Source organism: Acinetobacter sp. ANC 4973 (assembly GCF_002135275.1).
In the GTDB taxonomy this organism is placed as follows: domain Bacteria; phylum Pseudomonadota; class Gammaproteobacteria; order Pseudomonadales; family Moraxellaceae; genus Acinetobacter; species Acinetobacter kyonggiensis.
On record NZ_NEGM01000006.1, the window covers coordinates 57,672 to 115,342 of the forward strand.

The window sequence follows — 57,671 nt, forward strand, 5'->3', positions numbered from 1 at the left end:
TAGGTTCGTGCTTGGTTGAGTGACTCAATATGCTCTTGCACATAAATTAAAAAAATTAACACGATCAGAACAATCAACGTCCCCAACAGACTTAACAGCTCGTAGCCCGCACCCACAGCCATGCCCAATGCAGCCGTCATCCAAATGGTGGTGGCCGTGGTAATCCCTGAAATGCGATTTTCATCTTTAAAAATCACACCAGCCCCTAGAAAACCCAGCCCCGTTAAGATATTGGCGGCTAAGCGATCAGGATTTTCCACACCAATTTTTAATGACAGAATCGTAAACAAACACGAGCTTAAACTGACCATAATCATGGTTCTTAAGCCCGCAGATTTACTTCTATACTCACGCTCTGCACCAATAATTGCACCAATACCAAGCGCAATCAGCAAATGATATAAATCAGGATCCATTAATCTACCTGTTTTAAATTCTTGTTTTTAAGGTATACGCAATTTTGCTATTCGGATGCAAGCCTAAACCTGCATCCTGAAATGATTTACTGTAACTGTTCCCATTCAACCAGCACTTGTGCCTGATCACCAATCAAGGTCCATTCGCCATCCATCACATTTAATTGTAACTGCATGGTGCGTTCGCATAATTGTGGCAGAGCCTCTGTCGTTGCTGTAGAGAGCTTCCAGACTTGCACATTACTCATGGTTTTTAATTTACTGTTGCGCTTATACCACTCATCAACAGCCGAACCATACGTCACCACAGCAACTTGTTTACAGCGTGCGCTGGCTTTTTTAACTTTATCTTCATCTGGACTACCGACTTCAATCCATTTAATCAATTGACCCGTTAAGTCTTTTTCCCACAAAGCAGGTTCATTGGTTTCAAATAAATCTTTGGTAAATTCTAAAGCTTCATCAGCAAAACGAGCATATGCCAAAATACGTACCATCAGGCGCTCAATCGTTTCTGACGGATGTAAAGCCATCGTCAGCTGATAATCAGCATATTGATGATCATCCATATTGGCAATATTCAAATCAGCCTTATAAATCGTTGCTTTAAGCGCCATAAAAAAGTCCTCAAATTTGGCGCTTAGCATATAAGATTTGAACTAAATTTGCTGAGTTGTTTTATCCGTATTATCTGCATTCAACTGACATTGAAATAATTGATCTTCAAAGTGTTGCCAATCGCGCTGATCTTGCACAATAATTTCAATGCGGTTATCAATCCCCTCTTCTGAAGACTGATAATTAAATTGCTGCGGATTAAAATTAAAGGTTTTCCAGCCCTGATTGGTATGAAAAATACCTTTAATACGCAGCCAATTTTGTTGCTCACAAAGCAAATCTAATAATGGATAAAAATCGAAGAGCCAACGCTTGGGTAATTTCCAACCTGCCACGCTATACCCTTGTGTCGTTTCGACATAATGATAAGGCAACTGTTTAATCTCAGGCAAAGTTTGTCCTGCAAGCAGTGTTTTTTGAATTTTCAATAAAGGTTGAATCTTACGTTCAGTCCCGATATACGGCTGATCAATCTGCTCAAGGGCAATATCCGCTTGCCCACTCCTAAGCCAAGTTTGTGCATAGGCCTGATATTCTGTCTTTAAGATCTCTAAGGCTTGCTCATCGGCAAAATCCATACGATCTGCATGAGAAACCACAATGATTTGCGCAGCTTTCAATTGGTCGGCATACAAATTTTGCTCAGTCCATTGGCGATCATGTAAGCGTGAACCATCCACCACAGTTACCAAAGCACGCATTGCGATACTTTGCTGCCAATGCGGTTCGGTCAGTTGTTCTAGCAATTGTGCAGGATGTCCCAAACCCGTCGGTTCAATAAACAATCGGTTTGGTTTGGTCTCTGACAATAGTCGCGATAAAGCAATTTGCATGGGTAATTGACTACTACAACACAAACATCCTCCTAAAAGTTCTTTGACTTCATAGCCTTGGGTTTGCGGTAACATCTGCTGATCGACCCCAATTTGCCCAAACTCATTCATCAACACTGCCCAGACTTCATTTTCTGGCTTTTGGCTAAGCAAATGCTTAAGCAAAGTGGTTTTTCCAGCGCCTAAAAATCCAGAAATAATATGAGTAGGTACGGCTTGCGTTGGAGAAATCAGTTTCAAAACTTACTCGCTTTTGGCTCAAGTGGACATCAATAATTCAGGTCATCATCAGCGCAAATCACGCTCAGGATTTGCTGAATGTTTCCACTTTAATTTCTTCCTTACCAGATGGCAACGTATTCAAATTCATTTATCCGTTTTCAAAGCCTTTTCATCTGTAAGAAGGTTGTTATGAGTCATAGAAAAAAATGATTACTCATTTAAAAAATCGTATGGTTGATTTTAAAATTATTGCATGTTTTTCAATATATTGATGTGTTACATGGTCTTTGGCATGTTTTCTTTTCAATCAACATATCTACTATGGCATAGCTTGTTTAGCCCCTTAAATTCATCGTTAATAAGCATTATCGTGAATTGAATGGATATTCGCTGTGAGCACAAACAAAACGAATTATACGACTGAAGTGGCTATATTGGGCGCAGGGCCTGTTGGTTTAACAATTGCGAATTATTTAAGTAAGCAAGGTGTACAAGTCACGATTATTGAGCAATTGGATCATTTAATTGACTACCCACGTGCGATTGGGATTGATGATGAATCTTTGCGTACCATTCAATCACTCGGTTTAGTCGATCAAGTATTACCACATACCACACCAAACCATGCGATGCGTTTCTTAACCCCCAAAGGTCGCTGTTTCGCAGATATTCAACCACTGACCCGTGAATTTGGTTTCTCACGTCGCAATGCTTTTATTCAGCCTCAAGTCGACAATGTTTTACTGCAAGGTTTAAAACAATACCCAACAACTCAAGTGTTATTTTCACGTCAGCTTAATGAATTTAGCCAAGATGCAAATGGTGTCACGCTAAAGCTGCAAGACAAAAATCAAAAACAAGAAACCATCCATGCACAATATTTAATTGCCTGTGATGGGGGCAACTCCATTGTGCGTCGTAGCTTAAATATTGCTTTTGATGGTAAAACTGCACCGAACCAATGGATCGTCATCGACATTGAAAATGATCCTTTAGCAACACCGCACATTTACCTGTGCTGCGACCCAGTACGTCCATATGTGTCTGCTGCACTTCCACATGGTATTCGTCGTTTCGAATTTATGGTGATGCCGGGTGAAACACAAGAAGAACTCAGCAAACCAGAAAATATTGCAAAATTATTGTCTAAAGTTTTACCGAATGCTGAAAACATTGAAGTGATTCGTCAACGTGTCTATACCCACAATGCACGTATTGCCGATAAGTTCCGTGTCGAGCGTATTTTACTGGCGGGTGATGCTGCACACATTATGCCAGTATGGCAAGGTCAAGGTTATAATAGTGGTATGCGAGATGCCTTTAACTTAGCGTGGAAAGTTGCGCTGGTGGTACAAGGTAAAGCAACTCCTGATCTATTGGATTCGTACCAAGTTGAACGTAAAGACCATGCCAAAGCAATGATTGATCTTTCTGTGATGGCAGGTCACGTGCTTGCGCCACCGAAAAAATGGCAAGGTTTTGTCCGTGATGGGATTGCTTATGCATTGAATTACATCAAACCGATTAAGCAATATTTGCTTGAAATGCGCTTTAAACCTATGCCTAAATATAACGATGGTGCCTTGCTGGCAGATGGTAAAAAAGAATCCCCTATTGGTAAAATGTTCATCCAGCCGCATGTAAAACTGGAGTCTGGTGAAAAAGTTTTACTGGATGACATCATTGGCAACGACTTTGCAATTATCGCTTGGGGAGTCGATCCTCAATGGGGAATTAACGATACCAATATGCAAGTATGGAAAAAATTAGGGGTTAAATTCATTCAAATTATTCCTGAAGTTCAATTTGGCAATGAAAACCGTAAAAAGTTTGAAGGCGTGATTACTTTAGGTGATATTGGTACTGACATTCGTACATGGTTTGGTAAAACATCTGAATCTGTTGTTATTTTACGTCCTGATCGCTTTGTCGCAGCGCTGGCAATTCCACAAACTTTAGATCAGGTCAGCCAACAATTGTTCAAGAAACTGCATGTAAAATAATTCATAAACTGAATCATATTTACAGATCTGACCACGCAAAAGCGTGGTCTTTTTATTTCATCTGGATCATTAAATTAACCATATAAAAAAAAAGATTAGCCATTTAATTTCTGAAACCAGACCACATCTTTCATCGAATCACGCTGCTCAATCAATTCAAGAAAAGGTTTGAACTCATCAAGATAAGGTAAGATTTTGAAGGCAATGGCAAAAACCAGCCAGTAACCCACATATAAATCTACGGCTGAAATTTTTTCCCCAAGCAAATAAGGATTCGCCTGCTGCATCCCCTGTTTTAAAAAGGCAAATAAGGTTTCTTGATCACCAAATGCTAAGCCTCGTTTTTTCTGTTCAATTTGTTCATTCGATACTTCAAGGCTGCGCAAATCCATATATTCAGTCAAAGGACCATGACAAAAAAACATCCATTTCAAATATGCCCCGCGCTTTGGATCATCCAATGCGGGTGCCAAACCCTTTTCAATATATTTATCGGCCAGATAGGTAAATATTGCAGCCGTTTCAGAAATTACGATGCCTTGATCGACCAAACAAGGGACTTTCCCCATAGGATTAATTTTCAAATAATCTGCTTTATGCATATCTTCATAAGCAATTTGAATTTGATCAATTTGCTCTTCAATTCCCAGCTCTTTGAACAAAGGAAAAAGTGTCATGCCACGTGATTGTACATTGTTATATAACTTCATCATTATTATCATGCCTATATTGTTGTTTTAGAGTTTGAGTATAAAGAGCTAAAACAGTTTGTGCATTATTGTTATGTGATGTGTGTAATCGCTCACGATGCTTCTGCTTTTTTAAAGCATCGCGCAACATTTAGGATTTTAATGCTTAGCTTTTTAAAAAAAGCCCATATAAAACTGCTCTTTTAATATTTTTAAAATCAGTTCAATGACTTCATTTTTTTGCCCTTTACGATAACTTGCATGCAGGTCAATCATCGGCAACGGCTCAATAGTATTTTTTACCACAATTTTATCGCCTAAAAGCGGAATCACATAAGCGGGCACCAAGCTCCAACCCACTCCCATTCCCACTAAGTTGACATTCAATAAAATATTGGTCGATTGTTGTACCACATTTACATTCAGTTTGGACTGCTTAAAGAAATCCGTAATAATTTTATGCAGTTGTGGCGATGCAACTTCATCACTAATAATAAAATCTTGCTGATTAAAACTCTTAATACTGACATGGCGCTGCGCGGAAATTGCGGAGTCTTTGGGAACAATTAAAGCCAATGGCTCACTAAAAATTTGTACATGCTCAAGTTCACTCGACTCATCCACATAGCGCGTAAAAGCGATATCAATATCACCTTTCTTTAACGCTTTAAATTGATTTGCATCCGTCAAACTATGAAAATTAATTTTAATTTCAGGAAAATGCGCCCGAATATTCGGCATTATATAAGGGAAAATTTTCATTTCCGCCACGGGAACAAAACCAATATTCAGTTGGTCTTTGTTTAAATTGGCAATTTTCCGTGCATCTTGAATGGCTTTTTCAGCATGCTCTAAACTTAACAAGGCTTCTTTTAAAAATGCTTTACCTTCTTCAGTCAGTTCGACTTTGCGATTCGAGCGAATCAGCAATTGCACACCGACCTCTTGTTCAAGGTCTTTAATCTGCTGGCTTAAAGAAGGTTGTACCGTGCACATACGTTGTGCAGCTTTAGTAAAATTCAGCTCTTCTGCCACTGCAACGAAATAGCGTAAATGACGTAATTCCACGGCCGTACCTCTTTATTTGGGTTGTTTAAGTGTTGCTGAAACGGTGTATTTATAGACAAATAAGGTTGCCACAGTAATGACAGCACAGCATAGATAAGTCATTTGATAACCATAGTAGGCAATAATCAAACCAAGGACCACTGAACCCATCGCCATGCCTAAATCAAATAAGGTAAAGAAGGTCGAAATTGCATGGCCCATGCGCTGTTTAGGCACAGACTGTATAGCCACCGTTTGAAAACATGGAAATAATGAACCATAGCCAATACCAATAAATATAGCAGAGAGCCAAAGCATCCATTGATTGGAGATAAAGCTGACAATGACCAAACCAATCGCAAAGAAAATAAAGGACGGATAAATCACCGCACTTGCACCTTTACGGTCATAAATTTTGCCCACCCAAGGACGTACAATCATCATCGAAAGGGCAAAGACAATAAAAAATAAACTGGTATAGGCAAGCAGCTGTTGAGTTTCACTATATGCGGTAATAAAACTCATAATACTGGCGTAAGCAAATGCAGTGAGCAAAGCAACAAAACCGATAGGCACGACACGCATTTCAATAATGTCATGAAAACCCAGACGCTTTCCTACGCCTTGATCATCGCTTGAAGCCATCTGATTTTTGAATACAGGAACCATCAGGCAGAACATAAAGCCCAGACAAACCACACTGGCTAAAATTAAAAATAGGTTTTTAAAATCAGTAAATTGGATAACCGTTAATGCCAACAATGGCCCAAATACTACGGCAAGATTAGTCGACATAACGAAATATCCCATGCCTTCGCCCTTACGATGATCGGGAATAAAATCATTGGCAATAGGCACTGTAACCGTAGTCAAAACACTAAACCAAATACCATGAATAAAACGAATCACCAATAAAGCCCACAAACTATCGGCAAATAAATAGCTGAACGCAAAAAGTACAAATAAAAACGCTGAACCACGGAACGCTATTTTCTTTCCTAATTTTTCAACAATCAGTCCAGAAAATGGACGAACCGCAATCGAAGACACCAAAAATAAGGTCAATGCCAAACCCGCTTCTTTTACCGTTCCACCTAAATTTTTCATGATATAAATTGGCAAAATGGTCAGTAGCGCATAATAATAAGTAAATAAAAACAAATTATTAAAAAGGCACAAGATAAAAGAGCGATTCCATAAACGCTCAGTGGTTGTGGTAATCATAATGACCAACTTACTGCATAGCTATGGCGAGTTTTGAACAAGAATCGGTTGCATGACTAAACTGACCAGATGTTCAATATAGGTTTGATCAGGTATTCGATTAAAGAAAATAATTTGATAATGGATTGGGCCATAAAGCGTATCGAGCATCAGTTCAAAAGGATATTCCGCAATAATTTCATGCCGCTCAATGGCAACTTGAATCAACTTACGCATTTGCTCACGGCGTGGTAATAAATACTGTTTAAAGAATTCACCAGCCGCTTCACGATGTTCCGCCATCACCACCAATAAGGCTCGCCCCACAGGATGGTTTAATGCTTGTGATAACTTTAAAAGTTGCTGATTAAAATTAAATGCCAAACTTTGTTGAAAATCTAACTCAAATACAGGTGCAGTTTGTTCTTTAAACGCATCTAAGACTAAATCGGACTTATGCTTCCACCAGCGATAGATCGTAGATTTACCCACCCCTGCACGTGCAGCAATGTCTTCTACAGTTAAATGACTATAATCATATTCTTCTAATGCCTCAGACACTGCATTTAAAATACACTGCTTACGACGTGAAGTTTTTTCCGCTTCAGTCATTACACCACCCAAACAAAACGATACGTATCGTTTTATATTATGCTGATTTATGCTGCCTGTATAGCGTAAATCTTATTTTTGAATCAAAAAAAAGACCGCTTAGAAGCAGTCTGTTTATTCAATCGATAATGCTAAACATTATGAAGTTTTCTTATAAATACTACATGATGGATGATGACTTTCTTGTAAACGTGCCACTTTACGATGTTCGGCAGCCTCAAAACGGCAACGTTTCCAATCATTGTCTAAATTTAATGCAGGAATTTGTTGTGGCTTACCACTTTTATCGACCGCAACCATGGTGAAATAGCAACTATTGGTATGACGTACAGTACGCTTTTGAATGTTCTGCGCTTCTACACGAATCCCGATTTCCATTGAAGTCCGACCAACATGGTTTACGCTAGCAAGGAAAGTAACCAATTCACCAACATGGATCGGTTCTTTAAAATTCACTTTATCGACCGACAAAGTCACGACATAGCAACCTGAATAGCGGCTAGCACATGCATAAGCGACTTGATCCAACAATTTTAAAATTGTTCCACCATGAACATTACCTGAAAAGTTTGCCATATCAGGGGTCATTAATACTGACATGGTTAATTCAGCTTGGTCATCTAATGCTGGAGCAATTTGATCTAATGGGGACATCGCGTTCTCTAGACTCTTTAACAGACAATAGTATATGTAACTATTATTATATCGTTTTTCAAAGAAATTGAATGTCCCAATTGACAATAAAATCATCATTATTATTTATAGTTAAAAAAGTAGCATTCTAAGAAATACACTCAAAATCAACCTAAATCACTGTATATTATGTATTTTTCATATATCACTGATTTATAGAATAAATGCTCAAAAAGAATTATTACAAAAAATACCCACCGATGAATTGAAAATCTTCTCAGTTCATCCTCTTATGCTCTGCCTATTACGGATCAAGCATGAATGCAAATCCATTTGCACGTACTGTCTAATATATTAAATAACCAAGATGAAAATGAATAAACAAGATGAAGCAAATACTTATACTTTACGTAACATCTCTTGAGAAATATTTCCATAATTCAGCACATTTTGCGGATCTAACTGTGTTTCAATCCCATATGTGCCATCTGTATTTTCCGAAATCACGGTAAAAACCAGATGCTCCATGGCGGCCATTTTGACTTTATGACCTATGGTAATTTTTTCTATCTTTGGATTACTCTTATTCATTTAACCATCCTTATAGATACAGGTTTTTGTATCAAATTTATTGAGATGAAGTTTATTGACTTTCTCATAGAGGGTAAACTTAAATAGTTGAACAAAAAGTATTAATCTAAAAATTATATAAAATAAGACCTTTAGCTACTTAATTTATTTTCATGAAAAATATTAACTCATTAGTTTACTTTTACAATATCACCCACTCAAATAAAATTACTTTACGATCAAAAAATTTCACTCATCAGCTTAAAGAATAATAAAAACAAAACTAACTAAAAAAACTCATTTTAAACTTGCTGAATCTACCTGCATCATTGCAGTCATCAGTTTACTTAATCATGTACACTGAATTGCTGAAGCTTCTGCCCTTGTAGCATCTGTTTTTGATTAAAGACCGTTGAAATTTGCTGTAATTGATTTTGTGCTGCATCAATACCCGCTTGTATGGTCATTTCACGACCTTTGACATCAAAAATATGTCCCTTCTCTCTTAAATCAGGCTGAATCACGATATTTGCATGTTTAAGCTCTTCTCTGGCTAAGTGGTTCTGCATAATATTAATATTTTGATTAAACATTCCCCAAACATTGCTGGTTTCGGTATGCATCGGTTGAGCTAAAATATCGACTGCAATAATAATATCTGCGCCTAAATCACGAGCAACATCGACAGGTACAGGACTGACTAAGCCCCCATCGACATATTCATCTTCACCAATTTTTGTGGGAACAAACATACTTGGGATAGACACTGACGCACGTACAGCTTGCCCAGTGTTACCATAATTAAATACCACTTTTTTGCCTTCTTTTAATTCTGTCGCCACCACATACATTGGCGTTTTAAGCAATTCTAAAGGCGTATTATTCACTTGTTGATTGACATAATTTTCAACTTTTTTGCCATCAAAAAAACCTTTCATGTCCAGTTTGATATCACGTACATCATTGGCTTTCATATTCAGCGCAATGTCACGCAATTCATCGGCTGTTTTACCACTTGCATAAATTGAACCGACAATACTTCCTGCACTCGTACCCACAATAAAGTCCGGTCGAATACCTTGTTGTTCCAAGACTTTAATCACACCGATATGGGCATAGCCGCGTGCACCACCACTGCCGAGTACCAAAGCCACGATGGGACGACTTTGTTGTTGCTTTATTTTTTTAAAATTGATCCGATCTGCACGAACTTGAGCCTCAACACTCGGTGATTCAGATAGGCCTGTAGAGCCCACAGTAATCTTGGACTGCGGCATCGTTTGGCAGCCCACAACACTAAATACTGCGAAAGCAATAAAACCATATTTGATCTTGATCATGAATCACCTAATGATAAATAAGCTTAGCTTTTAAAAGTTGTATAGTGTAGAAACGATCCATTTTTTACACTGTAGTATTTCGTTAAACTGTCATCTAAAATGATTAATCTGTATAAGACCAACCCAAGTAAATCCGCCCATCTCTCCTCTTTATTATCGCACTATTTTCCTGACTTTGTTTAACTTCACTCGCCTTTCACTGCGCAGCCCTGCTGTACATTTTCTCAAGTTTTACTCAATACGCTTAAAGCCTAAATATTCTAGAATACAGCACTGATTGAGTTAGCTTTGCGTAATAGCAGCATTGCCAAAAAAAAAGAAAAGCCTGAAAAACAGGCTTTTCATAGCAATATTAAGGCTTATGCAAAAAACTTAAGAATAAGCTGAATCACTGTCGCATTAATTAAATCGACAAAGAATGCACCACATAATGGAACAATCAAGAAAGCTTTATGCGATGGGCCGTACATATTGGTAATGGCCTGCATATTGGCTACGGCAGTCGGTGTTGCTCCCATACCAAAACCACAATGTCCCGCAGCAAGTACTGCAGCATCATAGTCTTTACCCATCACACGGAAAGTTACAAATGCCGCATAAAGCGCCATCGTCAAGGTTTGCGCACCTAAGATAATGACCAATGGGCCAGCCAAATCGCTCAATAACCATAACTTCAATGAAAGTAATGCCATTGCCAAATAAAGTGATAATGATGCATTACCAAATACGTCAATTGCGCGGTCAAAGATCTCTACTTTGAAAATTCCTTCTAGAAAATTCCGTAGAATCACCCCACCAGCCAACGTCCAAACAAAGGTCGGAAGTTCAAACCAAGTGCCTTTACTAAAGCCCGTCATAAATTCAGCAAATGCTAAACACGCTGCGAACATACCCAAAGTAGTAATCGCATTATCAGCCGTAATTAAACGAACCTGATGCGGATATTCAAATTGAGTAAACTCAGTCGAGTCGGTATCAGCATTGAGGGTTGAATCACGATCAGCAATTTGTTTATTGGTACGAGAGATAGCCAGTTGATGACGATTAATCAACATTTTAGCTAAAGGACCACCAATAATACCGCCAATAATTAGACCAAAAGTCGCACTTGCCATACCCAAAGCTAATGCACCCTGAATACCATGCTGTACTTCTAAAATCTCACCCCAAGCACCAGCTGTACCATGACCGCCCGTGAGTGTAATTGAACCCGCAATCAGACCAATTAAAGGATCAATACCCAATAAAGTCGCCAAGCCAATACCAACAAAATTTTGTACCACAATAAACGAGGCAACACAGACGAGGAAAATAACCAGTCCGATACCGCCTTCTTTTAACTTAGCAAAGTTTGCACTTAAACCAATAGAAGCAAAGAAAATAAGCATAAAACTGGTTTGTAATGCACTACTGGTCGAGATACTCAAACCCCAAATATTGTGTACAAACAATGAAACAATCGCGGCAACTAAACCACCTGCAACTGGCTCTGGGATATTATAGCGCTTTAAAAAATCAATTTTATTGACAAGAAAACGTCCTAATAAAAGAACGATTACCGCTGCAATCAGCGTATAAAAGGCATTAAAAGTAAATTCCATCATTATTGTCCATAAAATAGTTGGATTCTTTTTGTTCTATAGCCTTATTAGCGCTTGAAAGAAATGAAACTTCAAGCATCATTTGGTAAATACCCAACCACAATGAAAGCTATACAACAAAAAGGTATAAGAACAAAAATTCATTTTTGATGAAACTACAGGACAGCGAGATGATTTTTTCCATCATGATGGAAAATCATAAAAAAAGACAATGCGAGTTACTACGTTCTAGCGATCAAAACAAAAGTATCATTTCATTTGATGCCAACTAACCGACTGACTCATGAGAGATTATCTCATCTAAAGCTTCTAGTCCTGGTCATGCTAATTCACGCAGGGTATGCGAAAATAAACATACATCACCCACAATAATAAAGATATTACAGTAAGTAATGTTCAAAAAAGAGGATACATTATGCAGATTTAGTTATTAATGTCTTTAGTTTTTTACAATTTTATCAATTACTGTAAATTATTGTTTTTTATATAAGGTTCAAATTTGAATATTTTTTAATAAACCATCATTAATACTTTCGAAAATTAAATAAAAAAGAGGCGAATTAATCGCCTCTTTTGCTCTGTCTAACTTTTAAATTATTAGAAGCTATATTTAGCCATCAAGCCTACACGGTTATCTTTGAATGACTGTCCAGCAAATGTATCACGCTTACCATTGATGTATTCAACACCTAAGTCAATTGGCGCAACAGGTGTATAGATAAAGTTAACCCATGCTTGTTGAACTTTTTCATTACCCGCAGTGTTGAGCGTTGCATAATCAGTATCATCATCAGCAAAAATTGCACCATATGCTAAAGTCGAACGGAAATTCGGCGAGAATTTGTATGTTGCACCGACTTGCACAGCATTAAATTCATTTTGTTCAATGCTGTTATTCGTTGTATTCACAGCATAAGCTGAATTAGCACCGTATAAATAGTTGCTATTACCAACAACATGAGAAATATCAGCGGATACTTTCAATGGCGCAGATACTTGATAATTAACACCTGCTGCAACACCCCAGCCAGTTTCATTATCATCAGCAACAGCCGATTTATAATTTTCAACCAATGCACGAGCTGAAGCAGAACCTTTGCCTTCGGCAAAACCTTGCGTTAACTTAGCAGTCAATGTAGGCAAACGGTATTTCACATCAGCTGCTGTACCAGTAATACGGTCAGAACCTGTTGCACTTGCTAAAGTTGCTAAGCTATTACCTTTCTCAGCAGAAATAAATAATTGTGTTGCAGGCGCTAATTTAACACCATAACGAACCAAAGGAACACGTGCTGTACCACCACCAAGGTTGGTATTAAAATCAATCATTTCAGGCGCATGATTCGACAGGAAGTTCGATGTTGTTTGACCAAATAACCAATCGTTATAGGTTAAATAAGCATGACGGATACGTAAATTTTCAGCAGCGCTGGCAAAGTCAACTTCAACTTTACCACCCACTTTTGCATCACCAACAGGTGTATTGAAATCTAAACCGATACGTGTGGTTTTAGCCGTTGCACGTAATTTATCATTTACTAATGGAGCACCAGTAGAACCAGATTTATGTACTGCATTAAAGTCGTCATCCGCGCCTTCAATAATGTAGTTAGCATCGCCACGGACAAAACCATAAAGGTTTACATTCGCGCCTGCTTTAGATTTAAAACCTGTAAGTGGCGATTCAGCTTTTACTGCTACTGCTGCAATTTGTACAGGCTGCGCTTTTACTTGTTCAATTTGAGTTTGTTGCTGCTGCTGAACTTGATGTTGTTGTTGAATTAAAGATTTTAATGCATCAACTTCTTTACGTAGTTGTTGAATTTGTTCTTGCTCAGCTTTACCAGCATGTGCTGTGCTTACCATTACAGCAGTCACGGCTAATGCTAGGCTTTTAGCCATAAATTTACGGTTGAGTAAGCGACTCATTCTAATCTCCAATTTAAATATCTCGCATCCGTGCATAAACAACCCTGAAAAACTCAACAAATGAATGAAAAAATATAGATTCATTTTTGTAAAAAGCTTCAAAAATCATTGCATTTTCTGCTATTAGTACAGTGAAAAAAGCTTAAAATATTATAAAAGTGCAACATATGTAAACCATATGTAACTATCAATCTATCAAGTTCTCTGCTTTATTAATATCAGTTTTGTCAAACAACGATTGAAAAACTATCTTATTTGTTTAGGTTTATTTAAAAATAATGAATATATTCTTAAGCTTAGCTATTATTCACACAAAGTATTGCGTACAAATATTCGACTAATGTATATAGTAAAGTTCAGCTAAAAAACTGCTTTAAAAAAGGAATTTTCATGAATTTGCAACAAGTTCACCATGTCGATGATGCCATTACCTCACGCCACTCCGTTCGTGCTTTTCTCAATAAAACGGTTGACGCTCAAATCATCAAAGATATTTTGAGCGTAGCCAGTCGCGCACCGTCAGGAACCAACACACAACCTTGGAAAATCTATGTCGTGACTGGGAAAAAACGTGATGAAATGGTAGAGCGTGTTTGTAAAGCACAAATCGAGCTATTTACACAACCTGAACTTGCCAGCCAATATCAAGAAACCTTTGCTTATTACCCAGAAAATTGGATTTCACCCTTCATTGACCGCCGCCGTGAAAATGGCTGGGGCTTGTATGGTTTATTAAACATCCAAAAAGGTGAAAAAGAAAAAATGGCGCGCCAACAACTGCGCAATTACCAATTGTTCGATGCACCCGTTGCCTTGTATTTTACCGTCAACAAAGCCATGGGCATTGGTTCTAAAATGGATATTGCCATGATGATTCAAAATGTCATGATTGCAGCAAAAGCACGTGGTCTCGATACCTGCCCTCAAGCAGCATGGAATCATTTTCATCCAATTGTACTGGATGTACTGGGTGCACCTGAAGATGAAGAATTGGTTTGTACCATTGCTTTAGGTTATGCCAATACAGATGATATTGTGAATACTTTTATTACCCCACGTATTGCCGTTGAAGAATTTACTGTTTTCTTAGATCAATAATTCAATTCATGCCAATAAAAAAGAGACCCTAATTGAAGGTCTCTTTTTTTATTTTAGATTAGCGATGAGGGCTTTGATGCTGTACAGGTGGCGTTAATTTCGTAATGGCAACCAGTGTAATGACAACAAAAATCAACATTAAGATCCCCATATTCAAAAGTGCATTCCAAACCAGAAAATTCAAAATCACCCCACCAAGTAAACCACAGGCAAATTGCATACTGCCCATAATAGCACTGGCTGTTCCTGCTCGCGCACCTTGCTCAGACATGGCTAAAGCCATAGCATTCGGCCCAGTAAAACCGATGCCTGAAACAGCCAAAAACATGCCGATAAAAACAATCCACAGAGGACTATGACTGAATAAACCCACAATAAATAAAATAGATGCACCGAACAGCTGTAGCATACCGCCCATTTTCAAACGATTCAGTACTGAAAACTTATAGGCAAGTTTTTTATTGAGGGTCGATAACAACATAATACCAAAAGCATTTAGACCAAAAGCATAAGCGAATTGTTGTTGATTTAAACCATAGTCATCCATGAGTACTGAAGCTGATGAACTGATATAGCAAAATAAAATGCCACCAGAAAAACAACCCGCCAACATGGGCCAACGGAAACTCTCATCTTTTAAAATCACTGCATATAAATTTAGAATTTGGTTGATATTTAACTTTAAACGACGTTCAGGCGCTAAACTTTCTTTAAAGAAAAAATGTACGCACAAGAGACAGACGACACCCATCAAAGTCAAAAATACAAAAACGGCATGCCAAGAAAAAAACTTAAGCACCATCGCCCCCAAACTGGGTGCAATAATTGGGGCAATCCCCATCACAATCATCATACTGGCAAAAGCTTGTGCAGAAGCATGCATATCTAAACGGTCACGAATCGCAGCGCGAGCAATCACCACCCCAACGCAACCACCAACCGCCTGTAAAATACGTGCTGCAATTAAACTCCATTCATTGGTCGCAAAAATACATAACATGCTTGCCACAATATAAAGGATTAAACCAAAATACAGTGGTGCTTTACGTCCAATTCGATCACTCAATGGCCCATAAACCAATTGTCCCAATGCTAAACCTAAAAAATATGCAGGTAAGGTATTGGCAACCATTTGTGTACTTACGCCAAAATCTTGTGCCATTTGAGGCAACGCGGGCAAGTACATATCTATAGAAAGTGGACCTAAGGATGTCAATAGTGCCAACAGCATTATCCATGCTGTGGAATATTGTGGAGCAGACTGTTGTACAGACATATGGATATTTAATTTTTAAATGATAGCTTTGAAGACAAGCTTACACTGTACATAGTATTATTTCTAAAAATTGAGAGTGAAAAATCACATAATTTTACTTCATGATGCATAGATCACTTTGTGGTAAGGACATAATTTGAAATCTTGGCTCACGCGTATTAAACAAGCGACCTACAACACTACCTTTATGTATAACCTGCGTATGGTCATTGCATTTGCAGGGACTGCTTTTGTTCCTTATTTTATGGGACATCAGATTGCCACCATTCCATTGACTTTAGGGGTGGTTGCTGCGGGTCTAAGTGATATTGATGACCGCTTTTCAGTTCGCATCATGAACCTAATTTATACCTATATTGGTTTTTTTATTACTGCTACATCTGTTTATTTCCTATTTCCTTACCCAATTTTATTTGCTTTAGGCTTAATTGTTTCCTGTATTGGTTGGATCTTACTTGGCTCGCTGGGTCGTCGTTACGCCACCATTTCCTATGGCTGTTTAGTCATTTCCGTGTACTCAATGCTAGGTGTTGGACTATTTGACCATTGGTATATCCAACCTTTACTCTTAGTGATTGGTGCAGCGTGGTATGGCGTGATTTCAACCATTAGCTTTTTATTGTTTCCCGTTCGCCAAGTACAAGACAAGTTGTCGCAGTGTTATTCATCCTTAGGGGATTTTCTCTTTGCAAAATCGAACCTGTTTGATGTCGATATGACACCCCACAGCTATCAGCAAAGTATGATTGAATTATCTTTAGAAAATGGCAAATTAGTCGGTATTTTTAATGAAATGAAAACCGCACTGCTGACCCGTTTAAAAGGTGACCGCGGACAAAAAGATACCCGTCGTAGCTTACAGTATTATTTTGTTGCCCAAGATATTCATGAACGTGCTGACTCAGCCCATATTGATTACCAAAAACTGGGCAAAATTTTTGAACACAGTGATATTTTATTTCGCTTCCAACGGATTTTATTTATTCAAGCCAAAGCCTGTAAAGATTTAAGCCACAGCATTTTGCATCGTGAAACCTATCAGCACAATAAACGCTTTAAACATGCTTTTGCCAATTTAAAACTGTCTTTAGAAAAGTTACGTACAGAACAACAGTATGATCAAGTCTGGGTCAACGCCCTATTTTCGCTCTATCAAAATTTAAAGGCGATTGATGCTCAACTGCGTAATGTAGAAACTGAACGTCATATTAAATTTGATAGAACCAAACATATTGAAAACCAACTCAAAGATGATGACCTAAAAGGCTGGGATGACATTGTTATCCGAATCAAACAGCAGTTAACCCCTGAATCCGTTCTGTTTAGACATGCCATACGTGTCTCTATTGTCTTACTGATTGGTTATATTTTTGTCCAAGTGAGCAATATTGAATATGGTTATTGGGTTTTACTGACTGCTCTTTTTGTCAGCCAACCCAATTTTAATGCCACCAAGCGTCGCTTACGTTTACGTATTGTCGGTACTTTGGTGGGGATTATTTTAGGCTATGCCATTTTATACTTTATCCCCTCCATTGAAGGACAATTATTGCTGCTGATTTTAAGTGGCGTACTATTCTTTGAATTACGCAGCAAACAATATGCACAAGCCACTGCTTTTATTACGATTCTTGCAATGATTAACTTCAATCTTGACGGTGTAGGTTTTGCAGCAGCAGTACCTCGGATGATTGATACATTAATTGGCTGTGCATTGGCATGGTTTGGGGTCAGTTTTATTTTCCCCGACTGGAAATTTCGTCGTCTATCGCGCACCATTAATCGCTCCCTGACCGCACAGTGTAATTACTTAGCGGAAGTTGCAGAGCAATACAAACATGGACGTAATAATGGCTTGAAATATCGCGTGATCCGTCGTACTGCACATAATAATGATGCAGAAGTCGCATCACTCATTTCAACCTTAGCCACAGAACCCGATTTTGATCCCACGCAAAAAGCCTTAGCTTTTGAATTTTTATGCTTGAATCATACCCTATTAAGTTATATTGCAGCTTTAGGCGCGCATCGTGAGAAAATAGAAGATCAAGAAGTGTTAACGCTTTTAGATCTCGCTTTAAAAAATATCCAAGGATCTTTACTCAAAGATGAAGCCCCTGATCTTAATGCACAAAATATGTTGGATACGATTCGCCAACGCTTAAGCTCAAATAATAAAGATGATCAAAAAGCGCTAATTGTGTTACAACAATTATCTTTAATGTTGAGCATCCTGAATCAACTCAGCCGTTTAAAGCAAAGTTTGAGTCATGACCGTGATGATAAAGCCACCGAATTAGCCTCATTATAAATAGGATGATTTTGGAACAATATACTCACTGAATTGCTATAAATAATGCTAAACTTTTTACAGTTCTAAATTTGTTATTTTCATTATGACCGCGAAAAATTTATACGCTTATACCCTTCAGCCTGTGAACTATGAAATTTCAGAGGCTGAACAACGTCAAGCTCAACTTGCTATTTGGCGTAGTACCAACAAAATCAGCACTAAATCATGGATTATCATGGCTGTCGTCGCTGTATTATCCATTGTGGGTATTATCTTATTAAAAAACTATTCGACTATTTTTTGTTGGGTCGCACTGGTCGGTGTTATTGCTTACTTATTGATTCGTAAATTCGGTTTAGAATGGTACGTTAAACGTAAAATGAATGAGTTTCCAGTTCAGGAAATCAAAGGTATCCGCTTAGGCGTGCAACCGCACGGTCTGATTATGCGCCAAAAAATGGGTGCACAAGAAGGTGTCGGTGCAATTGGCTGGAAAGATATTTATGAATGGTATAACACGCCAGAATTTTTGTTGATTAACTTCAAAGTGAAAGGTCAACAAGGTGCTTATATTCTGCCAAAACGTATGGATTCAAGAAACTTTTCATTCAATACCATTCGTAAGCATTTAACTGAAACTGTTGGCGAAGCCAAACAAGTTTAAGACCTGCTGTAAGGCAAATTTTTTGCATAAAAAACCTCCAAAATATTGGGGGTTTTTTTAATACCATAAGCATAAGTGAGAATGAGAATATATATCGCTCTCAAAATCCATAGTATCTACTAAATGTTCAGTTATAATTGGCGCTACTACTGTTTACCACTCATATCATTTTCCAGCTATGTTAAAAAAAATCTTTTTTCAGATCCACTGGTTTCTCGGGATTACTGCCGGCTTGATTCTCTCTATTATGGGTGTCACAGGTGCTATTTACTCATACGAACAACCGATTCAAAAATGGCTCAATCCAGATAGTTATACCGTAGCAGCTGAAAATCGAGATAAATTAACACCCGCAGAGCTGTATCAGCACTTCTATAATACTGATTCAACAATAAAAATTAATAGCATTACTACTGCCAAAGACCCAACTGCCTCTTCTAGCATTAATATTGTCAAAGAAGGTGCGCGTAAGGGTTATAACATGATGATCAATCCCTACACTGCCGAAGTTTTGCCTGAAATTAAAGGTCGAGATTTCTTCCAATTTGTCCAACAGTTGCATCGTAATTTAACCGTCGGCCCTGTCGGAAAACAAATTACTGGCGCATGTACCCTTATCCTGATTATCTTTGTTTTGAGTGGCTTATATCTACGTTGGCCTAAAAAGCACTCTTTAAAACAATGGTTCATGATTAAACCACAGCTCAAAGGTCGTAATTTTCTTTGGGATTTACATGCTGTTGTGGGTACGTGGGTGGTGATTTTTTACTTAATACTTGCCTGTACTGGACTATATTGGTCTTATGACTGGTGGCGTAATGGCATGTATAAAGTATTGGGGGTTGAGTCTCCTCAAGCAGAAATGCAAGAAGGCAAAGGCAATCGTCAAAATGCAGAAGGTCAACGAACAAAAAGTGCGGGTGAACAACGCAATAAAAATCAAGCTGTGCGTGGTGAAGCTGATTCAAAACATAAAGATGCGAAAAAAGAACTCTCAGCAGCGCAAATTAATCTGGCTTTAACCCAAACTTGGACAGGCTTTAATGCACAAGTCGGTCGTGACTATTCCACCCTGACGATCAATTTACCGAAAAAACCCGATGGCAAAATCGAGTTAAACTTTGTTGATGTCGTTCCACAACATGAACGTGCACGTAACAAAGCCACATTTAATTATCAAACTTCAGCCATTGAAAAAATGGATCTCTATGAAGATCAAAAATTAAATGAAAAAATCATGAGCAGCATGTTGCCTGTGCATCGCGGCAGTTTCTTTGGTCCTGTATACCAATTCTTAGCCATGCTTGCTGCGTTGGTCATGCCATTGTTCTTTGTGACAGGTTGGATGCTTTATCTCAAACGTCGTAAACAAAAGAAACTGACCCAACAGGCTCGCCTTGCTGCAACCGCAGTCACGCTCGATCCAAATGCAAAACCTTGGCTCATTGCTTATGCAACACAAACGGGTACTTCAGAACAATTAGCATGGCGTACTGCAACCAGCTTACAAGAGGCTCGTCAATCTGTAACAGTCAAAGCATTACAACATCTAAGCGTAGACGATTTAAAAAATACTGAACAAGTTCTGTTTGTGGTCAGTACCTATGGTACGGGTGAAGCACCCGATTTAGCATCAAGTTTTGTGAAAAAAATACTTCCAATACCAGTTGATTTAAGCCATCTCAACTATGCTGTTTTAGCCTTAGGCTCTCAAGAATACCCTGAAACCTTCTGTAGTTTCGGGCACGCTATTGATGACTGGTTAAAACAAAATGGTGCGAAGCAATTATTTGCCACCATTGAAGTGAATAATGCCAATCATCAGCAGATCCAAGCATGGAATACAGCTTTAGCAAAAGTGACTCAACTTGAATTACAAGCCATGAATATTGAAAAAACATTCGATTCATGGACATTAACTCAACGTGATGTACTCAATCCTGACAGCCTAGGTGCAGCAGCATTTAATATTGAACTGAAACCAACGCATGAAGTACATTGGCAAGCAGGTGATATTGCCGAAGTTCAACCTGGTAATAGTGCTGAGCGTATTGCCCACTTTATGCAAAAATACCATATTGCTGCACATAGCCCAGTTGAATCACTGAGCATCAAGATTGAACAAGCATTATGGAACAAAGATTTAACCACTGAAGTTGAACCTTTTGCCAATTTAGAACACTTGCTTGAGCAATTACAAACTCTACCTTCGCGTGAATATTCTATTGCCAGTATTCCATCGCAGCAGGTATTGCGTTTGGTGGTTCGCCAACAAGCAGATGCTCAAGGTCAACTCGGCTTAGGCTCTGGCTGGTTAACTCAACATGCCGCATTAAAGAGTGAAATTGCACTGCGTATTCGCACCAACGACTCATTCCACCTGATTGATGATAACCGCCCTATCATTTGTATTGGTAACGGTACAGGTTTGGCGGGCTTAATGAGCTTATTACATGCACGTACACGTCAAGACTACACCCAAAACTGGTTAATCTTTGGTGAACGTCAACGCGAGCACGACTTCTTCTATCAAAGCACTATTGAAGCATGGCAAACGACAGGTATGCTACAACGCCTTGATTTGGCTTTTTCTCGTGATCAAGAAGCCAAAGTGTATGTACATCACAAACTTCGTGAACACGCACAAGAACTTCAAGCATGGGTCAACAATGGTGCTGCAATTTATGTTTGCGGTAGTATTCAGGGTATGGCCAGCGATGTAGATCAAGCCCTGATTACTATTCTGGGTGAAGCAATGGTTGATCAGCTTCGCCAAGAAGGTCGTTACCGTCGTGATGTCTACTAATTCAAGAAAAGACCATTTAAGCAGATAAAAAAACCGAGCCTAAGTCGCTCGGTTTTTTTAATCAAGACTAGAAAAATATCTCACTTCAGTTAGACTGCAAAAGATCTCATTTACACAAAAACCATCTTTATGTTTGAAAAAATAAAAAGAATTTTTAGTTTGATCTTCGGCTGCATTTTGTTCTGCGACGGTTTATTTTTAATTTGGCAAAATAAAATTCATCTGGGGACTTTATTACCCCTATTGCTTGGTTTTTTATTACTAACCTATGCCATTTTTTATCGTACCATTCAGCGCTTTTTAACGCAAAAAGTACAACTTAAAGCACTCTATCAATGGGGCTGGGGTGGTTTTTTACTTTGGCTCATCAGTGTAGCTGTATTTTTCTCTTATATTCACCAGCATACCCAACAGCAAAATACGGAGCAAACCGTACACGCCATTATTATTTTAGGCAGTGGTATCCAAAATGGTCAACCCTCTCCAACTTTAGCTAAACGCTTAGATAAAGGGGCTGAACTTGCACAACAACAGACGAAAGCCATTCTTATTGTCACCGGTGGCATTGGTTATACTGAAAAAGAGTCTGAAGCTGAAATTATGGCAAAATATTTATATCAGCAGTATAACATTCCGCTACAACGTATTTATTTGGAAGATAAAAGTACCAGTACTGAATTAAATTTATTGAACTCAAAGACAATTTTAAAGGATCAGAAAATTCCACTCTCTGCGCCAATTGCCATTGTGACCAGTGACTTTCATACATTGCGAGCAGCAGCTATTGCCAAAAAACTAGGCTATCAAAATATCATCATGAGCAGTGCAGAAACGCCCTTAAACACGCGTTATAACGCATGGTTAAGGGAGTACTTTGCTTTTATCAGTGGTTGGGTCTTACAAGAGTATTAAATTAATTTAAACGGATATTACGCGGCAAAGGAAGTTTCGTATCCTTGAATAATTCTGGTTTTTGCATATAGATCTGATAAAGATACTTTTTCAGATCTAAGAGCAATTTCTCGGGTGCAACCAATACATTTTGCCCTTCAGGAGTTAAATCCATAGATATGCAGGTATTTTCTTGACGCAAAAAAGGAATTACTTTTTCAATAAAATCTTTGAGTGAAATTTCCTGAATTTGATACCTTTGCCAGTTATCTTTGATCAATAACTTTGCCAAGCTTTTATGCTGCCATACTGCGAAAGCACGCTGACCTGTTGGAGTTGCACATAAAGCCCATCCATCGTCAAATAAAGCACTCAATGAACCTTGGGCAACAATCGTTTCAATAAATTGTTTATAAATATCTTGTGCATTATAACTTTTATTCTGATTTTTCGACGCAGCTTTGCGTTGATATTGATTTCTCATAGTTTTTCAATATTTAAAATTATTATAGGCTTGAGATTCTATGAAAAAAACAGAATTTGAGCAAGGAGAATATATGGTGGGCGCTGACGGGATCGAACCGCCGACATTCTGCTTGTAAGGCAGACGCTCTACCAACTGAGCTAAGCGCCCTGAAGAAAAAATTCAAGAATTGAATTTTTGATGCAAGACCAACGCTGTGCGTAATCTATGCTAATGTCACACATTTTTCAAAATCAGGATGTTTGAAAAATGGCGCAGCGGACGGGACTCGAACCCGCGACCCTCGGCGTGACAGGCCGATATTCTAACCAACTGAACTACCGCTGCATTGTAAACTTATCACTAAGTTTTATATCCGAAGATATGGTGGGCGCTGACGGGATCGAACCGCCGACATTCTGCTTGTAAGGCAGACGCTCTACCAACTGAGCTAAGCGCCCTTAAAGGGTCTAACATTTCGATTTTAAGATGGCGCAGCGGACGGGACTCGAACCCGCGACCCTCGGCGTGACAGGCCGATATTCTAACCAACTGAACTACCGCTGCATCACAAAAAATGGTGGGCGCTGACGGGATCGAACCGCCGACATTCTGCTTGTAAGGCAGACGCTCTACCAACTGAGCTAAGCGCCCTTAAAAGGTCTATCATGTAAATGGCGCAGCGGACGGGACTCGAACCCGCGACCCTCGGCGTGACAGGCCGATATTCTAACCAACTGAACTACCGCTGCACTTACATAATATCGCTATTAAAGTACAAACAATTTATTAAGAACTAAAGTGGCGCAGCGGACGGGACTCGAACCCGCGACCCTCGGCGTGACAGGCCGATATTCTAACCAACTGAACTACCGCTGCACTTTAAGTACCTAACGTAAAGACTTGGTGGGCGCTGACGGGATCGAACCGCCGACATTCTGCTTGTAAGGCAGACGCTCTACCAACTGAGCTAAGCGCCCTTTACGACTTCATCGTTTGTGTGGTGCATTATAGAGAATCTATGCAGCCTGTCAAACGCTTTTCTGCCTGTTTTGAGTTTTTTATGTTTGAGTGATTAAAAAATAGGTGATTCGCTATAAAAACAAACAATTTCTGCAACTTATTTAGGATTTTACTAAAAAACAGCTAAATTCATCGCCTAATTTTTACTCAACAAATATTCAGATTTTTGAATAAACAGTAAATCATTTTATTCTGAGATGCAGTTTTATCTATTTATACTGATTTCCAAGTCCACTAAATTTAATTTATGTTCGGAAATAAAAACTAAAGCCTCTTCAGCAATCAGATCAAATAATTCAATCACATCCTGATTACGCATACGAATACAGCCATGCGACATGGGAATGCCCATCGGTTCGCTGTCTGGCGTACCGTGTATATAAATATAGCGTTTAAAAGTGTCGCATCCCTCACCTTGATTAAAATTATCTTCTAAGCCTCTTAACCAAAGAATACGAGATAAAATCCAATCCCGTTCAGGAAATTCTGCCGCTAGAGCTTCATCATAAACTTCACCCGTTTCTTGTCTGGCAATAAAGACTGCATTTTGAGGCGCTGTTTGACCAAATTTAAGCGCAATCTTATGCCAACCTCTGGGTGTCTTCCCTGTATTTTCTTGCTCACCTATGCCATTTTGACCTGAAGAAATCAGATAACATTTATTATGCTTCGGTAAAGTTAAGGTTTGCTCTGCTAAATCAATCCAGACATCTGCGTGTGCTAAAGAATATGACATGATATGTATTACTCAGGCTCTTTAATCTGTGGTTTTTTAATCTGTACAGTCAAAGGTTCAGGACGTAGCCACAACCAAATTGCTACGCTTAACATAATCAAGTCTGTAAACACTTTGACCAACACAGGCGCGTTGGTCAATAACATCAGCATAGCGCTGATCAACATCATGATACTGGCGAACCATTTCGCTTTGCGCGGCACAGTCCCGCTTTCACGCCATGCTCTTAAGGTTTGACCATACTTAGGATGATTGAGTAACCATTCATCCATTTGTGGCCAGCCTTTTGACGCGGCCCAAGCTGCTAAAATAAGAAATACTGTTGTTGGCATACCCGGTAAAAGCGCTCCGATAAAGCCTAGAATGACAAAAATCATCACTAAACTCCGCCAAAACAACATTTTCATAGCACTGCCCTATACAACTAATTGCGGTAGTATAAAGTGTTTTTATCTGTGATCCGTTGTAATTCTGCACTTTTTAATTTAGCGCTGGGTGTTTCTATGTTTGCTTTAAATCAAGCTTCTGATCTTCATGAACCTTGGCTTCAATTTAAAAATCTATTGGTTAGGCAGTTGGCATTTTGCGTATGCAGTCCAAATACTTTAAGTTCTATTCCTCCTGAATTGGAGCTAAAACATACCTTTGAATTGCATAACACTGAAACATGGGCAACGCATTTTCAACATTATCACGCCAGATTGCTTCATTTAGATCAACATCCTCAAGAATTAGAAGCCTTTTTACAACAGCTAAAAAGTACCCGTTTAGGTCTACGTTTTGAAATGTTTATCTGGTTTTGGTTACTCGATCACAGCTATCACCCCTATGAGTTGCTGGGTCATAGTATTCAAAAAATTGCAGGGCCTAAAACTTTAGGTGAACTCGACTTTCTATTGCGCAATACAGAAAGCAATAAAATTGAACACTGGGAAGTGGCTTTAAAATATTATTTGGCGGAACGGGATTTTTCTCTCGCTTATTGGTACGGCTTAAATCGTAGTGACACATTGCTACGAAAATTAAATCACTTTAGCCAGAAACAATTTCAATTTGAAGATGCACTTGAATATCAGATTGAACAACGCTTTGTGGTCTTAAAAGGTCAACTTTATCTTCCTATTGAACATTCACAAAACCCCATTCCAACTTGGGTGAATTCACAACGGCGCTTAGGCTGTTGGGGAAGTGTGATTCCTGCTCAAGACTCCGCATTTTATCGCTTACAACGTCAGGAATGGATTTGCCCACAAGCGGATTTAAGTAGTAAAACTGCACATTGGTGGATCAATGGTCTATATCAACAACAAGATCAATCTCATATCTATATGTTTAGAAACGCAGCGCTACTTTCTCAAAATTTTAAAAGATAACCTGATAAAAGAGATATTTGAATTGATTAACATTTGAAGAATGAATTGTATTGTCACAATGACTTTAAAATCTCTCTAACGCATAACAATTGGTTACTTTTCTACCATCAAAAACTCATATTGTTTACATTGAGCATTAATTAACCTAAAACTACATCAAAATAATGATTCACACTTGGAGATGATGATGAAAAAAATTCTTGCTGCGTCCCTCATTATGGCTTTTGTTTTAACCGGTTGTAATACGTTTAAAGGCTTTGGTAAAGACGTTTCAAAAGCTGGCGATGCAGTCACCAATACGGCTGAAAAAACGCAAGACAAAATGTAAAGTGATTGATCTCAAAAAAACCTTATGTCTAGATAAGGTTTTTTTATATTTAAAACGCCCCTTACCTTATCCACATGATTCCCCTATTATACTGGGCACATTTTCGATTGATTTAACCGGTATGAACCACTCAGAAACTCTAGAGCTTAGTTTACAGTTATTACGTCAACCTTCTGTGACGCCAGTCGATCATAGTTGCCAAAACATTATGGCAGACCGTTTAGAAAAAATTGGTTTCAATATTGAATCAATGCGTTTTGAAGATGTCGATAATCTATGGGCGCGTAAAGGAACTCAAGCTCCAGTTTTATGTTTTGCAGGACATACCGATGTTGTTCCAACAGGCAGTTTAGATGACTGGAACTCTGATCCATTTATACCAGAAATTCGCGATGGTAAACTTTATGGTCGTGGTAGTGCCGATATGAAGACTGCACTTGCAGCCATGGTGGTTGCATCTGAACGCTTTATCGCAAAACACCCAAATCATAAAGGCTCTATTGCCTTTTTGATTACTTCTGATGAAGAAGGCCCTTCAATTAACGGTACAGTGAAAGTCGTTGAAGCCTTAGAAGCACGCAATGAAAAAATGACGTGGTGTTTGGTCGGTGAACCATCAAGTACCAATCAATTGGGTGATATTGTTAAAAATGGTCGTCGTGGTTCACTCAATGCCAAGCTTACAGTCAAAGGCAAACAGGGTCATGTTGCTTACCCTCACCTTGCTATCAACCCTATTCACACTGTCTCTAAAGCATTAGCTGAACTATGCGATACCGTTTGGGACAATGGCAATGAATATTTCCCTGCCACGTCTTTCCAAATCTCAAATATTCACTCTGGTACAGGTGCAACCAATGTTGTACCAGGAACCATGAATACCTTATTTAACTTCCGCTACTCTACTGAAGTGACCGCAGAAGAACTTAAAGCACGTACTTTAGAAATTCTTGATCGCCACAATGTAAATTATGATATTGAATGGACATTATCGGGTTTACCGTTCCTTACCCCAGTCGGTGAACTGGTCAATGCTGCTCAAAATGCCATTCGTAATGTCACTGGAATTGAAACAGAACTTTCGACCAGTGGCGGTACTTCAGATGGTCGCTTTATTGCACCTACAGGTGCACAAGTGCTTGAGCTTGGTGTCTTAAATGCCAGCATCCATCAAATTGATGAACATGTAAATGTTGCTGACTTAGAACCACTTGCTGAAATTTATGAACAAATATTAGAAGGTTTATTGGCGAACTAAAATCCAAAAAACAAAAAAAGGAACGATAAACAGTTCCTTTTTTTGTGTCTCATATTTGAAAGACTCAATACAATTAAAAGCCTAAAGATGATTGAATTTGGGCTAAATTAGGTATGTGAAAAACTTGATCAGCCATACGCACATATTGGAATACCGTTGGATCACTTAAAGCATGTTCTTCATCAACGACTTCAGAAATACGTAAACGGATGGTTTTTGGCATCTCATTACACATTAATGCAAAACGCTGACTCACATCATCGCCTTCAATAACCAACGCAACTCCAGCTTTATGCTCAGGATTATTCACCGCATAAACCGGCAATTTAAGCTCATGCCACTCCACAAAGGACACATCTGTGGCACTATCGAGTGCCGACAAAACAATGTTTTGTGGTAATAACATCGCATCTTTACCATGACAGTCAATAATATAGGCATCAATAAAACCAGTTGATACTGTAATAAGGTGATGCAACTCTTGTTGCGTCATTTTATCAACAGCAGAGCTGGAAACACTATTTTGGCTCATTTAGTTGCCCCCTGACTGGCGTCTAACAAATTTTCAACATTACTTAGCAATTCTGCTTCTTGGAATGGTTTACCCATATAATGTGTCACCCCAAGACTGAATGCACGTTCACGATGCTTCTCACCCGTTCTTGATGTAATCATAATAATTGGTAAATTTTGATGCACCTCATGATGACGTACCAAATTCGTGACTTCAAAACCATCCATCCGTGGCATTTCAATATCGAGCAACATTAAATCAGGTTTCACATTTTCAAGTTGTTCTATCGCATCGACACCATCTTTAGCCGTCACCACATCATAACCTTGACGTTCGAGTAAACGTGAAGTCACCTTACGTACAGTCACCGAGTCATCGACAATCATAATTAAACGACGTGCATTATTGTGTCGTGATGAATCTCGCGAATCAGCAATATGTTTAATGCGTTGTGTCGCTTGAATTTGTCGAGCAATGTTTTGACCTTCTAAAATCAAACACACTTGACCATTACCTAAAATCGTTGCTCCAGCAACCACACCTACACTTGAGAATTGTTGACCAATTGGTTTCACTACAATTTGTGCACGCGAACCAATCAACTGATCCACCAACAGCGCAATGGTTTGACCACTATTCCCCTTAATTAACAATACAGGTAAAGAATGTGCAATATTGCTTAAGCGTGGTAATGGTTGATTTGAAACGAATTCAGATAAATAACGTAACTTGTAATTGGTGTTATCAATTTTAAAGAAGTCATCTTTACTATTAAAATAAGCTTCCAGAGTTGAAGGTGCAATTCGTACAATACGGTCAATTTGAGCAAGTGAAATTGCAAATTGTTGATCGCCTGCTTTCACCATCAAGGCATCACTAACGGATACAGTGGTTGGGACTCGAATCGTAAATGTTGTTCCTTCGCCAAGATTAGAGTCAACAGAAACATGTCCACCAAGTGCTTTAATTTCACTTTGAACCACATCCAAACCAACACCACGACCAGAAATTTGAGTCACTTCTTTCGCAGTACTGAATCCAGGATGGAAAATCAATTGAAGAATTTCTTGCTTATCAAGGAATTGATCCGCTTTAATCAAACCTAAGTTAAGTGCTTTTTCTTGAATCTTAGACTCATCAATCCCCTTACCATCATCACTAAAGGATACCAATACATCAGTACCTTGACGGCTAATATTGAGTTCAATATGACCGACTTCTGCTTTCTTAGCTTGCAGACGCTGTTCAGTATCTTCAATACCGTGGTCAATCGCATTACGGAGCATATGTTCAAACGGAGTGACCAAGCGTTCAAGAATCGTACGGTCCAATTCACCTTCAGTATTATTGACAATCAATTCCGTCGGACGATTGAGAGTCGATGAAGTCTGACGAACAATACGTTGTAAACGAGGCAATAAACGTGAAAATGGTACTAGTCGAGTACGCATCAAACTTTCTTGAATCTCTGCCTGAATACGTGATTGTTGTAAAAGCAAGCCTTCAGCATCACGAATTTTTTCAGCCAAAGTCCTTTTAAAATCGACCAAGTCAGATGCAGATTCCGCCAAAGATTTCGACAACTGATTTAAAGATGAATATTGATCCATCTCTAATGGGTCAAAATCAGCATAACGTGAATTTTCTGAACCATGTTTGGCAATAATTTGTGATTCTAACTCACCTTCCATTCGACGTAATTGGTCAGCTAAACGCTTCATCGCCAATTCCATCTCATTTAAGGTATTACCGATTTGACCCAAGTCCATTTCAATACGTGAACGGTTAATTGCATTCTCACCAGACAAGTCGATCATTTTTTCCACCAAATCGGCAGAAATACGGATCATCTCATTACTATTGTCTTGTTGAGAACTTAAGTCCCACTCACCCAACATAGCCGGTGGTTCAGCACCATCACCTTGAATAAACTCAAAGATTTTAGGCGTTGATAAGCTATTTGCTTGAGCCACGCGATTTGGTAATTGAGCTGTGACATTCACCAACTCAATCGACTCTAAACTTAATCTTAAACTATCAAAATTACTATAATCACGCTCAAAGATGGCCTGCTTCAACCATGAAAATGTCGTTTGTAATAATAAATCGTAAGCATTCGAATTAAAGTGATGGACTGCAAACTGTTCAAACGTAGTTTCTAATTGATATGAAATTGCCGCGACAGGTTCATTTTCAACCATACGTGCACCACCTTTAAGGCTGTGGGCTGCACGTTGTAATTGAAGAAGCAAGCTACGATCGCTTCGTTGCTCAAACCATTTTGTTAAGAACTCGTCTGTAGACTCAAGAATTTCTTCAGCTTCTTCTAAGAAAGTTTCTTCTGCAATTAAGCGAATACTTTCTTCTGGACTTTCAAAATGCGCTACATCTGCTAAAACAGGTTCTTGCTCTGTCTCAAGTGCTACTGCAAATGTTTCAATTGGTGCTTCTAATGTCTCAACTTCAGCCGCAACCATTTCAAGAGTAGGCACACCAACAAGCTTACCTTGTGCAATCTCTTGAATATTACGTAAAATTTCAATTGATTCACGGCCAGCATAGTCAATATTATTTTCACGAATAATTTGAATTCGATCCGTAACATCATCTTGTACTAAACGGACAATACTAACAAGTTGTGGTGTTACCACAATTTGTTTACGAATCACACGTTCATAAATTGACTCTAACTCATGTGAAATCAAACCAATATGAGTCGCTTGAATCATATTTGCACCACCTTTTAAGGTATGCAAATAACGCATTAAATTATTCAAAGAGGCCGTATTGGTCTGATCCTTCGCCCAAGTATTCAAATCTTGGTCAATACCGACCAATAACTCTTCGGCTTCTTCTAAGAAAATCTCCAACAAATCTGTATCAAAATCATGATTCGCATCGGCTGCATGCATTTGAGCGCGAGCAGAACGGATTTTTTGTGAAATCTGCGCAAGATCGACAACAGCCAATACTGTACTGGTCGCTACAGGCGCTTCCACCTCATCAAACTGCTCGAAATCTTGCTGCACGAAAGCAGAAAGATCATTTAATACTTTCTGAACATCAGCCGACAAAATAACACGTTGTCCAGCAGCCAACGTATCAAACAAATGGATAAATTCTTGATGCGCCTGTGCAAACAACTCATACGCATAATCAATATTTAAAAGTTCTGGCTTTAATACCAATGTTTCATAACTTAACTTTAATTCATGGGTAAATTGATGAATTCCAATCGCAGCACGATTATCCGTATGATCTAATAATTGTTGCGCTTGTTCAGTTAAAGCTTGTATATATTCTGGATATTCAACTTTTGCACGTTTTTCAAACTCGAACTCAGCATCCAATAACAAATCAATATTCAATGCAATCAGCTTAGAAACTAAGCCTTGAGGATTAACGCCTTCATCTATTTCAGTTGAAGCAAAACCGTAATTATTCCATGCATTATTAAATGTTTCATAAATTGCATCTAGTTTTTGTGTTTGACCCTGTCTTAAAATATGTAAATAATCACGTACAAACTCAGCATACTGAATGAGTAATGCCGTTTGATTCGATGTAGAAATAATATCGTCTTGTAATAGGGTTTTAAATAAATTTTCTACTTTAGTACTGGCTTCAAAAATCTGCTCAATTTGAGCCATTGATGAACTACCACGTAAAGTGTGTAAGGCACGAATAAGCCCATTATAATCTTGAGTCTGCTCTTCTTCATTTTGCAAGAACTGATCGATCGTCGCTAAATGATCTTCAGCTTCTTCAATAAAGATAGCAACTGTTTCTTCTATATAATTATTATCTTCTGCTTCAGTAGCAACTGTACTGGATTCTTCATCTTTAAATTCTAAACCAGTAATATCTTCTTCTGTCGTTAAACGTGTAGAAAGCTCCAGTAATTCTTCTAATGCAGGCTCCAAACTTAATTTTTGTTGTATTTGCTGACCCAGCAAAACCAAAGGTCGCAAATCAATATCAGCAAGCTGAACGCTCTTAAAAACTGGGTATAGCTTATATTGATAAATCTTAAATACCGCTTGAGCAAAGTATTGAACTTTGTCATCTAAAGGAATTGTACCCAAAATAGCGCGATTTAAAGTATCTTCAACAGTCCAAGCCAACTCACCTGATGATTTTGCCCCAACCATTCGCCCAGACCCTTTTAGAGTATGGAAATGGCGACGAATTGTGCTCAATGTTTCTTGATCACTTGGACTTTTAAACCATATGCTAAATAAAGTGCTTAATTCAACGAAGATCTCTTCTATTTCTTCAACAAAAATTTCTAAAATTTCTGCATCTTGATCAAGATAACTATCTTCAGGAAGCGTAGTCGTTTCAACTAAATTTTTTAATATTTCTTTCATAGCTTAGGCTTCTTACGTTTATCTGCCACCAAGAAGGGCGCTCAAACTTAATTATCACCATCACACGAGACCTAACTTTGAAGCTAAGTTCATCTTGTCGATGCTTTATCTGTGATTTATTGATGTGCCTTACTCGAAAGTAAGGCACATTACCCCATAGCTTTAGCCTTACCTTAGTCTGGTAATTTAAAGTCAGTTACAGATTCACGTAGCGATTCGGCCATATTTGCCAATTCAGATACTGAACGTGCTGTATCGAATGTTGCTGTCGTCGTTTGTGATGTAATTTCTTGTACAACATTCATCGTGGTTGCAATATGACCTGCGGAAGCAGACTGTAGTTTTGCAGCATCAGAAATGTTAGCAATCAATTTCGCCAAGTTACTCGATACGTTTTGAATTTCATCCAATGCCACGCCCGCATCTTTAGATAAGTTCGCACCACGAACAACCTCAGATGTAGTTTGTTCCATTGAAATTACAGCTTCGTTTGTATCTGTTTGAATGGTTTTTACCAGACCTTCAATCTGCTTGGTTGCTGATGCTGAACGTTCAGCTAGACGCTGTACCTCATCCGCTACCACGGCGAAACCACGACCTGCTTCACCTGCCATCGATGCCTGAATTGCTGCATTCAATGCCAAGATGTTGGTTTGGTCGGCAATATCGTTAATCAAGGCAACAATGTTACCAATTTCTTGTGAAGACTCACCCAAACGTTTAATACGTTTTGAGGTTTCTTGAATCTGTTCACGAATTGTATCCATCCCTTCAATTGAACGGTTTACAACATCAGCACCGTTGGCAGCAATTTTTACCGAACGTTCCGCAACCACCGCAGACTCTGTTGCATTCGAAGATACTTGGTCAATCGACATCGCCATTTCATTAATTGCGGCAGATGCACCCGCAATTTCTTGCGCTTGGTGTTCAGATGCTTCAGCTAACTGGTTGGTAATGCCCTGCGTATTTGCAGTATATTGTGCAACTTCTTGAGACGTATCGGTAATACGTGAAACAAGGTCACGTAATTGGTCAATCGCGAAGTTAATCGAGTCGGCAATCGCACCCGTAAAATCTTCAGATACTGTTGCGTATGAACGAAGGTCACCATCTGCTAAGTCGGCAATCTCATCGAGTAAACGTAAAATTGCATTCTGGTTACGGTCATACTCTTCTTGTAAACGTGCTACACGCTGTTTATCTGATTCACCACGTAAACCAAGTAATTTGAATACGCAGAATAAGAAACCACCTAAACATAAAAGTAAGAACAGACCTGGAATTGCAATGGTTAAACTTGAACCCACTGATAATTTATACAGGTTTGCTAACAACTCATCTGATTGTGCAAAAATTGCAGAAGATGCCTGACGTACTTTAACAATTTGTGCTGAGTTTTTAAGAATCGTTGCAGACGCTGATTTTAATACATCATCATATTCAGCCTTAATCCCTGTTAATGATTCAAGTAAAGCTGGATCAGTAATGCGTTCTACACCTAATTCAGCACTACCATTGAGCTGTGCATTCAGGTAAGAACCAAACGTTTCTGTATCGGCACTAAAGTCATCTGCTGATTCACGAGAGTTTTCACTACCCGTCAGTACCGAACTGATAGAACGAAGAATACGTTCTGCAATAAATACCTGATTTTTCGCAATAACAACCTGATTACTTGGCATATTTTGACGTGCCATTTGGTCAACCATCAAGTTATATTCAGCCTGAATACCAGGAATGGTTTCACCAATCGCAATATTTGTATCATACAGTTGGTTAATCATTTTTTGTTGCGCAGAAATTAAATCAATTTCTTCTGATACTTTTTTCCATTGCGTCTCTACGTCAACGAGTGGCTGAGTACGAGCATGAATATCTTTCACAATTTCAAGATTTTTAGTAAATGCTTCTTGAGATTTTTTTAATTTATCAATCGATTCTTTCGTACCTGATGCTGTTGCTTCAGTCGCTTGACGTGAAATCATTTGTGATAACAAACGTAAATCACCAACACTACGCGTTAACTCATTATTGCGCGGCACACTATAGAATAAGTACAATAACAGGAATATTGCTAAGACAAGACAAAAAGCTGCACCCAAAATTAATGGTTTGGACTTTTCACTGTCACCAAATACACGTGATAATTGATCTGTCTGTGATTGAATCTTAGCGAATAAAACATCACCAATCTTACGACTGCTGCCTTCACCTGTATTTTTCTTCTTAAGTTTAAAGCCCATCCAGCTTCTCCCCGACTTTCGCCATCATTCTTCAGCGCGCGACTATTAATTTATAAATTTTATAGATGCATTCATGTATTTTGGATTTTGCAATAAACGACTAAATAAGAAAACATGCCAGTGTTGATTATGTTGATAAAAATATCCCTGACAATATTCTTTTAAATTGCTGTCTAACTCACTATTTTTAGAAAAAAAACTTTTCTTATTAAAGTGCTGAATCCCTAAAACTTGATCTACAACTAAACCGACATAATGGTCATTATGACTAATACACAATACTTTCTGAGTAGGTGAAAACTGACTTCTATGCCCAGAAATATATTGAGCTAAATCAGCCACTGAAAGTAAACGCCCCCGAATATTAGCCAACCCCATCACCCATGATTGAGTATTTGGAACTGGCGTATATTTAGGTGGATAAATCACCTCAGTTACTTCACCTAAAGGGGCAACGAAATATTGCCCCATCATCTCAAAAGCAATGCCTGACCATCGGTTTACTTCATTTTCAGTTGTAACGTAGTTTTTATTACCACGTTTAGCAAGCCGAAGTAATTCGATAAATCCATTAGCTGCCATAGAGCTTATCCTGCATTGAGGTGGTGTTTAATCACATCAATTAATTGTTTTTCGTCTACAGGCTTGGTTAAATAATCACTCGCCCCTTGACGTTTCCCCCAAACTCGGTCTGTTGCTTGGTCTTTGGTACTGACAATCACAATTGGAATGTGTTTTGTCGTAGAACCACGTGCAATTTGACGTGTCGCTTGAAAACCATTTACCCCTGGCATCACCACATCCATTAACACAAGATCTGGCAGCTCTGCTTGTGCCATTGTGACACCATCAGCACCATTTGCCGCTTCTATAACTTCAAACCCATTTTTGGTTAAAATTTCTTTAAAACGGAATGTTTCTGTTGGTGAATCATCAACTATAAGGATACGTGACATGCTTGTCCCCAATAAAAATTAACTTATGCTGTTACGTGATTTCGAATTGCGTTTAATAATTCATCTTTACTAAAGGGTTTGGTTAAATATTCATCCGACCCCACAACACGACCTTTTGCCTGATCAAATAAACCATCTTTACTCGATAGCATAATGACCGGAATATTTTGATAATTTTGAGAATTCTTGATTAATGCACAAGTTTGATAACCATCCAAACGAGGCATCATAATATCGACAAAGACAATATCAGGATTTGCTTCTGCAATTTTTGCTAAGGCTTCAAAACCATCTACTGCAGTTACGACTTCAAAACCTTCACGTTGCAATAATGTTTCTGCTGTACGACGAATGGTTTTTGAATCATCAATCACCATAACTTTTAGATTTTGGAATTTATCGTCCATTTAATGACCCTTCACATTTTTTGAGTGTACAAACAATTTGAGTAGAAAGTTCTATTACAAGTTATAAACATTTTTAACATATCTTTACTTGCATTTTCAACGACCATTTTCCAAACAAAGACTCATTTTCTTGCTTTTACCACAACAGCTTCACACTTTCTATCGACCAACGATTTTTTTTTGATTCAGAATGGTTTTTTATTCTCAACTTTGAGTCTAATATACCATTTTATTACTTCAAAATAAGTAATTTAGTTAACATTACATTGGGGGATACAGTGCAAAGTCAGTTTAAACAAAAACTCGCTTTCATTGCGCAAAAAAAAATGACTAGAAAATTCATTTTTCTATTTTTAATGATTTTTCAATCTACATCTATTTGTGCTCAAACTCCACTTAAAGCAACATGGTATCGTTACTATGATACTAAAGGCGTAGCCAATATTAGTACAAATGTAACACCAAACCATATTCGCCATGGTTATGAAGCCTTAGATCAAAACATGCAAGTGATTCAGCGTAATCGTGCTTACAATAGTGAGGCCGATGTAAAAAAGGCACCCTTGCGTGCCGCACAAGCACAACAAAAATCAGCAGACTTAAAACTTAAAAAAGCCTATACCAACAGTCAAGTCGCCATTAAAAAGCGCGATGATGCATTGCTGTATATAAAAAAACAACTTGCCTTTCAACAAGATCAGTTAAAACAGCTACAAAATGATCGAATCTACTTTAAACGCCAACAAATGGAATATTTGCGTAAAGCTGAAAACACTCCGATTGCCTTAAAAAATAACTTAGATTACAACCAAAAAAATATTGTAGAAAAAAAGAAAACTATTAATTCATTACAAACGAACTATCGCAATACTCAAGCAGAGTACGACAATATTATCGCGCGTTTAAAAACACTTGAATAAATCACTTTTAGGATGGCTAAATTTACTTTTTGAGGAACTTTTCGTTCAACTACAATGACCACTTGATCCTGCCCATTTCCCTATACGGCACATTGCCCTTTATTTTAATTTTTAGTTGTATCATCAGCATGATAACAGTGTTGGCTCTCTCATTCTGGATATCTTGAATGCTGATATGATGTGGTACGTGAAAATAATAACCACTATGAGTAAATACCGCGACACAGAGCCCAGTGGGACTAAAAAATTGAACTTGTGGTATTAGCCATCGCACTGACCAGTATTGTTCTGTATCTCACTCTACTGCCATTATACCTCCCATCCCCCTTTTACCAATTGGGGATGACATTTCAATCATCACCAGTACCACATGATGGAGATGATTCCACTGGTATTAGGTTTAGGTAGAGGTGGTAAATAAAGTGCTCCTATGGCACCTGCTGTAATTGATGGTGGAATGATGTCCACACAACTCACCTTAGTGGTTATACCTGTGGTTGCCACTCACTTAAATGACCTCAAAAACGTCCATGATGCCTCAATTTTACAACGTGTCTCGCGAGTTAATTTGCAGGTAGGTGATATTATGAAATGTTCACCTCATTTTTTTATCGTATAATCTGGCTTTCATGCTTATATTTTTAGGACAGTTTCCATGCGCGCGAGTCGCTTTTTGTTTGCTACGTTAAGAGAAACCCCAAACGATGCTGAAGTTATTTCACATCAGCTCATGTTACGTGCGGGAATGATTCGTAAATTGGCTTCGGGTTTATACACTTGGTTGCCAATGGGCGTACGTGTGCTAAATAAAGTGGAAGCGATTGTACGTGAAGAAATGAACCGTGCAGGATCACTTGAAGTCTTCATGCCCGTGACTCAACCGTCAAGCCTTTGGGAAGAATCAGGTCGTTTTATTCAATATGGTCCAGAACTACTACGTTTTAAAGACCGTCATAACAATGACTTTGTACTTGGCCCTACGCATGAAGAAGTGATTACCGATCTTGCGCGTAATGAGCTGAAAAGTTACAAACAACTTCCAATCAACTTCTACCAAATTCAAACCAAATTCCGCGATGAAATTCGTCCACGTTTTGGTGTTATGCGCTCACGCGAATTCATCATGAAAGATGCTTACTCATTCCATGTCGACCAAGCATCATTACAAGAAACCTATGACGTGATGTACGATACCTATTGCCGTATCTTTACTCGTTTAGGCTTGAACTTCCGCCCAGTACAAGCGGATACAGGTTCAATTGGTGGTTCTGGTTCACATGAGTTCCATGTTTTGGCTTCAAGTGGTGAAGATGATATTGCGTTCTCAACAGAATCTGATTACGCAGCTAATGTCGAAATGGCTGAAGCAGTTCTTGTCGGCACACGTGCAGCAGCAACGCAAGAATTAACATTGGTCGATACACCCAATCAAAAAACCATTGCTGATGTCTCTGCATTCCTAAAATCAGATGCGAAAGATTCGGTAAAAGCACTCTTGGTTCAAGGCGTAGCAGATGAAAAAGGTCATGTACCTGTGGTTGCATTATTCCTTCGCGGCGACCACGAATTAAACGAAATTAAAGCTGAAAAACATGCTGCGATTGCCTCACCTTTAACCTTTGCAACAGAAGAACAAATTGCTGCGCTTGGTTTGGTGACTGGCTTTATTGGGCCACAAGGTTTGGTTGAACAAGGCTTAACGGTGATCGTTGACCGTGCAGCATCTGTACTCTCAGATTTCGTTGCTGGTGCAAACCAAGCCGACAAACATGCAACTGGCGTAAACTGGGAACGTGATGCGCAATTTACTGAAGTTTACGACTTGCGCAATGTAGTTGAAGGTGATGTTTCTCCTGATGGTCAAGGTACACTACAAATTAAACGGGGTATCGAAGTCGGTCACATCTTCCAATTGGGTCAAAAGTACTCTGAAGCACTCAATTGCAAAGTGTTAGGTGAAGATGGTAAACCGCTGGTCGTGACTATGGGTTGTTATGGCATTGGGGTAACACGTGTGGTTGCTTCTGCTATTGAACAAAACTTCGATGACAAAGGCATTATTTGGCCTACTGCTATTGCACCTTTTGACGTTGCCATTGTACCGATGAATGCCCATAAATCACCACGTACGGTAGAAGCTGCTGAAGCACTGTATGCAGAATTACAAGCTGCTGGTTATGACGTTATTTTGGATGATCGTAATGAACGCCCAGGGGTTAAATTCTCTGATTTAGAATTGACTGGTATTCCACACCGTATTGTGATTGGTGAGAAAGGCTTGGATGCAGGCACTTTTGAATACAAAGGTCGTACTGATGCTGAGTCTGTAAATATTAGTAAAGAAGAACTTTTAGCTAAAATTGCCAAATAATTCTTTAATATAAAAAATCCCGCTTTATGCGGGATTTTTTATATCTATTTCAGCACGGAATAGACTTAGCAAAATTTCACCCCACCGTAACAGTTTGGTCGGAAATTTTGCCCTTGCAGGGTCAAATTGGTTAAGGGAAAATCTAATGTCGTCGAATTCATTGGTACATTTCCTACGGCTAAATCACTACCCAAAGTACACTCAAGAAGTAAGTCGCCACATGGACGAGGATGATCAGTCAAATCTTTATTAATCCCTGCAATAGTCTGTTTCAACACCTCATTGGTAATAGCAACCTGTGTAGTTGGGCTTAAACTTCCAAGCTCTACCTCATCCTCCATCGCCAACCACCAGCCCTTATTCGCCCCAACCGCAGCACCTGACCATAAGATACTTTGTGACTGCAACGATAATGAAGCAGGATTATTTAAATACAGCGCATGAATAAGCCCTAAACTTTGATTGACGGTAATATCTGTTTTTAAACCAGTAATATTTCCAGTTACCTTTTTCTCCAATGGCAACAACCCACCTAACACTTTTGCTGTCAAGTCCCCTGCAAAATTGATTTGTCCCACTGTTCCACTTCCTTTAAGCATCACATCAGTCATTCTATTTCCAGAGACAATGGTAGAACCGATGGTAAAAGGGGCTGAGGTTGAACTAAGTTTTAAACTATAGTTATCAGAAACATAGTCTAATGTTGTAGGAATAAAGAAGAGTGTCCCCGACACCTTCCCCTTAATCTGAAGTTGCGTGTCTGCATAACTCATCGTTCTCTCAGCCGTTACAGCTATACCTGAAGCCGCTTTGGTTTTCATATAACCACTAAAACTATTTAAACCATTCGGTGTCGCACTATTTTCAGTACCAAGAGTCATTAATCCTGAAATTTTTTCAGCACTGACCCGAAAGCCTAAAACCTCACGGCTGGCAGCAGAAGTTGGATTCTTGATCGCAAACTGAATAAAGGGATTGGTAATTTTTGCTGAAGTCGCAGCTCGCTCATCTGAAGTATAGTTTGCATTTGCAGGCAATCCGCTCAATGAAAGATTATCAATATCAATATCGCATTTTCCCGCACCATTGCTCCCGCCACAACCGAGCTGAAGCTTTTTAATATTCGCATTCAGCTCCATTTCAGCATTTAAACCTAATTTATAAAATCCAATATTGGATTGGTTGTAATTTACGCCTAAGGCATCAGTCTGATTGCTACCCTGCAAATATTCCAAATTCAATAAAGCTTGACCATCCACTTTTGATAGTGCTTGATCATCCAAACTCGTCATCGCATAGGTCATTGTGGTTAAACTGAAAGCTGAAGCAGCCATGCTTGCTATTATTGTTTTTTTCATTATATTTCCCTGTATTATAATGATTTATCTAGGTGTAATCCCAAAAGTACTGCGCATTGCTCCACCTGTAATCGCAAATTCAGCCACTTTTTGCATACTACCTGATGGAGACATGGCCATTTCAGCTCGGAATACACGTCCTACATTTCCCGCATCAATTTGCGCTTTCGTCAACAATGTCGATGGATGATTGAAATTTATTTTATTATCCAAAACCACGGTATCTTTTTTGACCTGAATTGCTGATTCAAGACCAACATGACCTTGCATTTTATTTAAATTGACACTTGTCGAAGCAATAGACTGATTGCTTTTCACATCATCGGTAATAAAGCTCACATAACTCCCCAATACAGATTGATTATTTTTTTCTGCTGTCGTTAAGGGATTAAATTCAAAATTTGCTTTTAGACTTAAAAAATTAGTATCAGGTGTTGTTGAAGAATTCATCTCTGGAATAATAAATAATTCACCTTTACCATCGAGTTTAAAAGCGATTGAACTTAATACATCATCTTTACGGGCAAAATTATCGATTGGAACAACTTGACCACACTTATTAGAACCACTCTGACAGTTATATAAAGAACCTGGCAGTTGTCCTATTGCAATTTCGGCTTTTGCTGCAAATAATAAATTATCCGCTTTAATATAAATACCATCATTTTCAAAACCAATAACCCCATCTGATTTTAAATATGAATCAATATTTCTTAAGCCAGCATAATAATTCACTTCTTCATTATGTAAACCTTGAGCCCCATCCACAATAATAATAGAAGTTGTACTGAGTGCATTGGTTTTTTTATCAATACCATAGCCTTCTGTCGACATGGCCAAATTATAACCTAGACCAGATTTTGTCGTATTGTTATAGCTATAATTCTGAGCAAATAATGCTAAATTTGCATTTAAATTAAAGATAGGTAAACCAATTCCCCATTCCCCAGATGAACTTGTAATTTCAGCAATTGAGTTATCAGAAATAAAACGGGCTTTACGTGCAATTGCTTGAAAATCCATGCCACGAATGGCAATTAAAGCGACATTCTGCCCCTTATCTACTGGCACCATGTCATATTTTAAATCTGTACTCGCAGCACCAAGCACTTTTTTGACATTTTCATTAACAATAAAGCTCAAGGTTTTAACTTGTGCTGTATTGATATAAAGATCACCAAAATCAATATATGCATTACGCGTATTCAGATCTGAAACAACAGTCGAATTACGGATGGTTAAAGGTGATAAGTTCGAGAACTCAACGGCATAACTTCCATGCCCAGTATGTCCAATTTCTAAAGTCGTAGGATTATCATTAACCCCTAATAAAGCATTTCCTTTTCGGGTAAAGTCGGCAGAAACGCCCATATGTAGACCACCAGCACCCGCAAACTCATAACCTGTCGCTGTTTTTGTGGTTTCTGTGAGATTTGCTGATTCCCGATTAACAGAGTTAAATTCCGCAAGACCTGCCTGATTTGCATTAAAAAAGACTTTACCATTGGTAACAGCACCCGATGCCCCCATACGAATGATATTTTTCTGATTGCTAGGATCTGATCCATAACGTAAATCAATATTTACACCAGGATTTTTTGCCCCCGTCCGACTTGAATCAACATCCGTTAAGTCCGTTACCCGAGCTAAATTTACAATATGATCCGTTTGACCATCTTTACTTTTTGTGGTTAAAGCAATTCCCTCATCTTGGTCTAGATACAAATAACCATCAGCAGAAAAATTGAAATTGAAATCTTTTAAGGTTAACGATTGCCCATTTAAACCATAACCAATACTGGCATTTTGCAATTGGAAATCTAAATGTGCTATTTCATCACGATTAAACAAACCAGCAGAAGTTTGCAGATAAATCTGTAAAGGCGAAATCGTTGAAAGACTTAATGAGCCTAAATTTTGTGAAGCAGTGGTACAGTCAGCCGCTCCACACAGTAACATCAATTTTTCAATCGTTGCTTGAAAGGGTGAAATACTGGCTTGAATTCGGATACCCGCACCACGGTCTGTTTTTCCGACATCAAAATCAAGGGTACTTTTAATGGTACTGTTATCTAAGCCTTTCACTTCAACATTATGAAGTCCTAATTTCATACTGCCAGTATTGCTATAATCTATCCAATTGACTTGATCAACAGTGACCTTAGACACCTCATGAGTAATGGATATTCCATCTTGTCCTGTAACAGTACTCAGTGAAGAATCATTTAATTGCTCTAATGCATGACTATGTTGTGCTAAAAAAATACATACGGTAAGTAACTTTAATTTTGTTATTTTTTTCATTTTAACATCCTTATTTTTTGAAAATTTTATTTAGCAACGGCTGCTTGTTGTTCCTGCACAGTTATAACTAAAGATTTTCAAATTACCTGACATATGCAAATTCCCATGCACATTCACCCCCATAAATCCTGTTTCAGCACCTTGGTCAAAACTAGGGACTGCATTTCCATTGTTATAGGTGGTATAGGTATTTTTATTTAAATAACCCTCTTCACCATTACTTTCAACAGCTAAACTGGAAAAACCTAAATTACGTATTTTTAATGGCTTATCATCATAAAATGTCAGGTTCATCGCCGTTTGTGGATTACCATCTTTATTAATAATGGTAGAACCATCTAAAGAAAATTTATCAATTTGAATCGTGCCTTGGATTTGCTTAAAAACCAACCATTTCTTATTGTCTACACCATTCACTTTTTCAATATGATTATTTGGAGAGAAGGCAAAACGACATAAAACATTAGCTACACAATCATACTGATAATATGCACCAGTGATATTTCCTGCATTAATAAGCGCAAGATTAGAAATATCTTTTTTACTCATATCATTCGCATATTGATGGTTTAAAGACAATGTCCAACTCAAATCTGCACCGCCCTGCCCAGTCACATCTAACAATTCTGCATTATCGAGACCGACCAATTCTGCGTGAACCGTACAAGTAAGTAATAAAGCAACAGAAATAGCTATTTTATTTAACATTTCAATTTCCTATAAACCTGTAGTTTTAAACTTAAGATGTTGAATCAACACACCATCTATTACAACAGAACCCAAGTTCACTGCCGTTCCTGTAGGGCTTCTAAATACAACGCCCGTGGCATCTGCTCCAGTATTGGCTTTTAACAAGTTAGTGGTGGGATCACGCGTTACACTCCCAATGGAAATACTACTATGCGTTGCATTATTTCCTTGATAGTTAATGGTGCTTGAGCCAGAGGTCAGTGAAGAAGCATTAAACCCACAAACGTAGACATTACAAGTAGACCCTTGATACTCACTGGCCGCAGATAAACTGCTATAAGGCACATCATAATTTGTATAAATTTTCTTATAAATATTAGGGACATTTGGTATACGGGTAACTTCTAAAATAATATTGTTGCCTTCAGACCCCAATACAAAGGGCTGATACATATTTCCTAAAACTAAATTAATATTCGGACTATATAAATACATGCCTTCTTTATCATTAAATAAAGGGGCCTCTGAATTTTGTTGTAATGCGGGCGTCGAATATGTTCCATCATTTGTCGTTGCTGTACTTAGGCGAATGGCTTTTGCATCTAAACCTGCATCAGTAAATTTTAGGTTTGCAGGATCATCATTGGTATTCAAACGTAAAACACTGGCCATTCCCAGAGTTTGATTATGTTGAGCTGTTGTTGATGGCATGGTTTGGAAAAGTCGTATTTGTGAACCACTCAAACTTAGCCCATTTGCAACATACTGTAATCTTAAACGCTGATTTTTGTCTAAATCAACATCATTGCTAGGATCACCCGCAACTGGTTTTGCAACTGGCGCGCCTGTAATCGGATTAATGGCATTACTTGAGTTCCAACTACGCGAAAATGCATCTAACCAGAAACCTAACTTAATATTATTATCGCTTTCGTCTGCAGTGACTTGAGCTAACGGCGCCTCTAAAGCTAAATAACTAATATCTCCTGCAGCATTACTACTCGAAAATTGTTGAATATTATTTGCTGTACCTGCACGAAATAACCAAGGATTAATAGAACTTCCCCAGTTAAAACCAACATTACTAAAACGCTGGTTTAAATTACTATTACTCGCAGATAGCGCTAGACCATAAATAAAAATATCTGCTTTGGTTCTTTTCGCTGCGGCTTGAGCAGCTGTTAATGTGAGGTTGGCATAATTTTCACCAGTCGGAATAATACGTATAAAACCAGTATCTTTTTTCGATGCTTGGAGTAAGGCGGAAGAATCGGTTAAAACACCATAACTTGAGGCGGTCGATAAATCATTGGCACCCTGAAAAACCATTTTGAAATTTTCAGGTAATAGTGCCATGCCCTCACCCGTTGTGTCTGCAAGGTGATCATCTGACAAAGATTCAAGCGCATAAACTGATTGGCTCATCAAAACAGCAATTACACTGGCCAAACAAGACTTTTTCAATCCTGTATTCCAACTTTGAGTCATCACGACCTTCCTTTTTTATCAGATGCTCCGCATCATTATTTTCATTTCGTCCTAAGCTTGGTACGTCAAATTTTTATTTATTTGTCATGACAACAATATTCTGACCAAGTTTGTACAACTTTTTATTATGCTGAATATTTATTCAATTGCAAAAAAAACTGGGTAAATGTAAGGAGTTTCCGATGAATGAATCCCACAAAAAATAAGCGGACCAAAATGATCCGCTTATTCAACTCTTTATACTATTTATGCTTTCGGCAAAGTCACGCCTGTTTGACCTTGATATTTACCACCACGGTCTTTATATGAAGTTTCACATACTTCATCAGATTCAAAAAATAGCATTTGCGCCACACCTTCACCCGCATAAATACGTGCAGGTAAGTTGGTTGTATTTGAAAACTCTAAAGTAACATGACCTTCCCATTCAGGTTCAAGTGGTGTTACGTTCACAATAATACCGCAACGAGCATAGGTTGATTTACCTAAGCATACCGTCAAAACATTACGTGGAATACGGAAATATTCGACCGTACGTGCTAAGGCAAATGAATTTGGCGGAATAATACACACGTCAGATTCAATATCAATAAAGCTTTTATCATCAAAGTTTTTTGGGTCGACAATTACTGAATGCACATTGGTAAATACTTTAAATTCACGTGCGCAACGTACATCATAACCATAGCTTGAAACACCATAAGAAATGAGTTTTTCACCCGCGTCATCATAGCGAACTTGGTTTTCTGCATACGGTTCAATCATGCCGTGATTTTCGCTCATTTCACGAATCCAACGATCAGACTTAATTGCCATTCTTTCTATCCAAAAATAGTTAAATCAATTATTGCGCTGTACTTTAACTGAAATCGGCTGCAATGGAAATGATGATCAGGCGATGATGTCATTTTTTACCAAATGTGTATTTTCATCGCCTTATTTTAAAGACTTAAAAGAGCAGAATAACTCAGTGGAATAGAGAAACTAATCAACACCAAAGATGCGGTTTTTTGTAAGTTCGATTGATTTAACCAACGTACTTTATTCGAGGCTAAAATAGAACCGATAAACGTCCAAAACAACGCAATTGGCGCAATCAAAAGTAAAAACAGCCCCATATGCACTACATAAGCCTGCATAGTCAGCCAAGCTGTAGTTGGGAAAATAGCAGACGCAAAAAGTAATGCTTTAGGATTGAGTAAAGTGGCACAAAACAATTCACGTGCACGAATGGTCGGCTGGTTATAACTGGCTTCTATATCCGCTGTTTTCCAAAGTTTAATCGCAAGAAAAATAATATACAGCGCACTTAATAGCTTGAGTAATATCGGGATAATTGGGAATTGGCTTGAAACTGTACCAATAATCATCCCCCAGACAGTGATTGAAATCAAATAACCGATTGATTCTGCTGGAATAAGTCGTAATGATTGGCGCACACCTACCTGTATACCAGAAGATGCAAGCAATGTATTTGTTGGGCCAGGTGTCAATAAAATAGTCACCACCAAACCAATGAACAGCCATGAAATCATATGCGACCTCTCTATATAGAGTGCGCGAAGAGTAAATCACTTTATTATACTTAGCAAATATGAAATTTTACACCTTATCCAAAACACCCAAACTACTCATAAAAATATATAAAAATTAGCAATTTAGACAAATATATTCAATATAACTTAAGCGTCATTTGTTAATAAAAATTTCGACTCTCACATTTAAAGCCCTCAATGCGCTACATTAACCGATAGTTAAACTGTTACTCAGTGCTCTATTCAGGCACAATATTTCATTACTTAAGCATCCTACTTTTATGGCAAAACAGTTCTTTCGGTCATGGCTTCCTTCTCCCGTTAAAATCTCAGAAATGAAGCTGATGAAGGTTTTTGGTCAACGTACCTTAAATCCTTTGCTATGGTATGTGAACAGAAAGTCCATTTCAAAAGCCATTTTTATTGGCACCTTTTGGGGCATGTTGCCTTTGCCTTTTCATAGTATTTTAATTGTTTTGACAGTATTATTTTTTGAAGTCAATTTACCAATTAGTTTATGTCTCGCTTGGCTCACCAATCCTTTTACACTCATCCCTATTTTATATATTGGTTTTTGGTTAGGGGCTCAGGTTTTTCAGGTCAATATGATTAATCAAGATATGATCTTGGGTGTTTTACACCAAATCAGCCACTGGATTACTCATTTTGGTCATGGACATATCGACTTAAGTTTGGCAAAAATTCTATTGTTAGGTTTAGTGTTAGAAGCATTCATTTTTGCCATTATGTTATTTGTCATTACTCGATTATTTTGGCGATGGAGCATTATTCAGCATTATAAACGTCGTCGTTATATCAAATAATCAAGTAAGCTTTAGATAAGCGAATCTCTTTATTCCTGTTATGACAACCATTTTAGATTTCAGCATTTTCCCTCGTCATCCTTGTTTCATCACACTTTATAAACGATAAAAATAGATATACACATCATAAAAAGCCCAACCGAGGTTGTAATACCAGTCAGTTAAGGGTTTTAAAAATAAAGCCCTTAGTTTTTAGTTGTTCATGACGGAGTCTTATATTTTTAAATCATATACTTGGAGCTCATCTATTACTTTGGATAAGCCCAAATGAGAAGCCTCAAAATATATTTTGAGTTCGCAAGAAAGGCATCTTGCGGCGCAATGCGCCTCACCACAAAACTCGTCAAATACCTTTTATTGATTAATTAATCACAGAAACCTTACTTTTTTAAAATAGTTTTGCCTCGAACAGTTGCGGATGACGTTTCCGCGTATCGAATAACATCATGAATTAAAAAAATAAAATGCCAGTCAATTTCTGAACTGACTGGCATTAAACCGAAGTTGAGCTTTTTAAATCATCTTTTCAGTGTCTTTTAGAAAATTCGATTCTGAGGTTTTTCCGCTTTAGGCAGTTGGTCTATAATTTTTTGCGCAATAGCAAGATAGCTTTCTGCCGCATCATCACCAGCAACCACAGACGGTTTACCAGCATCTGCATTTTCACGGATTTTCACATTTAAAGGTAAGCGTCCAAGCAAAGGAATTTGGTACTGTGCTGATAATTTGTCACCGCCACCTGTACCAAAAATCTGCTCTTCATGACCGCAATTTGAACAAATATGGGTCGACATATTTTCCACCACACCCATGACCGGAATTTGAACTTTATTAAACAGTTCAATGCCTTTAATGGCATCCATTAGTGCCACATTTTGTGGTGTTGTCACAATGACAGCACCCGTCACAGGAATACGTTGTGCCAGTGTCAATTGAATATCACCTGTCCCCGGTGGCATATCAATCATTAAAACATCTAGATCTGGCCATAAGGTTTGGTTAAACAATTGCATCAATGCGCCTGTTGCCTTTGGACCACGCCAAGCCACGGGGGTATTATTATCTCCCGTTAAATGCCCAATCGACAAAACAGCCATGCCGTAAGCTTCAATCGGAACAAAATTTTCCGCTTCGATCATAGGAGTACGGCCTGCATTTCCCAACATGGTTGGAATACTTGGCCCATAAATATCGGCATCTAAAACACCCACTTTTAAGCCCAATTTTTGTAATGCCAAAGCCAGATTTACTGTTGTCGTCGATTTACCTACACCACCTTTACCCGATGAAACCAAGATGACATTTTGAATACGTGGATGCTTAGGCACATCTCTTTGTTGTGGTGCTGGTTTTTGAATAGGTGGATTGTTTGGGTCTTCATCTTGCGGTTTTTTAATTTCAGCTTGGGCTGTTTTAGCTGAAGCATCCACCACAGGTGGAAGTTTTGCAGCTTGAGGTGCTGCCGCTTCAGATGGTGGTTTACTAGAACAACTATGCCCTTCTTTGCCATGATCATGCGTGGAGCAACTTTCTCCGTGTGCATGTTTTTGTTGAATCACGTGCATATTCAGTTCTTGGATGCCACATTTTTCCAATGCATCAGCCAAATCATCATGAATTTTTTGCAGTTGATCCGCTTCGGCAGGATAAGTATTAATGGTTATTTGTAATACTCTTCCTTCAACATTCACTTGGCTAATTCGATCCTTCAGTGCATGGTTTGAATCTGGCAATAAATAGCCTTCTAGCACAGTTTGGATTTCGTCTTCCTTCACTTCCTGCGAGGGCGAAAAAACAGATTTAAGCGAAGAAAGCCATGACATACGTTTACTCCAAGTACGGACATACAACTGAATGTCATAGTTTAGCTTTAAATGCAGCGAAGGTTAAGCAAAGTTCTCCCTAGCTTGCTGAATGTTGCTAAAAAACCAACCCAATTAGTTGGTTTTAAGCAAAAACACTTAGATTTGAAAAAATTTCGCCTATTGATTAACAATACTTTATACAAAAGTCGATTTTTCACTGCTGATCATTACAGTTAAATACCCCTCATAAAGCGGTAATATCCCATTAAATTTTGGCTAAAATATCTGAATAACAATACTCCAAACGTGTAGATATGTAGTTAGACCTAGACATCCACAGCTTTGTTTCGTTCCTATACCTCTATTTAAACAGGCATTCCTTCTTCGGCGGTAAAATGAATGTCAAAAGGTTTATTGGTAATAAAGAGCATTAACACATCATTATCACTACGTGCGCCATGAAACATCACCGAACCTTCTGGAAACCAGACAAAACTCCCCGGCCCAAACTCACCCTCACTGGTGACTAAATGCCCCTCTAATACATACATGCCGTGCGCACAATGATGCCAATGCTCCACGGTTCTAAACCCTGCTGGATAACGTAATTTCCAAATCATCATGCCTGTATCTGGGTCCTGTAAACATGTTTTGACAGGCAGCGCATCATTTAAAAAGGGAATCGGAATAAATTCCCACGGCATGGTATTAGTGTTTACCACAAAAGGTTGATCCGCCATTCTTCTGTTCCCTGAATTCATTATTTATAAATTTTTAAAAATGAAATGACCTGATCACATCTCTATGATCAGGTCATCAAAAATCAGCCAATCTTAATAATCGGTTTAAGGGTAATCCCTTTTTGGCTGTCTATAGCGGCTTGATTGATGTCATCAAAAGCATAGAACTTTACCAGCTGATCAAACGGAAATTTACCTTGTTGATATAGCGTGACTAACTCTGGAATAAATTTCTTCGGTGAACCACTGCCTTCAACCACGCCAAGAATGGTTTTTCCGCCCAACAATAAATCATTCACATCAAACTGAGCCGTTGTCCCTAAAGGTGGTGCGCCAACAACCGCGATTTTGCCTAAAATACCCAGTGCATCAATACCCTGTTTTAAGATTTCAGGTCGTCCAGTGGACTCAAGGGCAAAGTTAATCCCGCCACCCGTAATTTCCTTGATGACTGCGACAGGATCTTGCGTTTTACTATTGATGACATGGGTTGCACCCAATTGTTTTGCCAGTTCTAAACGAGATTCGACAATGTCGACAGCGATAATGGTTGAAGCACCACATACTTTTGCCGCAAGCAATGCGCTTAAGCCAACAGCACCCGCGCCCCATGTCACAAAGCTACTGGCAGGCGTTACTTTTAAAGCATTGATACATGCGCCAGCACCTGTTTGAATACCACAGCCTAAAGGCCCCAATAACTCAATCGGGACATCTTTGGTGACTTTAACTGTATTATTTTCACGGCTTAAGGCATAAGTTGCAAAAGAAGACTGAGCAAAAAAGTGATCGTGTACCACAGCATGATCATGGGTACAAATTGCACTGTGCCCTTCTAGGTCAGCGCCACTAAAGTTGCGGCCAAAAAACTCTGAACAATAGGCCGGATTGCCTGTATTACATTGCGTACATTTACCACAATAACCATAGGTTAAAACCACATGATCGCCGACTTGAAGGTCAGTGACATTCGGCCCTATTGCCTCAATAATGCCCGCCCCCTCATGCCCAAGAACAGCAGGCAGTGGTACAGGATAATATTGATCACGGACAATTAAGTCGGTATGACACATGCCTGTGGCGACCACTTTCACCAGTACTTCATCGCCTTGAGGCTGACGTATTTTTAGCGCTTGCAATTCAAAGTCTGCGCCTTTACATGCCGTCACTGCGGCAACAATGTCTTTCATTTCGTTCATACGATTACTTCCTGTAATTAGTGATTCAATTGATTAAAAAGGATAATGTGGCGCTTGCGCCTGTACGGTCATCCATTGCCATTGGGTAAATTCATCCGCATTGGCAGGGCCGCCTATGCGTGTTCCATTTCCTGATGAGCCAAAACCACCAAATGGATTGACCGTTTCGTCATTCACGGTTTGGTCATTAATGTGTAGTAAACCAACATTGAGCTGTGCACCAAGCTGCATACCTCGTCCAACATTCGAAGTAATAATGCCTGCGGAAAGCCCATAATCACCGTCATTGGCTAACTCAATCGCCTGTTCATCTGTGCTAAAAGGAATGAGCACAGCAACAGGGCCAAAGATTTCTTCACTAAAAATGGGGTTATCTTGGCTCACATCGGAAAGAACTGTCGGCTGGAAAAATACGCCATCGGCATGTCCACCAATTTCCAGTGTTGCCCCTTCTGCAACCGCAGCATTGACCAATTGTTCTACACGCTGCGCTTGTTTGGCATTAATCAGAGGGCCAATGGTGACCTGACTTTCACACGGATTACCCACGACAAAGTTCTTCACTTTTTCAATCACACGCTGTTTGACTTGCTCATAAATTTTTTGATGAATCAAAATTTTTCCTGAAGTCATACAAATCTGCCCTGAATGCAAAAATGCACCCCACGCAATATTTTCGGCAGCCAATTCAATATCGGCATCATCTAGAATAATCAGCGAGTTTTTACCGCCTAACTCTAAAGATACTTTTTTCAAGGTTTTCGCGGCATTGGCACCCACAATACGCCCAACATCTGTTGAGCCAGTAAACTGAATACTGGCAATATTTTTATCTAAAGTGAGCGATTCCCCGACTTCGGCACCACCCGGTAATACATGTAAAAGACCTTTTGGAAGTCCTGCAAGTTCAAAAATACGCGCAATCGCATAACCGCTACACACGGCTGTGCGTTCATCTGGTTTAAGCACCACCGCATTGCCCAGTGCCAAAGCAGGTGCAACGGCACGTAAAGCTAAATAGAGTGGAAAATTAAAAGGTGAAATGACCCCAACCACACCTAAAGGTACGCGTTTGGCGATGCTTAATTTGCCATTTTGTGTCGGCAGTAATGTGCCCTGTTCAGCCGCAGGCAAACCTATACAATGTTTAAGCACTTGAATCGAAATACTGACTTCAAAGCCTGCTTTAAGTTGTAAAGAACCACTTTCTTTCACTAACCATTCAATGACATCTGCTTGGTTTTCTGTGAGTAAAGTGGCTGCTCGTTCAAATACTGCCTGACGTTCTTGATAAGACAAAGACCACCATTGTTTTTGTGTCGATTTCGCTTCTTTCGCAGCACTTACAACCTCTGCTCCAGAGGCATAACCAATTTCACCTAGTTCTTGACCTGTAGCCACTTCAACCACGCTATAAGTTGCTTGAGCTGGCTGCCATGAACCATTAAATAGTTTTTTATCCCAAATCTCTTTTGCTAATATAGACATCATGACCTCTTAAAATTTAGTGAGACAATTCATTTATTGTTCAGATTTTATAGTCGCAAAACTGAAACAATTCATGTGTTGTCATACACCATGCTTTGAATTAAAAAATGTAAAAAAGTCGAAAATTCAGTCCTAAATCTTTTTTAAAGCCGCTTTCGACCTGAGTGTCTGAAACCAACTGCGCACTCAATTGAGTTCTTGAATTAATCATTTGCTGGAACTCAAATCGAGCTTGTTGTTTTTCCATATTCTGTTCAAGCGAGATGCCATCAAGGGACTGATCGCCACCATAATTTGCGGCATAACCCAAGGCAATCCGTTGCTTGGCATTCAGGTCATAACGTAAATTGACCTGTGTTTGATAACTGGTGTCTTGAGACAACGTCTGATTGCCACTACCCGCTTCATCATTGTCGCCATACCAAATTGCATCTTGATAAAACTCAAAGCCTAATTTGCCATAAAGCGGTTGTACCCAAGCCAATTGCAAATCATATTTAAAGCGGTTTTCACCCAAATTGACGGCATCATTTTTATCGTATTGCCCAAGCGGCAAATAAATAAATGGCGTTACTGCAAGATAACGACCCGAAGCGCCTTGTTCAGGTTGATTGATGAACCAAAAAGCGGAAGCAATGATGGGATCTGCAAAAGCCGATGCATTGTTTAAATGCGCATCAGCAATTTGAGTATTACGCACCGATCCAAAGGGAATAACCACTTGCGGGGTCGCTCGTAAGCCTGCGATATCGGTGTAATGAATAAACCGTGCAATCCCAATATCAGATGTAGACTCGGCAGGGGTTTTATGACCATTTTGATAATAGCCATCCATTTCACCATGTTGATAATAAAAAACCCCAACATTGGTTCCACTCGGTAAAGCCGTATAATCCCCCGCATTCACATCAATGGCATGACTATGTTGTGCGAGTAAACCACTCAGTATGAGAAGTAACGCATTTTTATTCCTAAAATGCATAATATGTTTCCTTTCATTCAAATTATTCTTAATGACTCATCTCTTTTTTGAACTTTTAATGGCAGTTAAATCCTTTGAACCTTTGCCAAAAATCATCCAGAGTCCTTCTTCATCGAGTATGAGCAATAGAATAATTGCAGTTTACATGCCAAGAATTTAAATATTATTAATCAATATCTTATAAAAATAACAACTCACCCATGTCCATAAAATGGACACAATAAAAAAGTGACTGTCCAATAAACAGACAGTCACTTTTTTGATGATGCGAAAATTAAAAATTAGCTATCTAAATATTTATATACCGTGGTTCTAGAAATGTTGAGCCGTTTGGCAGTACGCGCAATATTGCCCTTTTCTTCTTGTAAGACCTGAAGAATTAATCGCTTAGTCACCGTTTCTAAATTAGCTTGAAGCAAAATACTATCCTCAGTTAATGTGGGCGAGGACACCTGCGATTCGGGTAAACAGAGTTGTTCTAAACACGTTCCTTCTTTAAATGCAGTGGATAATTTAAGCACATGAATCAACTCACGAATATTTCCCGGCCATGGATATTGCTTAAACTGCTGTTCAACCTGAACAGTCCAATCGGAAACCTCTAAACTGGTTAAAATGGAATGCAAAATAGATTGCTTGTCTGCGCGTAAGCGTAACGGCTCTAAATAAACCTCAAAACCTCGGATGCGATAATATAAATCACTACGGAATGATTGTTGTTCCACCATTTTTTTTAAATTTTGATTGGTTGCACAAATCAAACGAAATGACGACTTAATGGGTTTACGCCCGCCGACACGGTAAAAATGCTGATCTTGTAACACTCTTAAAATTTTCACTTGCAAATGTAAGGGTAAATCACCAATTTCATCTAAAAATAAAATCCCCTGATCTGCTAATTCAACCAGCCCTTTTTCACCCTGTTTTTTCGCCCCCGTAAATGCACCGCCCTCATAACCGAACAATTCAGCTTCAAGTAGGTTTTCTGGAATTGCGCCACAATTAATCGAGATAAAGGGCAAACTTGCATTCAATTTTTGATGTAATTTTTGCGCAAAATAATCTTTCCCCGTACCCGTTTCACCCGTAATTAATATGGGAATATCCGCTTGAAGTGCTTTAAAAGCTTTATCGACATCCGTCGCAGTTTGAATTTGTTTATGAATAGCCTGTGACTTCTGAACGATTGTTTCTAGATAAGCATAGAAAAAAGCATGATCATGACTTTGTATAAAAAATGATGCTTCGCTCTGATGTTGGAAAAAATGCTCTGCAACAAAGAAGTCCGAAATATTCTGCTTCAATAAATGCTCAACAGTACAATTTAACAACTTTAATGCCATTTGGTTGATTTTCAGTATCTGCCCAAATTCATCAATCACAATCAGTCCAGCATAAGCATTATGTAACAGATCTTTAGAGTGCTGAAAATGTAAAACACGCTGATTGGTTGTTATTTGGGATAAAATAATTTTATTTTCTAAAACATAGCTTTGATACAGTAAATGTCTTAACCAATTGGTTGCCAATAAACCTCGTGTAGAAGTGACATTCAAAGCCCCCTGTACATCACCACAGCCATTAAAAACAGGGACTGAAGCACAGGAATAATCGGCAAATTCATTCAGATAATGCTGATGCCCCACCATTACCATAGGTTGTTTGGAACGGATACTACACGTAGGGGCGATTGCGCCAAAAGTTGACAGTTCAATAATTCGACCCGGCTGTAAAAAATGATATTTTTCACCTAAGGAAGAATTGTGCTTTTCTGCAATAATTTTTGAATGGTTATTAATTAAATAAACACTGACATCTTGCTGTCCAAATAGTTGCCATATATCGTCTAAAACTTTTTCTGTCAGCGTGGCTAGATTTTGATCTTCTAATGACAAGCTGTCTAAAGGAAAGCCCTGTAAAGAGGTCACTTTGAAAAATGGGCTCAGCCCTGCTTGTTTAGATTGCTCCCATGCTTGAATTATAGGCGAATTTTTTTCAATAGACTCTGGAAGCTCGCCAGTGTTATAAAAGTTATGCTTGATATCCTGCCAAGAAAATTTAGATAAACCATCCATGATCATATCCCAAACGAATCCATTATTTAAATAATACAGGGCTGGGTCTAAATTAGACATCATGATGCAGCACAATACCATCAGAATCAGTTCTTAAACTTTGCCCATAAACCAAAATGACTCTATAAATCTCAATAAGATATTGTTTTATATAAAGTCTATTAAAAGCTCACAATCTCAACTCAAGATCACTATAAGCTAAAGCTAGCATATTTTTATAACATCATTCTAGCGGATCAGTACATATTGAAATTCTTGGCAATGATTTCATTTACCCATGTATTTTGACTCTCTGATTTTATATAAAGGCAAATTCATGTATTAAATAACGTGCATCAATCAAAAAATGACTGAGGCAAACAGCCTGTTGTTATATTTATATCCAAATCACAATAACAGATGAATCAAAACACAAAAATTTGTTATATTTTTTTAATCACTTTTTGTATCTACAGCTCTCAAGTCAAACGCTACATAATCATTTTATCTTCAATACTGATAGAGATTTGACAATGAACAATGATCAAAATTCAAGAAAAGCACCGCAATATGCCGATAGCTCTATTTCAGATAAAGCATTTAAACGTGCAATTTTGTGGTTTTTTATCTACTGCTCTATATTTATTATTGGCGTGATATTCGCTGTAGGTGCTGATCATTCATATTTAAATTAAGATTTTATAAATTTACAACAGTTCATCATATTCAAATTTCACCATGTCTTTTCCACGATAAAAACCTACATTATTCCCTGTAAATTTTTTAGCACAAAAGTGAGCTAAACAAATCACTCGCTACAAGATATTGGTCAATCCTCAGCTTCAAACAAACAACAACTTGTGGCAGAAATGGATACAAAACATTGCAATGACTTAAATTTAGCCAATGTTAAACTTCTTTTATTCTTACTTTGAGCGTTTACAATCAAGCGTCCATCTCAAATAAAATAACTTGAAAATATAACGAGGTACTTTATGTCTAAACACTATGACTACATTGCAATTGGTGGAGGGAGTGGCGGAATTGCATCGGTGAATCGTGCTGCGTCTTATGGCAAAAAATGTGCTTTGATTGAAGCGGGTGATCTGGGCGGGACATGTGTCAATGTCGGCTGTGTACCTAAAAAAGTCATGTGGTATTCTGCTCAAATTGCGGATGCTATTCAAAAATATGGTTCTGATTATGGCTTTGATAGCGAACTGAAAAGCTTCGACTGGAAAAAGCTCGTCGAAAATAGACAAGCTTATATCCAAAGAATTCATGCCTCTTATCAATCTGGTCTGAGCAAAAATCAGGTCGATGTTATTCATGGCTTTGCGACGTTTTTGGATCATAAAACAATTGAAGTCAACGGTGAAATATTCACAGCAAAGCATATTTTAATTGCCACGGGAACGCAGCCTTCGCGCCCGAATATTGAAGGTGCAGAACACGGCATTGATTCAAATGGTTTCTTTGAGTTACAAGAACTACC

The 57,671-nt window shown here is 38.5% G+C and carries 49 protein-coding genes and 8 tRNA genes (2 of these 57 cut by a window edge); 15 read left to right on the plus strand and 42 right to left on the minus strand.

What is annotated here, in order from left to right; all coding sequences use genetic code 11:
- From B9T30_RS09480 to B9T30_RS09490, 3 genes are all read right to left on the minus strand, one after another.
- A protein-coding gene (locus B9T30_RS09480; protein WP_086184767.1) for an MgtC/SapB family protein crosses the window boundary here: on the minus strand, positions 1–416 show its 5' portion. It extends 208 nt beyond the left edge of the window; the window shows 416 of its 624 coding nt (coding positions 1–416); it begins with the start codon at positions 414–416; its stop codon lies beyond the left edge, outside the window.
- A gap of 86 nt (positions 417–502) precedes the next feature.
- On the minus strand, positions 503–1,033 hold the full coding sequence (locus tag B9T30_RS09485; RefSeq protein ID WP_074944027.1) for a YaeQ family protein: 531 nt from the start codon (positions 1,031–1,033) through the stop codon (positions 503–505).
- A 42-nt stretch (positions 1,034–1,075) separates the two neighbouring features.
- Entirely contained in the window at positions 1,076–2,107 is a 1,032-nt protein-coding gene (locus B9T30_RS09490) for a CobW family GTP-binding protein (protein ID WP_086184768.1), read from the minus strand.
- Positions 2,108–2,481: 374 nt separating this feature from the next.
- Here B9T30_RS09490 and B9T30_RS09495 point away from each other — a divergent pair, with 374 nt between their 5' ends.
- Complete coding sequence (locus tag B9T30_RS09495) at positions 2,482–4,092, plus strand: bifunctional 3-(3-hydroxy-phenyl)propionate/3-hydroxycinnamic acid hydroxylase (protein ID WP_086184769.1); 1,611 nt, start codon at positions 2,482–2,484, stop codon at positions 4,090–4,092.
- Positions 4,093–4,187: 95 nt separating this feature from the next.
- Here the strand turns inward: B9T30_RS09495 and B9T30_RS09500 are convergent, their stop codons facing one another.
- The 9 genes from B9T30_RS09500 to B9T30_RS09540 form a co-directional block, all read right to left on the minus strand.
- Positions 4,188–4,802: a glutathione S-transferase family protein gene (locus tag B9T30_RS09500; RefSeq protein WP_086184770.1), complete on the minus strand. Its 615-nt coding sequence runs from the start codon at positions 4,800–4,802 to the stop codon at positions 4,188–4,190.
- A 153-nt stretch (positions 4,803–4,955) separates the two neighbouring features.
- Complete coding sequence (locus B9T30_RS09505) at positions 4,956–5,849, minus strand: LysR substrate-binding domain-containing protein (protein WP_086184771.1); 894 nt, start codon at positions 5,847–5,849, stop codon at positions 4,956–4,958.
- A 12-nt stretch (positions 5,850–5,861) separates the two neighbouring features.
- Positions 5,862–7,049, minus strand: coding sequence for an MFS transporter (locus B9T30_RS09510; RefSeq protein ID WP_171264154.1), 1,188 nt, complete (start codon positions 7,047–7,049; stop codon positions 5,862–5,864).
- Between the two features lie 24 nt (positions 7,050–7,073).
- The gene (locus B9T30_RS09515) at positions 7,074–7,643 is read right to left on the minus strand and encodes a TetR/AcrR family transcriptional regulator (RefSeq protein WP_086184773.1); all 570 of its coding nucleotides are present in this window, start codon (positions 7,641–7,643) and stop codon (positions 7,074–7,076) included.
- A gap of 138 nt (positions 7,644–7,781) precedes the next feature.
- Complete coding sequence (locus B9T30_RS09520; RefSeq protein WP_074944010.1) at positions 7,782–8,297, minus strand: acyl-CoA thioesterase; 516 nt, start codon at positions 8,295–8,297, stop codon at positions 7,782–7,784.
- A 378-nt stretch (positions 8,298–8,675) separates the two neighbouring features.
- A complete protein-coding gene (locus B9T30_RS09525; protein ID WP_086184774.1) occupies positions 8,676–8,867 on the minus strand; it encodes a hypothetical protein in 192 nt (63 codons plus the stop codon).
- 326 nt (positions 8,868–9,193) lie between these two features.
- Complete coding sequence (locus B9T30_RS09530; RefSeq protein WP_086184775.1) at positions 9,194–10,186, minus strand: patatin-like phospholipase family protein; 993 nt, start codon at positions 10,184–10,186, stop codon at positions 9,194–9,196.
- Positions 10,187–10,545: 359 nt separating this feature from the next.
- Entirely contained in the window at positions 10,546–11,787 is a 1,242-nt protein-coding gene (gltS, locus tag B9T30_RS09535; protein ID WP_086184776.1) for a sodium/glutamate symporter, read from the minus strand.
- Positions 11,788–12,384: 597 nt separating this feature from the next.
- Entirely contained in the window at positions 12,385–13,716 is a 1,332-nt protein-coding gene (locus B9T30_RS09540) for a DcaP family trimeric outer membrane transporter (RefSeq protein WP_086184777.1), read from the minus strand.
- A 390-nt stretch (positions 13,717–14,106) separates the two neighbouring features.
- Here B9T30_RS09540 and B9T30_RS09545 point away from each other — a divergent pair, with 390 nt between their 5' ends.
- The gene (locus B9T30_RS09545; protein WP_086184778.1) at positions 14,107–14,814 is read left to right on the plus strand and encodes a nitroreductase; all 708 of its coding nucleotides are present in this window, start codon (positions 14,107–14,109) and stop codon (positions 14,812–14,814) included.
- A 58-nt stretch (positions 14,815–14,872) separates the two neighbouring features.
- Here B9T30_RS09545 and B9T30_RS09550 read toward each other — a convergent pair whose 3' ends face one another.
- Positions 14,873–16,090 carry a multidrug effflux MFS transporter gene (locus B9T30_RS09550; protein ID WP_086184779.1) on the minus strand — a complete coding sequence of 406 codons (1,218 nt, stop codon included), beginning with the start codon at positions 16,088–16,090 and terminating at the stop codon, positions 14,873–14,875.
- Positions 16,091–16,226: 136 nt separating this feature from the next.
- Here B9T30_RS09550 and yccS point away from each other — a divergent pair, with 136 nt between their 5' ends.
- From yccS to B9T30_RS09570, 4 genes are all read left to right on the plus strand, one after another.
- The gene (yccS, locus tag B9T30_RS09555) at positions 16,227–18,401 is read left to right on the plus strand and encodes a YccS family putative transporter (protein WP_086184780.1); all 2,175 of its coding nucleotides are present in this window, start codon (positions 16,227–16,229) and stop codon (positions 18,399–18,401) included.
- Positions 18,402–18,486: 85 nt separating this feature from the next.
- Positions 18,487–19,047, plus strand: coding sequence for a YcxB family protein (locus tag B9T30_RS09560; protein ID WP_086184781.1), 561 nt, complete (start codon positions 18,487–18,489; stop codon positions 19,045–19,047).
- Positions 19,048–19,225: 178 nt separating this feature from the next.
- A complete protein-coding gene (locus B9T30_RS09565; protein ID WP_086184782.1) occupies positions 19,226–21,853 on the plus strand; it encodes a PepSY domain-containing protein in 2,628 nt (875 codons plus the stop codon).
- A 129-nt stretch (positions 21,854–21,982) separates the two neighbouring features.
- A complete protein-coding gene (locus tag B9T30_RS09570) occupies positions 21,983–22,765 on the plus strand; it encodes a YdcF family protein (RefSeq protein ID WP_086184783.1) in 783 nt (260 codons plus the stop codon).
- Position 22,766: 1 nt separating this feature from the next.
- Here B9T30_RS09570 and B9T30_RS09575 read toward each other — a convergent pair whose 3' ends face one another.
- From B9T30_RS09575 to B9T30_RS09625, 11 genes are all read right to left on the minus strand, one after another.
- Entirely contained in the window at positions 22,767–23,228 is a 462-nt protein-coding gene (locus tag B9T30_RS09575; RefSeq protein WP_086165502.1) for a DUF2750 domain-containing protein, read from the minus strand.
- Positions 23,229–23,302: 74 nt separating this feature from the next.
- Positions 23,303–23,378, minus strand: a tRNA-Val gene (locus tag B9T30_RS09580).
- A 100-nt stretch (positions 23,379–23,478) separates the two neighbouring features.
- Positions 23,479–23,555, minus strand: a tRNA-Asp gene (locus B9T30_RS09585).
- 37 nt (positions 23,556–23,592) lie between these two features.
- A tRNA-Val gene (locus B9T30_RS09590) sits at positions 23,593–23,668 on the minus strand.
- Between the two features lie 29 nt (positions 23,669–23,697).
- A tRNA-Asp gene (locus B9T30_RS09595) sits at positions 23,698–23,774 on the minus strand.
- Positions 23,775–23,785: 11 nt separating this feature from the next.
- Positions 23,786–23,861, minus strand: a tRNA-Val gene (locus B9T30_RS09600).
- A 21-nt stretch (positions 23,862–23,882) separates the two neighbouring features.
- A tRNA-Asp gene (locus tag B9T30_RS09605) sits at positions 23,883–23,959 on the minus strand.
- A 50-nt stretch (positions 23,960–24,009) separates the two neighbouring features.
- Positions 24,010–24,086, minus strand: a tRNA-Asp gene (locus tag B9T30_RS09610).
- Between the two features lie 25 nt (positions 24,087–24,111).
- Positions 24,112–24,187: transfer RNA gene (locus tag B9T30_RS09615), tRNA-Val, on the minus strand.
- A 248-nt stretch (positions 24,188–24,435) separates the two neighbouring features.
- Complete coding sequence (gene elsL, locus B9T30_RS09620) at positions 24,436–24,966, minus strand: cell wall-recycling L,D-carboxypeptidase ElsL (RefSeq protein ID WP_086184784.1); 531 nt, start codon at positions 24,964–24,966, stop codon at positions 24,436–24,438.
- Positions 24,967–24,974: 8 nt separating this feature from the next.
- Positions 24,975–25,373, minus strand: coding sequence for a YbaN family protein (locus B9T30_RS09625; protein WP_086184785.1), 399 nt, complete (start codon positions 25,371–25,373; stop codon positions 24,975–24,977).
- Between the two features lie 96 nt (positions 25,374–25,469).
- On the opposite strand from B9T30_RS09625, the gene B9T30_RS09630 reads away from it, so the two are divergent.
- From B9T30_RS09630 to dapE, 3 genes are all read left to right on the plus strand, one after another.
- Positions 25,470–26,339 carry a DUF1853 family protein gene (locus B9T30_RS09630; RefSeq protein ID WP_086184876.1) on the plus strand — a complete coding sequence of 290 codons (870 nt, stop codon included), beginning with the start codon at positions 25,470–25,472 and terminating at the stop codon, positions 26,337–26,339.
- A gap of 184 nt (positions 26,340–26,523) precedes the next feature.
- Complete coding sequence (locus B9T30_RS09635; protein WP_086165505.1) at positions 26,524–26,667, plus strand: entericidin A/B family lipoprotein; 144 nt, start codon at positions 26,524–26,526, stop codon at positions 26,665–26,667.
- Between the two features lie 121 nt (positions 26,668–26,788).
- Positions 26,789–27,925: a succinyl-diaminopimelate desuccinylase gene (dapE, locus tag B9T30_RS09640; RefSeq protein WP_086184877.1), complete on the plus strand. Its 1,137-nt coding sequence runs from the start codon at positions 26,789–26,791 to the stop codon at positions 27,923–27,925.
- A gap of 73 nt (positions 27,926–27,998) precedes the next feature.
- Here dapE and B9T30_RS09645 read toward each other — a convergent pair whose 3' ends face one another.
- The 6 genes from B9T30_RS09645 to pilG form a co-directional block, all read right to left on the minus strand.
- Positions 27,999–28,457: a hypothetical protein gene (locus B9T30_RS09645; protein ID WP_086184786.1), complete on the minus strand. Its 459-nt coding sequence runs from the start codon at positions 28,455–28,457 to the stop codon at positions 27,999–28,001.
- On the minus strand, positions 28,454–32,809 hold the full coding sequence (locus tag B9T30_RS09650) for an Hpt domain-containing protein (protein ID WP_086184787.1): 4,356 nt from the start codon (positions 32,807–32,809) through the stop codon (positions 28,454–28,456). Before B9T30_RS09650 ends, B9T30_RS09645 begins: the two co-directional genes overlap by 4 nt.
- A gap of 173 nt (positions 32,810–32,982) precedes the next feature.
- Positions 32,983–35,055 carry a methyl-accepting chemotaxis protein gene (locus B9T30_RS09655; protein ID WP_086184788.1) on the minus strand — a complete coding sequence of 691 codons (2,073 nt, stop codon included), beginning with the start codon at positions 35,053–35,055 and terminating at the stop codon, positions 32,983–32,985.
- 45 nt (positions 35,056–35,100) lie between these two features.
- Entirely contained in the window at positions 35,101–35,637 is a 537-nt protein-coding gene (locus B9T30_RS09660; protein WP_004648140.1) for a chemotaxis protein CheW, read from the minus strand.
- Between the two features lie 5 nt (positions 35,638–35,642).
- The gene (locus B9T30_RS09665) at positions 35,643–36,011 is read right to left on the minus strand and encodes a response regulator (RefSeq protein WP_086184789.1); all 369 of its coding nucleotides are present in this window, start codon (positions 36,009–36,011) and stop codon (positions 35,643–35,645) included.
- Positions 36,012–36,034: 23 nt separating this feature from the next.
- A complete protein-coding gene (gene pilG / locus B9T30_RS09670; protein WP_004648137.1) occupies positions 36,035–36,418 on the minus strand; it encodes a twitching motility response regulator PilG in 384 nt (127 codons plus the stop codon).
- Positions 36,419–36,744: 326 nt separating this feature from the next.
- Between pilG and B9T30_RS09675 the strand changes: the two genes are divergently transcribed.
- From B9T30_RS09675 to B9T30_RS09685, 3 genes are all read left to right on the plus strand, one after another.
- The gene (locus tag B9T30_RS09675) at positions 36,745–37,338 is read left to right on the plus strand and encodes a hypothetical protein (protein ID WP_086184878.1); all 594 of its coding nucleotides are present in this window, start codon (positions 36,745–36,747) and stop codon (positions 37,336–37,338) included.
- A gap of 430 nt (positions 37,339–37,768) precedes the next feature.
- Entirely contained in the window at positions 37,769–37,957 is a 189-nt protein-coding gene (locus B9T30_RS09680) for a hypothetical protein (protein ID WP_086184790.1), read from the plus strand.
- A gap of 36 nt (positions 37,958–37,993) precedes the next feature.
- On the plus strand, positions 37,994–39,709 hold the full coding sequence (locus B9T30_RS09685; protein WP_086184791.1) for a proline--tRNA ligase: 1,716 nt from the start codon (positions 37,994–37,996) through the stop codon (positions 39,707–39,709).
- Positions 39,710–39,774: 65 nt separating this feature from the next.
- Here B9T30_RS09685 and B9T30_RS09690 read toward each other — a convergent pair whose 3' ends face one another.
- The 6 genes from B9T30_RS09690 to B9T30_RS09715 all read right to left on the minus strand — a co-directional run bounded on the left by B9T30_RS09690 (position 39,775) and on the right by B9T30_RS09715 (position 47,084).
- Positions 39,775–41,067 carry a hypothetical protein gene (locus B9T30_RS09690; RefSeq protein ID WP_086184792.1) on the minus strand — a complete coding sequence of 431 codons (1,293 nt, stop codon included), beginning with the start codon at positions 41,065–41,067 and terminating at the stop codon, positions 39,775–39,777.
- Positions 41,068–41,091: 24 nt separating this feature from the next.
- Positions 41,092–43,371, minus strand: coding sequence for a DUF6160 family protein (locus B9T30_RS09695; protein ID WP_086184793.1), 2,280 nt, complete (start codon positions 43,369–43,371; stop codon positions 41,092–41,094).
- Between the two features lie 30 nt (positions 43,372–43,401).
- A complete protein-coding gene (locus tag B9T30_RS09700; RefSeq protein ID WP_086184794.1) occupies positions 43,402–44,079 on the minus strand; it encodes a hypothetical protein in 678 nt (225 codons plus the stop codon).
- 9 nt (positions 44,080–44,088) lie between these two features.
- Positions 44,089–45,549 (minus strand): hypothetical protein, encoded by a 1,461-nt coding sequence (locus B9T30_RS09705; protein ID WP_086184795.1) that lies wholly within the window; start codon positions 45,547–45,549, stop codon positions 44,089–44,091.
- 246 nt (positions 45,550–45,795) lie between these two features.
- Entirely contained in the window at positions 45,796–46,365 is a 570-nt protein-coding gene (dcd, locus tag B9T30_RS09710; RefSeq protein ID WP_004648130.1) for a dCTP deaminase, read from the minus strand.
- Positions 46,366–46,490: 125 nt separating this feature from the next.
- Positions 46,491–47,084 carry a LysE family translocator gene (locus B9T30_RS09715; RefSeq protein WP_086184796.1) on the minus strand — a complete coding sequence of 198 codons (594 nt, stop codon included), beginning with the start codon at positions 47,082–47,084 and terminating at the stop codon, positions 46,491–46,493.
- 281 nt (positions 47,085–47,365) lie between these two features.
- Between B9T30_RS09715 and B9T30_RS09720 the strand changes: the two genes are divergently transcribed.
- Complete coding sequence (locus B9T30_RS09720) at positions 47,366–47,908, plus strand: DUF2062 domain-containing protein (protein WP_086184797.1); 543 nt, start codon at positions 47,366–47,368, stop codon at positions 47,906–47,908.
- A 536-nt stretch (positions 47,909–48,444) separates the two neighbouring features.
- On the opposite strand, the gene apbC is transcribed toward B9T30_RS09720, so the two are convergent.
- The 6 genes from apbC to B9T30_RS09750 all read right to left on the minus strand — a co-directional run bounded on the left by apbC (position 48,445) and on the right by B9T30_RS09750 (position 56,197).
- The gene (apbC, locus tag B9T30_RS09725) at positions 48,445–49,731 is read right to left on the minus strand and encodes an iron-sulfur cluster carrier protein ApbC (RefSeq protein WP_086184798.1); all 1,287 of its coding nucleotides are present in this window, start codon (positions 49,729–49,731) and stop codon (positions 48,445–48,447) included.
- A 347-nt stretch (positions 49,732–50,078) separates the two neighbouring features.
- On the minus strand, positions 50,079–50,453 hold the full coding sequence (locus B9T30_RS09730; protein ID WP_086184799.1) for a cupin domain-containing protein: 375 nt from the start codon (positions 50,451–50,453) through the stop codon (positions 50,079–50,081).
- Between the two features lie 83 nt (positions 50,454–50,536).
- Positions 50,537–51,652, minus strand: a complete 1,116-nt coding sequence (locus B9T30_RS09735) for an NAD(P)-dependent alcohol dehydrogenase (RefSeq protein WP_086184800.1) — start codon at positions 51,650–51,652, stop codon at positions 50,537–50,539.
- Positions 51,653–51,685: 33 nt separating this feature from the next.
- Positions 51,686–53,140, minus strand: a complete 1,455-nt coding sequence (locus B9T30_RS09740) for a benzaldehyde dehydrogenase (protein ID WP_086184801.1) — start codon at positions 53,138–53,140, stop codon at positions 51,686–51,688.
- Positions 53,141–53,240: 100 nt separating this feature from the next.
- Positions 53,241–54,122: a transporter gene (locus tag B9T30_RS09745; RefSeq protein ID WP_086184802.1), complete on the minus strand. Its 882-nt coding sequence runs from the start codon at positions 54,120–54,122 to the stop codon at positions 53,241–53,243.
- A 281-nt stretch (positions 54,123–54,403) separates the two neighbouring features.
- Positions 54,404–56,197, minus strand: coding sequence for a sigma-54-dependent Fis family transcriptional regulator (locus tag B9T30_RS09750; RefSeq protein WP_086184879.1), 1,794 nt, complete (start codon positions 56,195–56,197; stop codon positions 54,404–54,406).
- 512 nt (positions 56,198–56,709) lie between these two features.
- Between B9T30_RS09750 and B9T30_RS16495 the strand changes: the two genes are divergently transcribed.
- Positions 56,710–56,871, plus strand: coding sequence for a hypothetical protein (locus tag B9T30_RS16495; protein ID WP_171264151.1), 162 nt, complete (start codon positions 56,710–56,712; stop codon positions 56,869–56,871).
- A 300-nt stretch (positions 56,872–57,171) separates the two neighbouring features.
- On the plus strand, positions 57,172–57,671 hold the beginning of the coding sequence (gene gorA / locus B9T30_RS09755) for a glutathione-disulfide reductase (RefSeq protein WP_086184803.1). The gene runs 853 nt beyond the window's last position; the window shows 500 of its 1,353 coding nt (coding positions 1–500); it begins with the start codon at positions 57,172–57,174; the stop codon falls past the right edge of the window.

Coding starts and splice junctions, on each gene's coding strand:
- B9T30_RS09485 (WP_074944027.1), bottom strand. CDS start 1,033: ATGGCGCTTAAAGCAACGATTTATAAGGCTGATTTGAATATTGCCAAT.
- B9T30_RS09500 (WP_086184770.1), bottom strand. CDS start 4,802: ATGAAGTTATATAACAATGTACAATCACGTGGCATGACACTTTTTCCT.
- B9T30_RS09515 (WP_086184773.1), bottom strand. CDS start 7,643: ATGACTGAAGCGGAAAAAACTTCACGTCGTAAGCAGTGTATTTTAAAT.
- B9T30_RS09520 (WP_074944010.1), bottom strand. CDS start 8,297: ATGTCCCCATTAGATCAAATTGCTCCAGCATTAGATGACCAAGCTGAA.
- B9T30_RS09525 (WP_086184774.1), bottom strand. CDS start 8,867: ATGAATAAGAGTAATCCAAAGATAGAAAAAATTACCATAGGTCATAAA.
- B9T30_RS09530 (WP_086184775.1), bottom strand. CDS start 10,186: ATGATCAAGATCAAATATGGTTTTATTGCTTTCGCAGTATTTAGTGTT.
- gltS (WP_086184776.1), bottom strand. CDS start 11,787: ATGGAATTTACTTTTAATGCCTTTTATACGCTGATTGCAGCGGTAATC.
- B9T30_RS09540 (WP_086184777.1), bottom strand. CDS start 13,716: ATGAGTCGCTTACTCAACCGTAAATTTATGGCTAAAAGCCTAGCATTA.
- B9T30_RS09545 (WP_086184778.1), top strand. CDS start 14,107: ATGAATTTGCAACAAGTTCACCATGTCGATGATGCCATTACCTCACGC.
- B9T30_RS09550 (WP_086184779.1), bottom strand. CDS start 16,090: ATGTCTGTACAACAGTCTGCTCCACAATATTCCACAGCATGGATAATG.
- B9T30_RS09560 (WP_086184781.1), top strand. CDS start 18,487: ATGACCGCGAAAAATTTATACGCTTATACCCTTCAGCCTGTGAACTAT.
- B9T30_RS09565 (WP_086184782.1), top strand. CDS start 19,226: ATGTTAAAAAAAATCTTTTTTCAGATCCACTGGTTTCTCGGGATTACT.
- B9T30_RS09570 (WP_086184783.1), top strand. CDS start 21,983: ATGTTTGAAAAAATAAAAAGAATTTTTAGTTTGATCTTCGGCTGCATT.
- B9T30_RS09575 (WP_086165502.1), bottom strand. CDS start 23,228: ATGAGAAATCAATATCAACGCAAAGCTGCGTCGAAAAATCAGAATAAA.
- elsL (WP_086184784.1), bottom strand. CDS start 24,966: ATGTCATATTCTTTAGCACACGCAGATGTCTGGATTGATTTAGCAGAG.
- B9T30_RS09625 (WP_086184785.1), bottom strand. CDS start 25,373: ATGAAAATGTTGTTTTGGCGGAGTTTAGTGATGATTTTTGTCATTCTA.
- B9T30_RS09630 (WP_086184876.1), top strand. CDS start 25,470: ATGTTTGCTTTAAATCAAGCTTCTGATCTTCATGAACCTTGGCTTCAA.
- B9T30_RS09635 (WP_086165505.1), top strand. CDS start 26,524: ATGATGAAAAAAATTCTTGCTGCGTCCCTCATTATGGCTTTTGTTTTA.
- dapE (WP_086184877.1), top strand. CDS start 26,789: ATGAACCACTCAGAAACTCTAGAGCTTAGTTTACAGTTATTACGTCAA.
- B9T30_RS09645 (WP_086184786.1), bottom strand. CDS start 28,457: ATGAGCCAAAATAGTGTTTCCAGCTCTGCTGTTGATAAAATGACGCAA.
- B9T30_RS09650 (WP_086184787.1), bottom strand. CDS start 32,809: ATGAAAGAAATATTAAAAAATTTAGTTGAAACGACTACGCTTCCTGAA.
- B9T30_RS09655 (WP_086184788.1), bottom strand. CDS start 35,055: ATGGGCTTTAAACTTAAGAAGAAAAATACAGGTGAAGGCAGCAGTCGT.
- B9T30_RS09660 (WP_004648140.1), bottom strand. CDS start 35,637: ATGGCAGCTAATGGATTTATCGAATTACTTCGGCTTGCTAAACGTGGT.
- B9T30_RS09665 (WP_086184789.1), bottom strand. CDS start 36,011: ATGTCACGTATCCTTATAGTTGATGATTCACCAACAGAAACATTCCGT.
- pilG (WP_004648137.1), bottom strand. CDS start 36,418: ATGGACGATAAATTCCAAAATCTAAAAGTTATGGTGATTGATGATTCA.
- B9T30_RS09675 (WP_086184878.1), top strand. CDS start 36,745: ATGACTAGAAAATTCATTTTTCTATTTTTAATGATTTTTCAATCTACA.
- B9T30_RS09680 (WP_086184790.1), top strand. CDS start 37,769: ATGGCACCTGCTGTAATTGATGGTGGAATGATGTCCACACAACTCACC.
- B9T30_RS09685 (WP_086184791.1), top strand. CDS start 37,994: ATGCGCGCGAGTCGCTTTTTGTTTGCTACGTTAAGAGAAACCCCAAAC.
- B9T30_RS09690 (WP_086184792.1), bottom strand. CDS start 41,067: ATGAAAAAAACAATAATAGCAAGCATGGCTGCTTCAGCTTTCAGTTTA.
- B9T30_RS09695 (WP_086184793.1), bottom strand. CDS start 43,371: ATGAAAAAAATAACAAAATTAAAGTTACTTACCGTATGTATTTTTTTA.
- B9T30_RS09700 (WP_086184794.1), bottom strand. CDS start 44,079: ATGTTAAATAAAATAGCTATTTCTGTTGCTTTATTACTTACTTGTACG.
- B9T30_RS09705 (WP_086184795.1), bottom strand. CDS start 45,549: ATGACTCAAAGTTGGAATACAGGATTGAAAAAGTCTTGTTTGGCCAGT.
- dcd (WP_004648130.1), bottom strand. CDS start 46,365: ATGGCAATTAAGTCTGATCGTTGGATTCGTGAAATGAGCGAAAATCAC.
- B9T30_RS09715 (WP_086184796.1), bottom strand. CDS start 47,084: ATGATTTCATGGCTGTTCATTGGTTTGGTGGTGACTATTTTATTGACA.
- B9T30_RS09720 (WP_086184797.1), top strand. CDS start 47,366: ATGGCAAAACAGTTCTTTCGGTCATGGCTTCCTTCTCCCGTTAAAATC.
- apbC (WP_086184798.1), bottom strand. CDS start 49,731: ATGTCATGGCTTTCTTCGCTTAAATCTGTTTTTTCGCCCTCGCAGGAA.
- B9T30_RS09730 (WP_086184799.1), bottom strand. CDS start 50,453: ATGGCGGATCAACCTTTTGTGGTAAACACTAATACCATGCCGTGGGAA.
- B9T30_RS09735 (WP_086184800.1), bottom strand. CDS start 51,652: ATGAACGAAATGAAAGACATTGTTGCCGCAGTGACGGCATGTAAAGGC.
- B9T30_RS09740 (WP_086184801.1), bottom strand. CDS start 53,140: ATGTCTATATTAGCAAAAGAGATTTGGGATAAAAAACTATTTAATGGT.
- B9T30_RS09745 (WP_086184802.1), bottom strand. CDS start 54,122: ATGCATTTTAGGAATAAAAATGCGTTACTTCTCATACTGAGTGGTTTA.
- B9T30_RS09750 (WP_086184879.1), bottom strand. CDS start 56,197: ATGGATGGTTTATCTAAATTTTCTTGGCAGGATATCAAGCATAACTTT.
- B9T30_RS16495 (WP_171264151.1), top strand. CDS start 56,710: ATGAACAATGATCAAAATTCAAGAAAAGCACCGCAATATGCCGATAGC.